The organism is Anaerobacterium chartisolvens (assembly GCF_003337415.1).
GTDB classification, from domain to species: Bacteria; Bacillota; Clostridia; order Acetivibrionales; family DSM-27016; genus Anaerobacterium; species Anaerobacterium chartisolvens.
This window is the reverse complement of sequence record NZ_QPJT01000027.1, coordinates 1-51,012: the sequence shown is the minus strand read 5'-3', so window position 1 is coordinate 51,012 and position 51,012 is coordinate 1. Positions and strand designations below refer to the sequence as shown.

General features: G+C 40.7%; 44 protein-coding genes. 14 read left to right on the top strand and 30 right to left on the bottom strand.

The genetic code is table 11. From position 1 onward, the window contains the following. Positions 1 to 96: 96 nt before the first annotated feature. From DFR58_RS18085 to DFR58_RS18070, 4 genes are read right to left on the bottom strand one after another with little or no spacing between them, the layout of a single operon-like run. The gene (locus DFR58_RS18085; protein WP_242987721.1) at positions 97 to 1,062 is read right to left on the bottom strand and encodes a polyprenyl synthetase family protein; all 966 of its coding nucleotides are present in this window, start codon (positions 1,060 to 1,062) and stop codon (positions 97 to 99) included. Positions 1,063 to 1,065: 3 nt separating this feature from the next. Next, a complete protein-coding gene (locus DFR58_RS18080) occupies positions 1,066 to 1,584 on the bottom strand; it encodes a Gx transporter family protein (protein WP_114299288.1) in 519 nt (172 codons plus the stop codon). Positions 1,585 to 1,605: 21 nt separating this feature from the next. After that, on the bottom strand, positions 1,606 to 1,980 hold the full coding sequence (locus tag DFR58_RS18075; protein ID WP_114299286.1) for a NusG domain II-containing protein: 375 nt from the start codon (positions 1,978 to 1,980) through the stop codon (positions 1,606 to 1,608). Next, positions 1,964 to 2,998 carry an FAD:protein FMN transferase gene (locus tag DFR58_RS18070; RefSeq protein WP_242987719.1) on the bottom strand — a complete coding sequence of 345 codons (1,035 nt, stop codon included), beginning with the start codon at positions 2,996 to 2,998 and terminating at the stop codon, positions 1,964 to 1,966. Before DFR58_RS18070 ends, DFR58_RS18075 begins: the two co-directional genes overlap by 17 nt. Positions 2,999 to 3,200: 202 nt before the next feature. Between DFR58_RS18070 and DFR58_RS18065 the strand changes: the two genes are divergently transcribed. Beyond that, positions 3,201 to 4,970: an FAD-dependent oxidoreductase gene (locus DFR58_RS18065; RefSeq protein ID WP_114299284.1), complete on the top strand. Its 1,770-nt coding sequence runs from the start codon at positions 3,201 to 3,203 to the stop codon at positions 4,968 to 4,970. Positions 4,971 to 5,010: 40 nt separating this feature from the next. Here the strand turns inward: DFR58_RS18065 and DFR58_RS18060 are convergent, their stop codons facing one another. The 3 genes from DFR58_RS18060 to DFR58_RS18050 form a co-directional block, all read right to left on the bottom strand. After that, a complete protein-coding gene (locus tag DFR58_RS18060) occupies positions 5,011 to 5,685 on the bottom strand; it encodes a single-stranded DNA-binding protein (protein ID WP_114299282.1) in 675 nt (224 codons plus the stop codon). Positions 5,686 to 5,975: 290 nt separating this feature from the next. Beyond that, entirely contained in the window at positions 5,976 to 6,635 is a 660-nt protein-coding gene (locus DFR58_RS18055; RefSeq protein WP_170138218.1) for a Mur ligase family protein, read from the bottom strand. A gap of 81 nt (positions 6,636 to 6,716) precedes the next feature. After that, positions 6,717 to 7,499 (bottom strand): polysaccharide deacetylase family protein, encoded by a 783-nt coding sequence (locus tag DFR58_RS18050; RefSeq protein ID WP_114299278.1) that lies wholly within the window; start codon positions 7,497 to 7,499, stop codon positions 6,717 to 6,719. Between the two features lie 273 nt (positions 7,500 to 7,772). On the opposite strand from DFR58_RS18050, the gene DFR58_RS18045 reads away from it, so the two are divergent. From DFR58_RS18045 to DFR58_RS18035, 3 genes are all read left to right on the top strand, one after another. Next, positions 7,773 to 8,270, top strand: coding sequence for a hypothetical protein (locus tag DFR58_RS18045; protein WP_114299276.1), 498 nt, complete (start codon positions 7,773 to 7,775; stop codon positions 8,268 to 8,270). A gap of 108 nt (positions 8,271 to 8,378) precedes the next feature. Next, positions 8,379 to 8,951: a hypothetical protein gene (locus DFR58_RS18040; protein WP_114299274.1), complete on the top strand. Its 573-nt coding sequence runs from the start codon at positions 8,379 to 8,381 to the stop codon at positions 8,949 to 8,951. A gap of 136 nt (positions 8,952 to 9,087) precedes the next feature. Beyond that, positions 9,088 to 10,008 (top strand): aldo/keto reductase, encoded by a 921-nt coding sequence (locus DFR58_RS18035; RefSeq protein ID WP_114299272.1) that lies wholly within the window; start codon positions 9,088 to 9,090, stop codon positions 10,006 to 10,008. 139 nt (positions 10,009 to 10,147) lie between these two features. Here the strand turns inward: DFR58_RS18035 and DFR58_RS18030 are convergent, their stop codons facing one another. After that, positions 10,148 to 11,599, bottom strand: a complete 1,452-nt coding sequence (locus DFR58_RS18030) for a carbohydrate-binding protein (RefSeq protein ID WP_114299270.1) — start codon at positions 11,597 to 11,599, stop codon at positions 10,148 to 10,150. Positions 11,600 to 12,124: 525 nt separating this feature from the next. Between DFR58_RS18030 and mnmL the strand changes: the two genes are divergently transcribed. Continuing rightward, entirely contained in the window at positions 12,125 to 13,072 is a 948-nt protein-coding gene (mnmL, locus tag DFR58_RS18025; RefSeq protein WP_114299268.1) for a tRNA modification radical SAM protein MnmL/YtqA, read from the top strand. Here the strand turns inward: mnmL and DFR58_RS18020 are convergent. Continuing rightward, on the bottom strand, positions 13,069 to 13,644 hold the full coding sequence (locus DFR58_RS18020) for a Uma2 family endonuclease (protein ID WP_114299266.1): 576 nt from the start codon (positions 13,642 to 13,644) through the stop codon (positions 13,069 to 13,071). The genes mnmL and DFR58_RS18020 overlap by 4 nt on opposite strands. A 141-nt stretch (positions 13,645 to 13,785) precedes the next feature. Then, entirely contained in the window at positions 13,786 to 16,140 is a 2,355-nt protein-coding gene (locus DFR58_RS18015) for a glycoside hydrolase family 31 protein (RefSeq protein WP_114299264.1), read from the bottom strand. Positions 16,141 to 16,269: 129 nt separating this feature from the next. Between DFR58_RS18015 and DFR58_RS18010 the strand changes: the two genes are divergently transcribed. After that, positions 16,270 to 17,154 carry an AraC family transcriptional regulator gene (locus DFR58_RS18010; protein ID WP_170138217.1) on the top strand — a complete coding sequence of 295 codons (885 nt, stop codon included), beginning with the start codon at positions 16,270 to 16,272 and terminating at the stop codon, positions 17,152 to 17,154. Positions 17,155 to 17,252: 98 nt separating this feature from the next. Here DFR58_RS18010 and DFR58_RS18005 read toward each other — a convergent pair whose 3' ends face one another. From DFR58_RS18005 to DFR58_RS17910, 20 genes are all read right to left on the bottom strand, one after another. Continuing rightward, the gene (locus DFR58_RS18005) at positions 17,253 to 18,071 is read right to left on the bottom strand and encodes a carbohydrate ABC transporter permease (RefSeq protein WP_114299259.1); all 819 of its coding nucleotides are present in this window, start codon (positions 18,069 to 18,071) and stop codon (positions 17,253 to 17,255) included. Positions 18,072 to 18,119: 48 nt separating this feature from the next. Beyond that, positions 18,120 to 19,043, bottom strand: coding sequence for a carbohydrate ABC transporter permease (locus DFR58_RS18000; protein ID WP_114299257.1), 924 nt, complete (start codon positions 19,041 to 19,043; stop codon positions 18,120 to 18,122). 51 nt (positions 19,044 to 19,094) lie between these two features. After that, on the bottom strand, positions 19,095 to 20,378 hold the full coding sequence (locus DFR58_RS17995) for an ABC transporter substrate-binding protein (protein WP_147273206.1): 1,284 nt from the start codon (positions 20,376 to 20,378) through the stop codon (positions 19,095 to 19,097). An 80-nt stretch (positions 20,379 to 20,458) separates the two neighbouring features. Further along, a complete protein-coding gene (locus DFR58_RS17990; RefSeq protein ID WP_114299253.1) occupies positions 20,459 to 21,649 on the bottom strand; it encodes a LuxE/PaaK family acyltransferase in 1,191 nt (396 codons plus the stop codon). Between the two features lie 30 nt (positions 21,650 to 21,679). Beyond that, the gene (locus DFR58_RS17985; RefSeq protein WP_114299251.1) at positions 21,680 to 23,155 is read right to left on the bottom strand and encodes an acyl-CoA reductase; all 1,476 of its coding nucleotides are present in this window, start codon (positions 23,153 to 23,155) and stop codon (positions 21,680 to 21,682) included. A gap of 22 nt (positions 23,156 to 23,177) precedes the next feature. Next, the gene (locus DFR58_RS17980; protein ID WP_170138216.1) at positions 23,178 to 24,116 is read right to left on the bottom strand and encodes a PhoPQ-activated protein PqaA family protein; all 939 of its coding nucleotides are present in this window, start codon (positions 24,114 to 24,116) and stop codon (positions 23,178 to 23,180) included. Positions 24,117 to 24,365: 249 nt separating this feature from the next. Then, complete coding sequence (locus DFR58_RS17975) at positions 24,366 to 25,535, bottom strand: glycosyltransferase (protein ID WP_170138215.1); 1,170 nt, start codon at positions 25,533 to 25,535, stop codon at positions 24,366 to 24,368. Between the two features lie 114 nt (positions 25,536 to 25,649). After that, the gene (locus DFR58_RS17970) at positions 25,650 to 26,915 is read right to left on the bottom strand and encodes a DegT/DnrJ/EryC1/StrS family aminotransferase (protein WP_114299246.1); all 1,266 of its coding nucleotides are present in this window, start codon (positions 26,913 to 26,915) and stop codon (positions 25,650 to 25,652) included. A 253-nt stretch (positions 26,916 to 27,168) separates the two neighbouring features. Continuing rightward, positions 27,169 to 27,951, bottom strand: coding sequence for a class I SAM-dependent methyltransferase (locus DFR58_RS17965; RefSeq protein WP_114299244.1), 783 nt, complete (start codon positions 27,949 to 27,951; stop codon positions 27,169 to 27,171). 65 nt (positions 27,952 to 28,016) lie between these two features. Then, positions 28,017 to 29,285: a DegT/DnrJ/EryC1/StrS family aminotransferase gene (locus DFR58_RS17960; RefSeq protein WP_170138214.1), complete on the bottom strand. Its 1,269-nt coding sequence runs from the start codon at positions 29,283 to 29,285 to the stop codon at positions 28,017 to 28,019. Positions 29,286 to 29,333: 48 nt separating this feature from the next. Next, complete coding sequence (locus DFR58_RS17955) at positions 29,334 to 30,119, bottom strand: class I SAM-dependent methyltransferase (protein WP_207659274.1); 786 nt, start codon at positions 30,117 to 30,119, stop codon at positions 29,334 to 29,336. 21 nt (positions 30,120 to 30,140) lie between these two features. After that, positions 30,141 to 31,253 (bottom strand): tRNA guanosine(34) transglycosylase Tgt, encoded by a 1,113-nt coding sequence (tgt, locus tag DFR58_RS17950; RefSeq protein ID WP_114299239.1) that lies wholly within the window; start codon positions 31,251 to 31,253, stop codon positions 30,141 to 30,143. A 244-nt stretch (positions 31,254 to 31,497) separates the two neighbouring features. Beyond that, positions 31,498 to 32,643: a D-alanine--D-alanine ligase family protein gene (locus tag DFR58_RS17945; protein WP_170138213.1), complete on the bottom strand. Its 1,146-nt coding sequence runs from the start codon at positions 32,641 to 32,643 to the stop codon at positions 31,498 to 31,500. A 56-nt stretch (positions 32,644 to 32,699) separates the two neighbouring features. Beyond that, positions 32,700 to 33,419: a TylF/MycF/NovP-related O-methyltransferase gene (locus DFR58_RS17940; RefSeq protein WP_207659273.1), complete on the bottom strand. Its 720-nt coding sequence runs from the start codon at positions 33,417 to 33,419 to the stop codon at positions 32,700 to 32,702. Next, entirely contained in the window at positions 33,412 to 34,380 is a 969-nt protein-coding gene (locus tag DFR58_RS17935) for a radical SAM protein (RefSeq protein WP_114299236.1), read from the bottom strand. The genes DFR58_RS17940 and DFR58_RS17935 overlap by 8 nt, the downstream gene beginning before the upstream one ends. Further along, positions 34,377 to 35,348 carry a radical SAM protein gene (locus DFR58_RS17930; RefSeq protein ID WP_114299235.1) on the bottom strand — a complete coding sequence of 324 codons (972 nt, stop codon included), beginning with the start codon at positions 35,346 to 35,348 and terminating at the stop codon, positions 34,377 to 34,379. Before DFR58_RS17930 ends, DFR58_RS17935 begins: the two co-directional genes overlap by 4 nt. A gap of 13 nt (positions 35,349 to 35,361) precedes the next feature. Further along, the gene (locus DFR58_RS17925) at positions 35,362 to 37,275 is read right to left on the bottom strand and encodes a B12-binding domain-containing radical SAM protein (RefSeq protein WP_114299234.1); all 1,914 of its coding nucleotides are present in this window, start codon (positions 37,273 to 37,275) and stop codon (positions 35,362 to 35,364) included. A gap of 236 nt (positions 37,276 to 37,511) precedes the next feature. Further along, positions 37,512 to 38,825: an aminotransferase family protein gene (locus tag DFR58_RS17920; RefSeq protein ID WP_114299233.1), complete on the bottom strand. Its 1,314-nt coding sequence runs from the start codon at positions 38,823 to 38,825 to the stop codon at positions 37,512 to 37,514. Between the two features lie 55 nt (positions 38,826 to 38,880). Further along, positions 38,881 to 40,227, bottom strand: coding sequence for a B12-binding domain-containing radical SAM protein (locus DFR58_RS17915; protein WP_114299232.1), 1,347 nt, complete (start codon positions 40,225 to 40,227; stop codon positions 38,881 to 38,883). A 72-nt stretch (positions 40,228 to 40,299) separates the two neighbouring features. Further along, positions 40,300 to 41,454: a 2-deoxy-scyllo-inosose synthase gene (locus DFR58_RS17910; protein WP_114299231.1), complete on the bottom strand. Its 1,155-nt coding sequence runs from the start codon at positions 41,452 to 41,454 to the stop codon at positions 40,300 to 40,302. A 555-nt stretch (positions 41,455 to 42,009) separates the two neighbouring features. Between DFR58_RS17910 and DFR58_RS17905 the strand changes: the two genes are divergently transcribed. The 8 genes from DFR58_RS17905 (at position 42,010) to DFR58_RS17870 (ending at position 50,716) form a co-directional block, all read left to right on the top strand. Next, positions 42,010 to 42,996, top strand: a complete 987-nt coding sequence (locus DFR58_RS17905) for a radical SAM/SPASM domain-containing protein (RefSeq protein WP_114299230.1) — start codon at positions 42,010 to 42,012, stop codon at positions 42,994 to 42,996. A 139-nt stretch (positions 42,997 to 43,135) separates the two neighbouring features. After that, entirely contained in the window at positions 43,136 to 43,741 is a 606-nt protein-coding gene (locus tag DFR58_RS17900) for a methyltransferase domain-containing protein (RefSeq protein WP_114299229.1), read from the top strand. Positions 43,742 to 43,833: 92 nt separating this feature from the next. Then, complete coding sequence (locus tag DFR58_RS17895) at positions 43,834 to 44,907, top strand: radical SAM protein (RefSeq protein ID WP_114299228.1); 1,074 nt, start codon at positions 43,834 to 43,836, stop codon at positions 44,905 to 44,907. Between the two features lie 124 nt (positions 44,908 to 45,031). Further along, positions 45,032 to 46,051 carry a zinc-dependent alcohol dehydrogenase gene (locus DFR58_RS17890; RefSeq protein ID WP_114299227.1) on the top strand — a complete coding sequence of 340 codons (1,020 nt, stop codon included), beginning with the start codon at positions 45,032 to 45,034 and terminating at the stop codon, positions 46,049 to 46,051. Positions 46,052 to 46,087: 36 nt separating this feature from the next. Further along, on the top strand, positions 46,088 to 47,686 hold the full coding sequence (locus DFR58_RS17885; protein WP_114299226.1) for a B12-binding domain-containing radical SAM protein: 1,599 nt from the start codon (positions 46,088 to 46,090) through the stop codon (positions 47,684 to 47,686). 23 nt (positions 47,687 to 47,709) lie between these two features. Further along, on the top strand, positions 47,710 to 48,969 hold the full coding sequence (locus DFR58_RS17880) for an aminotransferase class III-fold pyridoxal phosphate-dependent enzyme (RefSeq protein WP_114299225.1): 1,260 nt from the start codon (positions 47,710 to 47,712) through the stop codon (positions 48,967 to 48,969). 234 nt (positions 48,970 to 49,203) lie between these two features. Next, entirely contained in the window at positions 49,204 to 49,926 is a 723-nt protein-coding gene (locus DFR58_RS17875) for a PIG-L deacetylase family protein (protein WP_114299224.1), read from the top strand. Between the two features lie 13 nt (positions 49,927 to 49,939). Further along, positions 49,940 to 50,716, top strand: a complete 777-nt coding sequence (locus DFR58_RS17870; RefSeq protein ID WP_114299223.1) for a class I SAM-dependent methyltransferase — start codon at positions 49,940 to 49,942, stop codon at positions 50,714 to 50,716. Positions 50,717 to 51,012: the final 296 nt, after the last annotated feature.

The following is a 51,012-nucleotide window of genomic DNA, read 5'->3' as shown; positions in this document are numbered from 1 at the left end:
TGGCATAGCACTCACCTCAATATTTGTTATTGATATTATAACCTTTCAAGGCAATGTTTGTCAAGAACAAATGTTCTAAGAGCAGGAGCGTCCCCATCAAAGCTGCTGAAGCTGCTGGAGCAGCTCTGTGAATATGTCGTTGTATTTGTTTGCGGGAAGCCTGCCAAGAAGCCTAGATGCCCTGTTTATATAGCTTTCCAGCATTTTTTCTGATCTTCGCATTCCCCCGGCTTCCGCTATAAGCCCCGTTATCCTTTCAATCCCGGCTTGCGGCAATTGCCCCTTTCGTTCAAACAAATCCCCTACCAGGCTTTTTATCTCTTCACTTTCATTAATTGCATATATGACAGGCAGAGTAAGCACTCCCTTTGCTATATCACTTCCCACAGGCTTTCCTTCGCTTTGGGCCTTTGACAGAAAATTGTTTAAATCGTCCCTTATCTGAAAAGCCATTCCATAGCAAAAGCCAAACCGAGCAAGGTTTTTGCAGACGGGTACAGAGCATTTGGCAAGGTGTGAGCCTACAGAGCACGCCGAAGCGAATAGCACCGCAGTCTTGCGGCTTATTCTTTTAAGATATGATAATACTGAAACGTCAAGCCTGTACCTGTCCTGATACTGATCCACTTCACCCTCGCATATTGTTTTTACAGCCCTTGCAACCAACTCCAGCCTGTCTAAGGGGATTCCGGCAGATAGCATCATTACGGCTTTGGTGAACAGAAAATCCCCCGTGTATATAGCCATGTCATTTCCGTATTTTTCAGAAACAGTTGCCTTGCCTCTCCTTAAGCTGGAGCAGTCGATTACGTCATCATGTACAAGTGTCGCAGTATGGAGCAGCTCCAGAGCCCCGGCCATCGGAATAACCTTTCCGGCGTTATATTTGCCGAATTTTGCAGATATTATTACGAATGCCGGCCTCAGCCTTTTGCCTCCCGCCCCGACAAGCTCGCTCACCACTGATGAGAGAAGCTTATTGCGGGACCGCATGTTGTCCGAAATTAATTTTTCTGTTAATGAAAGCTGGCTGTAAATATCAGGATATTTATCCCACAACACAAATCAACTCCTGTGGCTTATAATATTTATCTTTTTTAAGGCGGAAGAAAGAAAGCCGCTGCAAAGCCCCGTAAAGCACCCCGTTACAACAGAAGCCCCGAGAAGCAACGGCATATACCCAAGTACTGCCGCAGTTTTCATTACAATGCAGGCTATAAGCACCTGGCCGGTATTATGGGCTAATGCGCCGGCAATGCTGATGCCTGTCAGGCTTAGAGCTTTGGACATCTTCTTATAAAGTAATGCCATTACAAGCACACTTAAAACTCCTCCGCTTATACTGAAAAGAAAGAAAATAAGCCCGCCCGAAAAAAAGGATGAAAGAATACATCTTATGATGACTATGGTTAAGGCATCCGCATATCCTAAAAATATAATGGCCAGCAGCGTTACAATATTCGGCAGCCCAAGCTTCATCCCCGTAACAATTGAGGGAATGGGAAGCATGGATTCAATCAGCGACAGTATCATAGCCTGAGAAACCATAACAGCAATAATTGCCAGTCTTTTTGTGCTATTCACAAGCAAAACTCCTTAAAAATTTCAATATGCGACTCCGTCCAGCTCATTTGCATACCCCTCAATTTTAATAATGGCACGGTTGGGAATACACACCGCCATGTCTCCCGGATGGGTCAGCCACCCCGCCTTGACACACAGCTCATCGGGACAGTCGGCGTGACCGAATCTTATACGCCCTTTTTCCACAAAAGCCGTTTCATTATATTTTCCCGGAATTTTTATCTTTTCATTCCTCTTAACCTTGTCCAAATCTATTCTTTTTATAACGCTGTCATTTTGAATAATTACCGCAATCCTATGACTGCCTCCCGTGTTGTGAATTTTAAGCGAGATATATCCTGCGGCGGCAATTAAAGCTATGGACAATATGAGTATTATATCACCTTTTTTGAACATATTGGAATTCCTTACTTTCATCATCAAAAATAAATTCGTCTTTAAGCCCTGAGGTGGTATAAATCCTTTTATCCTCTGTAATAAAAACAGCTTCGACTCCCTCAAGGCTTTCTACAAGCTCGATCCCCTTTTCAAGCCCCAGCACGAAAACTGCTGTGGACAAAGCATCGGCAGCTACTGAGGAATCAGCCAGTATGGTTGCACCCATTAAGCCCGAGCCGGAGGGATAGCCTGTATGAGGATCAAGTATATGGTGGTATCTTACATTATCCTTTTCAGAAAATCTTTCATAGTCTCCCGAGGTCACAACCGATTTATCCTGAATATTAATAACACCCACTATCTTGCCGTTTGCCGCTCTGGGGTTCTGTATTCCTATGCGCCAGAGCGTTCCGTCAGGCTTTTTCCCAAGCACCGAAACATTGCCCCCGAGGTTTATATAGGCCGATTTTATGCCCCAACGCTTATATATTTCTATCGTCTGATCTGCGGCATAGCCCTTTGCTATCGCTCCGAGATCCACTGCCTGTCCTTCTCTTGCAAGCCTTACAGTGCCGTTATTTGAATCAATGTATATATCATTGTAATTCACAAGGGATAAAAGCTCGTCTATCTCTTCTTTTTCGGGGATTTTAAAATGCTCTGTAGATATTCCCCACGCCTTTACAAGAGGGCCTACAGTGACATCAAAGGCTCCGCCGCTTATAGAGGAGTATTTTTTTGCCGTCTCCAGCACCTCTATAATATCGCCGTCCAGCCTTATGCTTTTCTTTCCTGATGCCTCATTTAACGCTTCCGCCTGACTTCCCTGCGCGTTTACAGTCATGGTATTCTCTATTTCACCGATTCTAGCCATGGCTTCGGCAGAGGCCTTGCGCGCATTATAGCCGTAAACCTTTTCGGAAATCACCGTACCCATAAGAAAGCTCTGCTGTTCAAAATGCTTATCGCTTTTAAGCCAGAATGCGCCGAAGATAAGCACTGCTATAACTATTGCGGCTACTGCTATTTTCTTCAAAACCTTCCTCCGTTCATTATTGTATAGACAATATTATAAATAATTGCACCTAAGTTTTCAACTGATGTTTTTTGATAATATTTTTATTGCAAATGCGTAATACTATATGAATGATACGTCTCAACCCAATTGTATATTTCACAAGTCAAAGGCATTTTATGTGATTTTTCAAGAAGAGATTATTTTTAAGGAGGTATCCTGAGTGCATAGAAGGATTGCCGTTTTAGGAGCAGGGTATGCGGGAATAGAGGCTGCTTTAAGCCTATATAAAAAGAAAAGAAGAGACAGCGATATTGAGATAACTGTTATAGACAGAAATCCATATCATACCCTGCTTACCGAGCTTCATGAGGTGGCCGGCAACAGAATATCGGAAGACGGCGTAATTGTGCCCTTGAGGGATATTTTTAAATATACCGATATCAAGCATATAAGAGACGACATTACAGACATAGATTTTAACAGCAACAGCCTTGTGTCAAGTGTTAATAAATATACCTATGACTATCTTATAATAGCGGCCGGAAGTGAACCCAACTATTACGGAATACAGGGCATGAGGGAGCATTCCTTCTCGTTATGGTCATTCGAAGATGCGGTTAGAATAAGGGAACACATAAAGGATTGCTTTTTAAATGCCTCCGAGGAGAAAAATCCCGATACAAGAAAGTCTTTATTAACCTTCATTGTAGGAGGCGGAGGGTTTACAGGTGTTGAAATGATAGGAGAGCTTGCCCAGTGGGTAAAGCTTCTATGCATTGAACATTCCATCGACAGGTCTGAGGTAAGATTGGTTTTGGTAGAGGCCCTGCCCGCCATACTCAGCAATTTAAATGAAAAGAGCATAAAAAAAACAATGCGCTATCTTAAGCAAAAATTGGGAGTAGAGGTGCTTACAGACTCGGCAATAACAAGTGTGGAGTTTGACAGAGCGGAGCTCAAAGGCGGAACGGTAATTTCAAGCAGAACTATAATATGGACGGCAGGAGTAAGGGCAGCCTGCATAACGGATGAGATCAGCATAGATAAGGGAAGGGCCTGCCGCATAAAGGTCAACGAGTATACCGGGACGCAGTTTGAAAATGTGTATGCGGTGGGAGATATATCGGCATTTGTCTTTGAAGGCCAAACTATGCCTGCGCTTGTTGAATCGGCACTTCAGACAGGCAAGACGGCTGCCCGGAACATACTGGCGGATATTGAGGGAAAGGAAAAAACAGCGCTTAGGCCCCGGCTGCATGGAGTTATGGTTTCGGTGGGAAGCTTTTTTGCGGTGGCGGATATAATGGGATATCAGCTTCCTGTATTTTTTTCCATACTGATGAAATATGCCGTAAACATACATTATCTTTTCGGAATAGGAGGCTTTGAGCTGGTATTTAAATACTTAAAGCACGAATTGCTGCATAAAAGGCATAAAAGACTTCTTCTCGAAAAGCACCTCACCTTCCCCACCCGTGCCTTCTGGCTGGTGCCGGTAAGACTATTTCTTGGATATTCCTGGCTTTACGAGGGAATATCCAAGGTTAATGAGGGCTGGCTTGCAAAAGCCATGCTTGTCGGTTCCGGCACCGACGGGAACACAAGTGCATCAGTTTCAGAAACGGGAGAAAAAATATTTACCATTGTCTCAGGACACACTCCGGCATGGTATTCCTGGATCGCCGATAATATTGTCGTACCCAATGCACTTCTATTCCAAGTATTAATTGTTATGTCGGAAATAGGCATAGGACTTGCTTTTTTTACCGGAACCTTTACATTTATTGCCGCTCTGGCATCCATAGGACTAAATATAAACTTCATCCTCTCTACAGGCCTTTACCCTGAAACCTGGTGGTATATCCCGGCGGCGCTGTCGATGCTTGGAGGGGCAGGAAGAGCTTTTGGCTTAGACCACTATTTAATGCCTTACCTGATGAGGCAATGGAGATTTTTTGCAAGAAATAAAAGGCTAAAATTCCGCATATGACGGGCAAGACAGGGATAGAGTATTGTATTTTGCGAAAGCTTCAATCTTTTTCATCATTATCCTTGCTTAGATCCTCACTCCTGCATTTGCCGGTGCATACCTCCATCTTAGAAACCGAAACCTCATATGCCGTTTTAGTAATAACCTCTCCCGATTCAAATTTTTTCTGGTACTCCCTGCTTTGAATCCTTCCCCATATTTTAATGTTGTCTCCTGTTTCTAAAACCTCGGAATAACGGGCATTCCTTCCCCATGCTATGCAGGGAATGTAATCCGATTTATTGTAGGGCCTGTTGACGGCTAGAAGGATATCTGTGATTTCTCTTCCAAAAGGAGTAGTTCTAAATATTGGCTTTTTGCATATGTAGCCGTTTAAAAATATTAAGTTGGGATTTTTAATCTTCTTTTCGTCGTCAAGAAAATTAATTTCTCTGGCAAATACCGTCAAAAGCAGCCTGTTGCCCTCGTTATTGAAGCTGTTATACGAGCGGAACTGTCCCTCTACTTCAATTATCTCCCCTATCTCCAGCTTTTGCTTAATAATCAGACGTTCAGAAATAGTTACAGGAATTCTGTCATAACTGTCGCTAAGCCTTGGAACATCAAGCATAAAGTAATAAAAACCCTCTCCATACACTTCATGGCTGAATGCAATATCCGAGACTACCTTACCCGAAATGGTCACCATGTTGTTCTCTATGATGTTTCCGACCATCCGTACCCCACTCTCCTCTCTCAGGCTACTGTATATCTAAAAATTTATCTAGTGTAATATCTATTCATAAGCAGTAAACTTTAGAATTAAATTCCTATAGATTTGCAACCTAAAATAAAGAAGCATAGGTATAAATCTATCCAGAACTGTATTTGATTAGGCTATAGCTTTCTATAATAATCCTTTCTTAAGTTTTAATGAACAAAAATATACAATATATTATATTATATATTTTTCTTATTGAAAATCCCGAATAAGCATTTTAAATACAATATTTTGATAAATTTTTACTAATTCTCTAAAATTCCTGCATTATTTAAGTCAATGTCATTTACTATGGCAAAAGCCGCCGCCGCCAATATATTGTAACTGTCAAATTCGTTAGATTCCAGCTTTATTCTGTATTCCTGAGGCTCCACAACAACTCCGCTCTTTGTAGATACTGTCCTTTGAAGGCAGCACATAAAGCTGTCCTCGGACCCCATATTTCCTACGCTTGACGTGGTAACACTGGCTTTGGAGTTAAAACCATATGTTATTATATGATGCTTAAATCCTTTTAAAAATTTTAAGGCTTCATTGTCATCAACATTCATTATAATAGTTCCCTTATCGTCCATTAATGAAAAAAAACTTCTTATAGCATAAAAATAGTTTTCATAATTGATTCTCTTTAAATCATCGGCTTTCTCGGTCAAAATCATAATATCAAAATGAATATAATCCAAAAGTGTTTTGTTAATATAATAAGGGTTAATTTTTATTATAAGGTATTCGAAGTTATTTCTTGATAATTGCTGTATATATTCCTTTATATGGGATGGACTCATCTCCATAAGACTTTTAGAGTCGGTTATACTGATTTTTTTACCTGTTGAGACTAAAAATGAATTGATAAGATTTGCTGTTTCAGAATTGTCCTTATTGCATGTTATTGCTGCTAAAAGCATTCTCTTAAACCTCATTTCATCAAAATAGGCATTTAAGCTTATAATATGTATTTTTCAAAGTTTTTATGTAATGACGAATCTTTATTTTATAGATCTCTGCATCCCTTCAGCGTCTATTTCATAGTTTTCTCTCATTATCATTTTTGATACCGGCATGAATGAATATCCTTGCTGCTGCAAAGCTTTAATTATACCGGGAAGAATTTTTGCGGTATGCGGGGTATCATTGTGAAACAATATTATTGAGCCGGGGCTTATTTTTTTTGTTATCCTGTCCATAATTTCATTCTCGCTTATTCCCGGACGCCAATCCAAAGAATCAACATTCCACTGTATTGTGTAATAGCCCAAATCCTTTGCTATGCTTACAACATTATTATTATAGTCTCCATAAGGCGCCCTGAACAAGTCCACCTTTTTTCCCGACAGATCGCTAAGCTTCTGCCCGCATATTGAGATTTCGCTTCTTATTTTGTCTGAGCCTATAGCCCCCATTCTGAGGTGGGAATACGAATGATTGGAAACATCATGGCCCTCATCTGATATAGATTTTACGGCATCAGGGAATTTTTCAGCCCACTGACCTACTATAAAAAAGCTGGACTTTATATCTTCCTTTTTAAGAGTGCTTAAAATGTCAGGTATGTCCCCCGCTCCCCATGCACAGTCAAAGGTAATTGCCGCAACCTTCTCATGTGCTTCAACAGAATAAATAGGCAGCTGCCTTGACTGTGACAGGACAGGGATAGCTCCGTCCCTCATTTTTGTCACTATTACCGCCCCGGTGAGCAAAAGGGCAATTGTGATAACGGATAGGATGATAAGCCTCCTTAACGTTATTACGTCAATAATACATATCCTCATTATTGCCTCCTGAAATATTATTTATAATAAATAATATTTCAGGAGGCAATTTATTATGTGTAAAACCATAAGGATAGCTTATGCTCTTGCTGTCAACCCACATTTTTAATTGCTTTGCAGCTCAATACCAGCATCCTTGTCCTACACAAAATTAACTTTAATATAACATATATGTTGTTTATTTGAAAACATTTCAATGGTAAGCTATAACTGCAGTTTTGATAGACATGCAATAAATTACATAATTATATTAATTTTGGGAGGTATATGATAATGTTTAGAAAGCATTCCGGCAGGCTGTCCAAGTATCTGGCAATATTGCTTACGGTGTTCGTCATGTTAACCAATATTGCAGGCACCGCATTTGCTACAGACAGCGAAATAATAGCGCAGCAATTGGGAGGCGCTTACAATTCAATTAAGAGCGCTTTAGGGGGAGACAGGCACCACTGCTTTGCGGGAGAGGTTTATGACAGTACATATGTATATAAATTTGACGCAAACAGAAATGTAACAGGATATGTTACGAGAGACACAGGGCCATGTGTACTAATGACTAAGGCGGATCACCAAAAAACGGCAAGCTGGGGCAGCAGTACGGCGGCTAAAGCCTACAGGGCCCAGCAATTAGAACTTGTAAAGCAGGGAAGGCACCTTGCAGCCATGCAAATGGATATAAACGACATCCGCTCCAAATTCGGAAGCAAGTATAACACAGCCATATCAAAAATGTGGACATACGCAACGGGCACCCTGGGATGGTCTAAGTGAAATTACCAAATCAATATGGTACTCTGATATTTTAATTAATGCTATAATAAATTGGTAATATTCTTTTAATATTGCCAATTTATTATAGCTTAAGGGGAGATTCTTAAAATGGAATTTAAACTAATGCTTTTTAAAGGAACAGACAGCATAAAATTCGGAATGACAAGTCTGGAAATACAAGTACTGTTAAATACAGCTCCGATACTGTTTAAAAAAACAGAATTTGATATATATGAAACAGAAGAATATAATGAAATTTGCCATGTCTTTTACGAAAGAGGTCAAAATAATTCCCTTGTTTGCGCAGCTTTTGAATTTTTCCGTCCCTCGCAAGTCTTTTTGGAGGGTATTCCATTAATAGGAGAAAAAACACATAAAGCAGAGGATTTGTTTAAGACAATGTTTGATGACTGCATAAGCGATTCGTCGGGCTCAAGCTCAAAAAAATACGGAATTTCCTTCTATTCGTCGGACAAAAAGGTGGAATCTGTTTATGTGGCAAGAAAAGGTTATTGCACCGAGCAGGAGGAGTATTATAAGGAAGCCTTCGATGAAAAATATTCTTCCGGGGAGGATCTAAAAGACCCGACCGTCAGAAAACGTCTGTGCCCAAGCTGCATGGACATAATAGACGCTAAGGAAGGCACTCTTTGCCCAAAATGCAATGTATTAATGCTTTAAATAAAGTATTGCTTCATTGTTTTCTATTGACTTAAAGCTAACATTAAGGGTTACAATTTTTATTATACTTATATTGGGCTGCGGCATCAGGCTATATAAGCAGAATTCAATTAAACAATCAAGGAGTGTGTATATTATGAAAACAATGAAGCTCGGGTCATCAAATTTGCAGGTGCCGGTAATCGCAGTGGGATGCATGCGTATTAAAAATTTAACCAAACCACATGCGGAGCGTTTTATCAAAACAGCCTTGGATGAAGGCGCGAACTTTTTCGACCATGCGGATATTTATGGAGGAGGTACATGCGAGGAAATTTTCGCCGAAGCGATAAATATGAACAGCAGTATTCGCGAAAAAATAATTTTGCAGTCCAAATGCGGCATTGTACCGGGGCGTATGTTCGACTTTTCTAAAGAGCATATCTTAGAATCGGTGGATGGAAGCCTAAAGCGTCTCAAAACGGATTACCTTGATATACTGCTTTTGCACCGGCCGGATTCGCTGGTTGAGCCGGAAGAGGTCGCCGAAGCGTTTGATAGGCTTCAAAGTAGCGGAAAGGTTCGTAACTTTGGTGTTTCTAATCATAACCCCATGCAGATACAATTGCTTAAAAAATCACTCAAGCAGCCGCTTGTTGCAAACCAGCTTCAGTTAAGCATTACCAATGCCACTATGATTTCTTACGGCATACACGTTAACATGCTTGATGAATCGGCTGTAGACCGTGACGGAGGTGTTCTGGATTTTTGCCGCATAAATGACATCACTATACAGCCATGGTCCCCGTTCCAGTACGGTTTCTTTGAGGGAGTATTTTTAGATAACGATAAATTTCCTGAGCTAAATGCTAAAATTAATGAAATAGCCGCTAAATATGAGGTTACTAACACTACTATTGCAATATCATGGATTTTGCGGCATCCCGCGCATATGCAGCCGGTAACCGGCACTGTAAATGTTAATCGTTTGAAGGATTGCATCAAGGCGGCGGATATCTGCCTTACCCGCGAGGAATGGTACGAAATCTATCGGGCGGCCGGAAATAAATTACCATAGCATTAATAACACATATCCTTATAATAGCCTCCTAAAACATCACTCATCATGAATATTATTTTAGGAGGCTATTTATTATATTTGGCGCCTCAGGTTCCGGGACAGCCGGAAAACCATACTTAGAAATGTCCCAGACCTGTTAAATTCCCAGCAAGTGTTGCCTGAGCAGTAAAAAGTCCAGCGAATTGACCGTCCCGTTACCGTCTAAGTCGGCCGGTGCAGTGTCTGCAAGGAGCTCAAGCCCCAAAATGTGCTTTTTCATTAATGTAAAATCTATAGAGTCTACCTTGCCATCCGAGTTTAAATCACCCGGCAGCTTTTCCGGGATAATTTCCTTGCCAAACATAAACCAGTTAACATTGAAAAGGTATCCGCTTCCCCCCGTGAATTTCAGGTATAAGTCATGCTTTCCGCTTACATCTCCGACATCACACTTCACATCCGCCCAATTCTGCCAATCGCCGGTTCCGGGAACCGCGCAGGTGCCTATTAAGGTACCTGTGATGCTGTCAAGCCTTAGCTCGATATTGCCTCCACTAGTGGCACTGGATACTCTGGCCTTAAAATCTGCCGCTCCTCCGCCGAAATCCACATTGCTGTAGACAGCATAATCTCCATTTTCTATATACCCGATACACTCCCCCCCTTCGGAGCAGCTTCCATTCTGGATTCCCGACTGGCTGCTGTAGCTTTCTCCTTCAATTTTTTCAAAGGCCGATACCGGTTCAGGAGGTGTAACCGGGCCATAATCCGTAAATCCGTTAGCACACGCCATTTGTGAAAAATTCCACAGGCTTGGCTTCCATACAGACCAGTCGTGTCCGGCTCCCTGAATGAGAAAATAGGTGTCGGGGATATTGTTGCTCTTACAAGTACTGTCTATACTTCCGCTGAAGGATGTGTTGTCATTGGTTCCGATGCAAAGAAACAGAAGCTTTAACTGCTGCCGGACGGCTGCGGGATCGGGAAACATGTTGACACCTGTAATAGAAGCGGGGCCTCCGGGGGAAAATCCTCCGATATATGGAAACATATCCAGATGCAGCAGCCCTATATTCAACGATTGCGCACCGCCAAGTGAGAGGCCGGCAATCGCCCTGTGAAGGCGGTCGGTATAAACGGAATAGTTTGATTCAATGTAAGGCATAAGGCTGCCAATCAGATCGTTTGTAAAATTCACATAGCCATCCGATATTCCTGCGCCGGTAGCATTGGCATTTGGCATTACAAGTATAAAGGGCTGAATTTTGCCCTCGGCAAGCAGGTTGTCAAGAATTACGTTGGCTGCTCCGGAGCTGTACCAGACATCTTCATTCTGACCGTAACCCGGCAATAAATACATAACGCTGTATTTATTGTTTTTGGAATACCCTGGGGGCAGGTAAATTCTGGCCCTCCGCTGGCTGTTTGTCGCCTTGGACTGGTAATTGATGTAGCTTACCTGTCCATGCGGAATGTTGCTCCGCGTCTGATCATACCCTGACGGCGGCAGCACCGGCAGCGTGGCTGCCGAAGCTGTGATTACGGCAGAATTCATGCATACTGCAAGCACCATACCGGCCAAAAGAACACTTAAAAGCTTTTTAATCATTACTCAAACCTCCTACATTTTTTTGATATATCGAAGCAGATTCAGCCTGAGTATATGAAGCTTCAAGCATATTTTCAGGAATATGAATCCACTGCAAATTTATGCATCCGAATCCTTTGTTTCATTATTTGTATATTGCTGCAGGAGTAGCGTATTAATAACGGCATTGATATGAGATATATATTAAGAATAGTATGGCTATTACTGACAAGACGGTTTCCTGTATTATATTCAGCTCACGACTTCTTTTATTTAATTATATATCTTTAAGCGGCTGGCTTCAACAGGAAAATATACATTTTTTAGTTTTTTTGTAAATCATTCTATTTACCGTTTTACAATAAAGAAGGGTATAGTTTAAAGTATGCAGACTATTTTTTAATTACACCGTTTTTCAGCTTTTAATGCAATTTTATCTAAATAAGTGTATAATGTTTTGTGCTGAGAGGCATTTTAAGAAATTTTATTTTGTTGAATTTGTACACTTAGCAAGCAGTTGGTTCAAAGGTGATAAGGGGGTGCCGCATGAAGCTTTGGCCGGACCAAAAGCCATATTATTCAGTCAACCATTATTACAGACAAATGTTTGGCCGTAAGGTTTACAAAATATCGTTAGATATCGGCTGTACCTGCCCTACCAGAGACAGGAAAACAGGCGCGGGCGGCTGCACCTTTTGCTCGGCAAGAGGCTCGGGCGATTTTGCCATAGCAGGGCCAATGGACATTCATGAAAAAATTGATTCGGCTATTGAAATGGTTTCATCAAAGGGTAATTTAAGCGGATATATTGCATATCTTCAATCCTTCACCAATACCTATGGCCCCATTGAACAGCTGGTGCCTGTCTATGAAGAGATTCTTGCCGACCAGAGAGTTCTCGGGCTGTCTATAGGCACAAGGCCGGATTGCCTTTCCGATGAGATGATTAAAGAGCTTGGGCGTTTGTCCCAAATCAAGCCCTTATGGGTGGAGCTTGGACTTCAAACAATTCACCAGAGGACAGCGGAGCTTTTTAAACGGGGATATGAATTACCCGTTTATGAAAAAGCGGTTTCTCGGCTAAATCAAGCCGGTATTCCGATAATTGTCCATCTGATTGTCGGGCTGATGGGTGAGACTTACGAGAATTTCATGGAAACGGTCGATTATGTGGCGGCGCAGCCTGTGAGCGGCATCAAGCTGGCTATGCTGCATATATTGGAAGACAGTCCTTTATATAAGGATTATTTAAAAGAGCCATTCCCGTTATTGGACGAAGCATCCTATATAAAATGGGTGGCGGAGGCCATTGCAAGAATTCCTGAGAATATTGTCATTCACAGGGTAACCGGGGATGGAGCCCATAAGAGATTAATTGCTCCCAAATGGAGCGGCCACAAGCGTCACGTCCTTAACGGGCTGCTTCATTACATGCTTAAAAACGACATGTTTCAGGGACTTAACGCTGTATTTACCCAATATACTGAATTTTAAACGGATGCAAATACAGAACCCAAATCTATAACGAGTTCCGGGAATACTGTTGCTTTTAATTGGTCGGTGTCAGTATAAGATTCAGGACGGCCATACCGCTTATTTTCCTGTAGGGTAAAAACACTGATATACTTTCCGTCAGGTTCAACTATCCAATACTCTTTAACACCGACCTTTTCGTACTTATTAAATTTCAGTACCCTGTCCTTTCGGGTAGTGGAGGGTGAAGAAATTTCGATTACCAAGGTTGGAGTACCGAAATACCCAGTCTTTCTGAGTTTTGTTTCATCACAAACTATGACTAGATCAGGTTGAACCACATTGGTTGTTTCATCATCATTTTCATTATATTCTGCCAGACATAAATCGAATGGTGCTGCAAATACTCTGCAGGACTTACCATGTAAGTAATTTGAAATTTGTCTATGGAGCTCACCGGATATACTTTGATGCTGCCATGAAGGAGCTGCCTGTAAGAACAGTACACCGTCAATAAGCTCCCAGTTTTCATTTTCCGGGAATGCGGCTAAATCTTTATAAGTATAGATCCTGTTTCCTTGTGGTAAAGGCATAAAACCATCCTCCTTTTTGTTTTCGTTTATTATATTACCATTCTTTAATTAATGGTGCAATACAGAGCCATCTGAACATTGTGTACCCTGCGAGGAATTTTATAAAAAAAATGCCGGCAGCCCGGCATTTTTTTATATATATTAAAATTTTACAGCTTCTTCCTCTCCCTTGTAGACAAACTCAATAGTTTTTGAAACTTCTCCGCCCCCAATAAGCTTGATTTTGAAATTTTCCTGATACCTGAATCCGCCGCAAGCCTTTCCAAATGTCAGTGTTTTTTCATTATCCCGGTATGTTAGCTTAATAGCTGAAAAGTTCCCTTTTTCATAGGAGTAATTATCTCCCTCGTCATTATACAGGACAAACTCTCCGTCCTCTCCGCCGTAAATAATGAGTTCGGATACCTCCCCGTTTTTCTCATCCGCATACATAAGAGGCCTGGACAACGGTACAATGGAGCCCGCTTTGACAAAAAGCGGTATTGTATCCAGCTCCGCCTTACATGTTACGGCCTGTCCGCCCCCATATTGCTTATCCGTCCAGAAATCAAACCATTGAGTATGTTCAGGCAAATATACCTCCCTAGTCTTTTCGGTATTTACCAGAGGCACGCTGTTTGCTTCGTAATACATCGGCTCAGTGACCGGGCAGACAAGGAAGGCCTTCCCGAACATGAAGCTGTCGTCAATATCCTTTACATTTTTATCCTTTGCAAAATCAAACATCAGGCTTCTTATCATTGTCGAATGGTTTTGATATACGTCCGCCGCCGTTGAATAAATGTATGGAAGCAGCCTGTAACGCAGCTTTATAAACTTGAGTATTGTATCATAGAAAATATCGCCGGGCTCGCCGAAATTCCACGGCTCCCTTGGTGTGTCGGTGCCATGGGAGCGGAACATGGGTAAAAAGGCGCCGTATTGAAGCCATCTTACATAAAGCTCCCTATATCCCAGATCACCCACTCCGTCATTATAATCCCCATCCCAGAACCAGAGCTTGTATTTTTTGTCGCTGCAGTTGCAGCCTCTGTTTTCCCATTTATCCTTTACTGTAAAAAAACCTCCGATATCCAATGTCCAATAGGGCATGCCGCTCATTGAAAATTTAATTCCCTCGGTAATCTGCTTTCTTAAAGCAGACCATTTGGCACTGGTATCCCCCGACCAAAGTACCGCTCCGTGCTGCTGGCCGGATAGATAAGATGAACGCGTAAGATTTGTAACACGCTTGCTATTATTGGTTTTGCGCCAGTTTTCATAAATTCCTTTTGAATGAAAAAGGCCATATGAATTAAGACGCGTCCAATCCATAAACTTCTTGGATTCATCTACAATTAATTGATAACGTACTTCCTCCGGCCTTTTTGTCTCTCCGCTCCAGTCGGCATCGGAAAAGGGCTCGGAATTATCACACCACAATGCGTCTGCTCCCGCCGAAAACCATTCATCCTCGTACTGCCTCCAGTAAACATCCCGCGCCTCTTTGGAATAGGCATTATAGGTATTTGAATTGGGCAATAAAAGTCCTTTTTCCTTAAATTCCTGATGGTTGCTTCCGCCCTCCGCCATATTGGGCCAAACCGACACCATAAGCTTCACATGCTCCTTATGAAGCTTATTGATAAGCTCCTTCAAGTCAGGATATCTCTTTTTATCCACCCTCTTTTCACCCCATAGTCCATCTTCCCATGAAAGCCAATCCTGTACAATGCAGTCTATGGGAATACCGGCTTTTCTAAACTGCAATACGATATTTACAAGCTCCTCGGCGGATTTGTACCTTTCCTTTGATTGGACATAGCCGTAAGCCCATCTTGGAAGCATCTGCGCTCTTCCCGTAAGGCATCTCAGCTCCTTTATAATCTCCTCGAAGCTTTCCCCCGTAATAACGTAATATGAAAGCTTGTCGGTGGTATCAATTGTAAATTCTACCTTGCCTCGCTCGCTGTCAAAAATCATGGCACCTTCGGTGTCGATCAGTATCCCATAGTTCCGTGAGGACAGCATAAAAGGAATGGATATTTTCATATTTGCCTGAAAAAGATATTCCTTTCTGCCGTTATAATTATAAACCCCGTCCTCATGCTGACCCAAGCCGTATATACCCTCATCCTCTGTTATAGAAAAAGTAAGCTTCCCCTCATACGCTGTACCTGAGGGCTTATACACAGCATTTTCAACATAAGTCACTTCGCCGTTTGCTGTCTGCTTGTATTTGACGATGGGCTCACCGTCTACATAGTATGTGAAAACCTCTTTTTCAGTCAGGCTATGTCCCGTTTCTTCCAGAACTACTTCTCCGCGTTTATTTTTAAATAAAATGCGGCCGCCCTCACACAGATATTTATTCGTTGCCAAATTACTCTCCGGCTTAAAATCCTCCGAAATAAGAATACTGTTTTCCGTTTCTTCCTTTCCACCCCCATATACAACCTTTACAATGTTTTCACTAACCTGCATAATACGGGCAGAACATTTGTCTTCAGCTCCCATGTTTTATCACTCCTATAGCTCTTGTATTATTGACATCAATATATTAATATTATATTGATATTTACTTTAAAATACTTGTACAATTAAGCATATTATATAGTATTATTTTAAACACAAATGGGAGCCGTCATGATTTTTTTTGATATTGAAAAACTAAGAGAGCAAAAGCACCACGGAGAAGGAATGCTGCCCATAGCCATTTATACTGTCCACCATAAGTCCTCGGGCAATATTTTGCCCCATCACTGGCATAACGAGCTTGAATTCATCTTCCTGTCGGAGGGTAAGGCAGTTTTTACAGTTGATGACGAGGCTATTTGCGCCCGGCCCGGTGAGTGTATCTTTGTAAACAGCGGGCAAATTCACTCCGGCTTTTCCGAGGTTGAGGATTGTGCCTATATTTCGGTTGTTTTTTCAATTGACTTTATTGTAAATTCCTTCGATATCTGCCGTAGATATTTTGATGATACCATTGCGGGCAGATATAAAATAGAAGCCCATTTTAAGCCCGCAATTCCTGAGCATGGAGAAATAATATCCGATCTGAGGGCAATTATAGAAGAGCTTACGGGGAAAAATACGGCATACGAATTATCCGTTAAAAGCAGGCTGCTTTCGCTTTTTAGCACTATATTCAGAAAAAGCCTGTACATCAATGTTCCGGCATCAAAAAAAGACTCCTTTCGCCCCAAAAAATACCATACACTCAAAAATATTCTGGGCTACATTTCTCAGAATTACAATGGGAAATTAACGCTGGCCGATATCAGCAAGTCGGTAAGCTTAACGCCCCAATACCTTTGCAAGCTTTTCAAGGAAATGACCGGCACTAATATTGTGGACTATATCAACAATTACCGCATAGAAACGGCAGCTACTCTTCTCAAGGCCACTAATCTTAGTATTACGGACATCGCTCTGAATTGCGGGTTTGAGAACATAAGCTACTTTAACCGCGTTTTTAAAAGAGAAACGGGGTATACTCCCACAGAGTTCAGATTAATTTTACCTTAAAACAACAGCCCTAAGACCCATAAGGCCCATCTGTTGTAAAAATTAAATTCCGCCAGATTTGGTTTATATGAATTGTTTTGCGGTGTAAGGAAAACACCTCACTTAAGTGAATTTTCATAAACGCTTTCAGTAATTTTTTTACGGAATATAGCATAGAAAATCATGGTCGGCATCATAGCAAATATATTTCCGGCCATTTGAAAAGGGATGTTGGACCCGTGGCGGCGATCCAGCATTGCCAAGGATGTCACTATTGTCTTTGTGTTGTCATTTTGAAGCATCACCAGAGGAATTAAGAAGCTGTTCCACATGCTGAGAATTAAAGAAACCGCTATTACCGACAATCCCGGCAGGCATAACGGCACAAAAAAGCTTTGCATAATCCTGGGCTCTGTGCATCCTTCCATGCGCGCCGCATCCACAATTTGAATGGGAACCATTCTAAAGAACAGGCAACTGAACATTATAGCCTCCGGCAGGTTCTTTGCACAAAATGACAATATGACAGAAAGGTGGTTGTTTATTAAATCCAGATCCAAAAATAGTTTATATTGCGAGAACACTGTCACCTGCTCCGGTATAACTGCAAATATAATCAAAACCGTTACCAGAATGAAGAGCATCCTTTTTGATATCCTGTTCATGGAGTACGCGGCGGGAATTGCCACTGCCATAGTGAGTAAAACCCCACCGGCAGTCACTATTACACTGTTAAGCATTTTTTGCAGCACATTAAAATCCTTAACCATTTTTATGTAATTTTCTATGCTCCAGCTTGAAATGTTTAAACCATATATATCGGTAAAATAGCTTTGCTTATCCTTTAAGGATGTAACCAGCGTAAAAAAAAGAGGATATATAACTGATAAGCTTATAAATACTATAACTGTATATAAAATGACCTTCTTTATGCTCATATTATTACCTCGTAACACATTATCTGTGCTATTTGTATTTGTAACCCTTTAGTTCTTGCAGCTATTGCTGCTTTTAGCAAGATTATTATTGCTGATTCTGGCAAATGCAATATATAGCATAAAAACGAGCGCCAATACTATTGCCAGCATGATTATGGATAAGGCATATGCTTCGCCTAAGTTTCCTTCACTACCAAAGGACTTGATATAGATCATAAAATCCAGCGTAGTTGTATTATATCCCGGGCCGCCATATGTCAAAACAAAAATAATCGGGAAGAAGCCTGTAAATCCGAATATTAAATTTATACTGAACGAATACAGTATAGTCATTTTTATTAATGGTATATAAATAAGAAAAATGCTTTTGATAAAACCGCATCCGTCAATTAATGCCAGCTCACTTATATTTTTATCTATGGACGAAAACGCGCCTGTAAATAATAGCGTCTGCCAGCCAAAGGACAGCCATACAACACATAAAATAATTATCATAAATGAATAAAATATATTCCCGTGCCAGTATATTTTGTCAAAGCCAAGCATATCCAGCAGCTTGTTGATAGGCCCATCCAGCCCGAAGTACAGGTTAAAAACCTTACCGACAACAATTGTCGATAATATCTGCGGAATATAAATAGTATAAAGGAAGGACTTGCTTCCCTTAAACCCGTAAAAAATCAACGTTGCCACAAATATGCCGATTATTATAACTACAGGTATGTAAATAAATACTATCAGGCTGTTCTTAAGAAGCAGCCAGAATATTCTATCCTGAAAAATTTTAATATAGTTATTTAAGGCTATAAATTTATTTGTAAATAGCCCGTCCCAATTAAAGAAGCTTTTTATAAAGGTCTGCAGCAGGGGAATTCCATTGCACCCCACAATAATTATCATGGGAATCATTATAGAGATGCAATAGAATTTTGTATTTTGACCAATCCTGCTTTTCTTATTAAATATTGTCATAGCTATCGCCTACTTTTCAATTGTACTATGATATTGAACGCAAGAAGGCGCTTACTTCTCACTTTGCTTAATCTTATCGTCAAGGGCTTTTGCCAGCTCCTCAGCCTTCATTTTATTAACCTGCGTTTGTGCGCCAAGCCTGAAGAACATTTCTCTCAGCTCTGTTCCCATTACGGCATAAGGATATATCTGTACGGAGTCCTTAAGTCTGAAAATCTCCTCGTACAGCTCGTCATCTTTCCAGCCTAAATCCTCAATAGAAACGTCCTTGCGTACCGGCAGGGTCTTAAATGTCTTATACATTTTAATGCTGTTTTCTTTATTAAGCATCCATGAAATTATATCATTGCATTCCTTGGGATATTTTGTTGATTTAATAACACTGATGCATTGGTTAACTCCTCCGAAGTTTAAGTCCTTTGAATGGCTTTTGGCCCTTGGGATAGGCAACATGCCAAGCTGGTCGCCCATGGCTTCGTAAAAGATCCCGAACTCGCAATTAGATGTGGGATAAAATGCTGCCTTCCCCTGTATAAAATCCATCTGTGATGTTGTATTGGTAATATAGTCAACGTTTATATACCCTTTTTCAAAGCATTCCTGAGAATATTTGAGCGAGTCAATAAATAATTTGTCCTCGGAAAATTTGGCAGTGCCGTCCATTAATTTTTTTAATTGTCCTTCCTCGGCATCCTGCAGCCACCAGGTAGAAAACAATGTAGTGTACAGGTTGTTAAATTCACTTTCACTGGCAATAATAGGCTGAATACCTTTGGCCTTTATTGCTTCCAAAACATCCATAAATTCATCGGAGGTCTTTGGTGGTGCATTTTCAAAATCCAGACCTGCTTGTTTAATTATATCCTTATTGTATAATATAAGCGAGACTTCACACCCCGCTACGGGATAGCCTATAATGTCCCCCTTACCGGTTGTAACGGTTTCCCAGAAGGTGTTATTATCAATAAACTGCTTGTCTATATAGGTGTTTAGAGGCAATAATATCCCTGCTATTTCCTTTACATAGCTTTCGTTTTGCAGAACAACAATGTCCGGAGCGTCTTTAGCATCCAGCATGGAAGTCTTCAGCATCTGAAACATTGCGTCCTCATCTTCCACATATGTAAACTTAATTTGAATATCCTCATTCATATCGTCGTATTCTTTCAGCAGCCTTTTTAAAAGCCACTCATCCTGAGAATTTTCCAGCTCTTCATCCCCTATCAGCGACCATCCCGACCAAAAGTTTATGACTTTAGCGTCAGTCTTTTTATTACACGAAATTAAAGCCGTGCTCAAGCATAAAATCAGTAATATACATACTATCCTCTTCAAAAAAACCCCCCCATGCACAACTTTTATTTTTCCTGCCAAACCTCCAAGCAGCAAACCTGCTCCACATAACAAAATGTTTTTTATTTCAAATACATATCAGGATTTCTATAATAGCTCTTATAAAACCTGTTTGAAGCGTCAGTCTTTATAGAAGCATTGGAGGTAGCCATTTTAAGGGCGCAGCCCCTTGCCTCGATACCCTCCATGCGCTTTACAATCTTAATCCTTTTACCCACACGCCCGCATTTACATTTTTGCAAGCTGACAATTCCATAGTCTTCACTTAAAATAAAGCATGGGTAGCTTAAGGAGCTCCCGTCATAGAAGGATAAAATACCCAACTGGCCGTCCTTTAGCACCTCGTTGGTTTTAGGATCCCTCGCAAAAGCCTCAACCCATGGCAATATATGCTTCTCATGGCACTCACACTCATTTATTACCGAATTTAATTCAACCATGTTGTAGCTATCCCGCACATAACGACTGTCTATTTTGAATGTATCGGTTACAAGGCTGGTGTAATCTTCTCTGGGGATTGCCTTGTTGCTCATGTTTTTCCATCCCCCGGCACTGATTACAAACGAATTTCCCTTTAATTTGATTGACAGCTTCAATTGATTAATCCAATTGCACAGCTCAACAATTCTAAAAGGCGGGCTGATAATCAAAACCTCGTTATTATTTCTTACAGCTTCTTCAATCCTTTCAGCGGCATAGGCAACATCAAAGTATCCGTTATGCTCAAAGTATTCCGTGTTAAAGCTTATAGCCATGCTGGAAAGAACATAGGAAAACCACAGATCTCCTGACTCCTCCGGGTTTGGACCAAGCACAAAGGCCTTATGGTTGCCTGTCCTTTCCAAATCGAATATACATGATAGGCCGGAGGATATACTGCCCAAAAAATTAATCAATGTCAATTCATCTCTGGGAACAACACTTAAGCTCCCTTTAGTCCCACTGCTTGTACAATGCTTTATTATTTCATCATCGTCTACCGAAGAAAGCCTTATATCATGCCTCTTAAAAAAAGCACTGGGCAAAAGAGGTATTGACGCAACATCAAAATTCCCTATAATATTGTCAATATTGGGCTCCAATTCCTCGACATATTCCCTGTACCCCTTATTGTTTGACAAATGGAACCGAAATGTATTCAGTATGCTCCTGTTTTGAGCTTCTCTATAGGATAACTCATCCTTGAAGATATCTTCCAAATAAAGCTGAAGATAGTCTATATCTGATAGACAGTTATTCTTTAAACCCGACATAAATTTCTCCTTTATCTGTATTTATTAATATTATTGGAATTGTTCGAGTACTTCATCCAAATTATCCGGATGTCCGAACATTTGCGATACATACAGTAAAACGCTCTCCTCGTCCGTATCGTATTTATATTCATACTTTGAGTCACAGTCTATATAGCATAAGCGGACGAAGTAGTGAAGCGGGTACATGGCATCGTGCGACCAGCCCTCTCTGGGGTAAAAGCTCATTCCCGTCTCACAGATTTTGGAGGCTCCCTTTGCGCAGAATATATCTCCCAGCCTTTCAAGGTTTTCTTCGTATGGATAAACAGAGATACATTGTGTCTCATCATCTATAAACGGCAGTATTTCCGATTCGGATTTTACAGGATGAACAAATAATGTACGCCCTAAGGGGTGCTCATTAACCTCCAGAGGGTCACATACAATTATCCTCCATTGATCCTCTCCCTCCGTCATCTGCCATTTGCGGAACTTAGCCTCCATCCTGATTCTATAAATGTGGGATTCCACATCCTTATTTGACACACCTCTTCGGAGGCATTCGGATTGCCAGTTAAGCCACTTCTCCAACACCGGCAAATAAGCTTTGTAATCTCCGATAATAAACAGTCTTTGCGGAGACAGACAGGCCTCCTGATCATAAACACATAGGTCGTGCGCCATTCTGATTGCTGCCTTGTCGAAATTGCAGTCCTCGGTGTACAGCACCGAATAGCTGCGCTTCGGACCGAATTCCAGATAAGGAATGCTGTGGGGGATTTTTTCCTTAATCATTTTTAAGGACTCTCCTTTTCCCCAGGCACAAATCATATCCGAGGCTTCAATCATTTCAGACAGCGTGTCGTCGTCTCTCTCTAAATAAAACACCGACAGCGACTTATTCAGCATTTCCTGGAATCTTTCCCCTCCATTATTTGCTTCAATTAAGCCCTTTGCAAAATATAACGTAGTCACAATATCTCTTGAAGGCAATTTAACTACCGTCTGGTTCTTTGTAATAATTGATCTGAACACACTGAAAAAACCCGTCATCGGCACATTGCCGACAAGTATATGAAAGGTTCTTCCCCTTGGAAAGGCTCTTAGCTTTACAAGCTCCTTTCTTTCCCAACCGTCCAGCATTCTGTAGCTGCCAAGCTCTGCCCCGACTATGTCGTATATGTTGTATTTATAGCTCAAATAATCCGATATAATATCATAGTCGCGAGCCAGCATCTTTTCCTCATAGCCCGTTATACAAGCCGAAAGCTCAATGGCTTCTTTCCTTATGCTGTTTTCCGGGTTGTAAAACGAACTGGCGAAATTAGTAATATATTTGGCTAAATCTGAAAATCTGATGCTGTTTATATCTTCAGAAAAATCATATATGCTTTGCAAATCCTCTTTTGATGGTCTGGTAATTCTGACGGTTATATCGTTGCTGTATTTTAATTCAATGTAATCATCCTTGGGATATTTTAGCTCTCCGCATATAATAATTGGCAATTCTATTATTCTAGGCATAATATTATACTACTCCTTTTTGTTATAGTAGGCTTATTTGAGCTTCACAATAATTGGCGAAATCAGCTTCCAGTGACGCCGCCTTTACAACATCCGTAAGCTTAGGCAGATTGATGCCGGCTTTAGCCGATTCCTCCCCCAACGCGCATTCAATGGCAAGGGCCGCCAGCTTCTTCATAATAAACAAGCTCCTCCCTATCATATGCCCCGCGTCGGGCACCTCTATGAGCTTTCCGTTCTTCTCAATTAAATCCCTGCATTTTAAAACGTCCTCATAATTTACATATTCATCATCTTTTGCGGAAATCATATATATAGGGACATTTGTTTTGGTAAAGTGAGATATTGAATCTTCAACATTTGACATTGAATTTTTTATTATATCATCGACAAAAGCCTGCGCAATGGAATCGTGCCCGAAAACAGTCAGATATTTGGGAGCAGCAGGATCTTTTAGTACATATGGGTCAAGCGATTCTTCAGATACTCTCTCAACAGTATCCTTTACGTCTACAACGCCCACAATGGAAATTAATTTGGATATGCATCCGGCATAGGTGGAATACTTTAATCCTACCGGGAAGGAAAGGCTTTGAGTAAGTATTGTTAACGGCAGGTCACTATCGGCTAAAACGCTGTCTATTACTTGTGCGGTGTCTTTTTCAAGCTGCCCTAACGTATAATTTTCCATTGTCCCTGTGCTTAAGCCCACACTGTTTATTCCGTCAAACCGGTAAACATTATAGCCATTTGCCTGAAAGTAGTAGCTGAATAAAAACAGTGAATGTGCATTAACCGCAAATGGCGGAATTATCAGTACATTGCCCTTCGGCTTGTCATGCCGGGTTGTGGTTTCAAAAACAAAAATCTTCTGATTGCTTTCATTTTTTAGAATATATGCACAATCCCCGGGCAAAGCATTTTTATCAGTATTTTCAATTCGGATTTTCTCTATAGGCACTATTAAATCCCCCTTATCCCAATCTATACCTTTATATTTAAATCAGTTTGAATTGTTTATTTGATTAAAGTCCATATTCCTTAAGGGCTTAAACAATTGACACTATTACTGTCGAATAAAGCAAAAACATGCATTAACATTTTATACCGTTACCTGCCATTTGTCAACATTTTAATTAATATACATTTATTTGACTTTTTCTGATACAAACGTACGTTTAGCGGATGTCCGCTCGCTGCAATTTAAGTGCTAAATGAGATTTTTATAACAATCAATTAATTTATTAAGCTCCTTTGATTCATGAAAGTTGTCTCTTACATGATTATATAAATTAGCACCAAACTTTTTCCCCATCTCCTTATTGCTTAAAATAAAGTCTATGCTTTGTGCAATCATCTCAGGCGACTTGGGCTTAACCAGAATTCCGCTTGTATTATTTGTAATATTTTCCGTAAGTCCGCCTACCGCAGAAGCAATTACCGGCTTTTTCAAGCTGGCCACCTCCAGCAGGACACTGCCCAGCTCTTCGTGAACTGATGGAATTACCATGATATCAGAGATATAAATACCTGCTGCAACTAAGCTGTTAGGTATAAACCCCGTAATTGTAACCCTGTCTTTCAAGCAATAGTCATCAACCATTTTGTCAAGGTATTCCCTCTCATTTCCATCCCCGCAGAATACGGCATGAAAATCCTTATTGTCACAAAGCCTTACTGCCTCTAAAAAATACTTCCATCCTTTTTCATGTGCTATCCTTCCGACAAAGCTGATAACGGGCTTATCTCTTGGTACGCCAAAGCTATTGTAAAAGTATTCCAAATTGCTTTCATTTATATTTTGATTAAACTCTTCTATTGAAATAATGTCAGGAATAACAAACACCTTTTCGCTCGTAACATTTTTATAGCTGCTGGTTAACAGCTTTTTTGTCCTTTCGGTCAAGGTTATAACGGAATCTGCCTTTCCCAAGCAATACCCCTCTATTTTTACAACATACTTATTTATAAGCCTGTCAAATCTGTTCATTGGTTCATATGTACCTATTCTGCAGCAATGCACTGTATAAACCAACGGCTTTTTTAATATCCATTTGGATAACAGCCCTACTATCAGAGGTGCTGCCACCCCGCTGCAATGAGAATGTATTAAGTCCCATGAGTTCTTTTTGTTAAAAAGAGAGGTTAAAAGCAATGAAATTACCCTTAAACATACTCCCACTCCCCAGTAAATATTCAAGCCTACCGTTCCTCGGACTCTTGATCGAATTGGTATGATGGGAATGTTTGACGAACAAATTTCAGTATTTTTATTAATCCTCCATGTTTTAGGAGCATTCTTCATTCCTATAGTCAGCACCTTTTGAGCTATTCCCAGCTTGGAAAGCGCCGTTGTCATTCTGAAAATTTGTGTTTGCATCCCGCCGATAGGGTCCAAATGAACCTTCCATTCTGATACAATTCCCGGCGGATAATAAAAATGCGGTGTTAATCTTAATATTCTGATATATGATTCCCCCTTACACATATGCTTCTAAATTTCACTGCTATACATCTGCACCTTCTCAAATGCGCTTATTATATCATCCATATCACTGCGGCCGGATAACAGCTTTGAATGATGAAATACTATCAAAGAGTCATATGTATTTTCACAGCCCGGAAACTTATCGGCCGACAGCTCCTTAAACCTGGCATCCTCCACATAATATTTATACCTTTTTCTGGTCCATGGCGAAAAAAGCTTGTTCCTATAGATAGGAACATCTGTCGGGTGCAGACTGAAGCCCAATTCACAGCTCAATGCATTGCAGATTTTATCCAGTTCCTTGTTGCTAAAGCTCCTCCTGTCTATTTTTACAGCATATTCATAATAAGTGCATTTTTCAGCCTTTTTATGATGCTTTAGAGGTATAAGGCCCGGTATGCGGCTTAAACCCTCATCCAGATATTTTGCATTTCCTCTTCTGATTTCATTTAATGAAGATAAATTCTTTAATTGAGATATCAAAACCGCTGCCTGAAATTCAGAAGCACAGTAATTACTTCCCATAAGCCTGTTATCATATATCAGTTGATCGTCACCCGGTATTTTCCTGTCCTTATCCAAAGCACACCCGTCTGTTTTTATTCTGAAAAGCCGATCATATAGCTCAGGATTATTTGTAATAAGTACTCCCCCCTCCCCGCAAGTCAAAACCTTTTCCTGATTCAGGCTGAATACTCCCGCATGGCCCATAGTTCCTACCCTCTTACCGTCCCATACGGCGCCGTGGGCCTGAGAACAGTCCTCAATAACAAATAAGCCGTATTCCCGGGCAATACTCATTATTTCATCCATATCCGCTATAGAGCAGTGAAGGTGTACCGGCATAATGGCCTTTGTTTTGCGGCTTATGGCTTTTTTTATTGCTCCTGTATCTATACAGGTGGTTTCAGGATTTATATCCGTCAAAACAGGAACAGCACCGGAGTTCAATATGGAGGTGGCAGGAGCTATCCATGTCAGAGCAGGTACTATTACCTCGTCTCCCGGACCTATATCCATGGCTTCCAGAGCCAGAAGCAGTGCCTCTGATCCGGATGTAGTCATAACGCTGTATGAACACCCGTTATATTCCGCAAACAACCTCATAGCCTGCTGCTCCATACATTCAGAGCCTGTCCAGCTTCCTCTCACCGACCAACGCCCGGACTGTGCAACCTCATGGATGAGCTTGTCTGCGCTTTCGTCCCAAACCGGCCAGACAGGCCATTTTTTATCCCTTAAGGGTATCCCGCTGTTTATAGCAAGCTTCATAATATAAACCTCACAATATTTTCAGAATTTATCTGTTACTTATTTATATAAATTAGGATATAAACTATCTAAAAAGGATGTAAAGTAATTTCCGGAAGAATAATTTCCCCGGGATGCGTAACCGGGATATGATTTACGCTAACTAAAAGCAGAAGCGTCTTCCACAAGTATACATGCTTCTATAGTTAGAGTAGAAATTATTCTGGAGGATATTATTTTACATCCTCCGTTATCCCATATGTTAAAACCTAAACTATATAGCCGTTTTCATTTTAGTTGCCCGTGTTACAAAATAGACGGGAGAAAATTTCGATAATACCGTTTCGCTGTCATAATCCTCAAAAAACCCGTCTATTACCAGCCCCGCCTTGATTTGCCCGCCAATTATATCCTCTGTGGTATGACTGTACGTTACTAATTTCTCTTCTTTAAAGTACTTTTTGACCTTCTCCTTGCTCAAGCCATCCAGTGAGCAGTAAGGAATTTTATTTTTTACCTCAAACACATTTTTCTCCAGCTTATCCTCGTCAAATATATAGACATACGGATTAATAAACCCGGCGATCAGGACGCCATCATTTTTCAGTACCCTGCTTATAGCCTTCCACAGCGTTTTAACCTCTGAAATGTAAGGAGTTGACACCGGAAGAAATACAACATCAAACGATTCGGCATCCAGCATATCCAGAGATCTCATATCTCCCTCAACGAGTTTTATGTTAAGGCCTTCATTATCAGCCACATATTTGTCCCTTGACAGCTGTACAGGATTGTTATCCAGTACCGTTACATCCGCTCCCAGTGAGGCAAATATCGGAGCCTGCTGCCCGCCTCCACATGCGAGACAAAGGATATGCTTGTCTTTCAAGGATTCCGGGAACCATTCTATGGGTATATTTTTATTGTTGGTTGCACTAACCCCCCAAATTCCCTGCCGCGCGGCTTGAATTATCTCCTTGCTATAGGGCACCGTGCAATAGTCTCCCTCCCCCGCAAGCTTTGTCCAGGCTCTTATGTTATTCTCGGCAATATCCATTTTCTTTCCTCTCAGTCTTTACAATAATTTGAGTGCTGTTTTAAGCATGACCTCGGGCAATCGCCTTATATTTTATGGGAATACCTATGCACCTTTTCAAACGCCATAATAATGTCATCCATATCCTGTCTGCTGCCAAGCAATATGGAATGGTGGATAACCACTCCTTCATTCGCGCTTGCCTTCTCAGATACCGGCAGGCTGTATTTTTCTGTTGATAAAGCATCCCAGAACTCTTCACTCCAGCGATACCTTTTTTTAGTTTGAGGTCTGTAGAGCGGGGATTTGTGCAACGGCTTATAAGGCTGTTCAACCGTAAAGTTCAGTTCTGCTTCCAAAGCCGTACAAATATCGCTCACGGGCTTTCCTGAAAAAAGCTCGCTGTCAACTTTTACTGCATAGCGGTAATAGGACTGCTTGCTTACCTGCTCATGCCTTAGCATTGTCTTTATACCCGGAATGCTCCCTAAATGCTTGTCCAAATAAATGGCATTTTGCTCCTTGGTTCTGTTGAAATCTTCCAGCCTTTCAAGCTGGTCGAGCAGAACCGCGGCCTGAAACTCCGACAAGCAGTAATTTGAACCCATAATGCTTCCCTTTTCTATAAGCTGCATCTTATCAACCTCAAGCTTATTTTCTTCTATATAGGCCCTTGAGTTTGAACGCAGTTCGATTGCTTTTTCATATATTTCCTGATTCCTTGTCAGAAGCACTCCGCCCTCTCCCGATGTCAGCACCTTACCCTGCTGCAAGCTGAAAGCTCCCGCGTCTCCGATTGCTCCCGCAAACTGATCCCTCCAGACAGAGCCGTGAGAATGGGACGCGTCTTCAATAACCCACAGATTATTATTCCTTGCTACCTCCATAAGGCCATCCATATTTACCATGCAGCCATATAGGTGAACAGGAATAATGGCTTTTGTTCTGGGAGTTATGGCTTTTTTTACTTCCTCAATAGACAGGCAATAGGTATCAGGGTCTATATCCACTATGACAGGGACGGCATTTACATCACATACCGAAATAGCCGTGGCCACCCACGTAAGAGCAGGAACAATCACCTCGTCTCCGGGACCTATGCCCAAGCTTTCCAATGCTATTAAAAGGCCACTTGAGCCATTGGTGGTCGTTACACAATAGGGCACACTGTTAAACTCTGCAAACTTACGCTCAAATTCTTCACACTTGCTAAGCCGGCCTTTCCATTGACCGCTGACAGCCCATCTTCCGCTTGTCAATACAGACTCCAGCCTGCTTAAGGTATTGTTATCGAATATGGGCCACGATATCCAGGGCCTTTTTCTTATTGACTCTCCGCCTCTAACCGCTAACATTATTATTACCCCCATACATAATAATTTTTATAATACCAATCAGGTTTATTAATGATTATTAATGACATATAGCATTTCATTGCTAAATTCAATTTTCTTAATTACATTAAGCTCATTAAGTATCAAGCCGTACATATACTCAATATCCTCGTCAGGCAGTATATTCCTCCTGCCCGATATGCCCTTTTTGGGAAACGACAATACTACATGCTTTGCTTTCAGCGACCTTATTAATTCCAGCGAGTACTTTTTTCTTTGAAACTCAATTATAGGTATAAATTTAAAAATGAAGGCGATATCGGCACATTCTTCCGGCTTTTTGCAGATAACATCCTGAACAAAAGCGTCCGCAGGATACTCTATGGCTTTAAAGAAGCTGTTTAGCAGAGCTATCTGATTAAAGTTTATGTCATACGCGTAATAACGGATTTTTTTACCGGCTTGCATCCATTGTACGGAAAAGGGATTAAAGCCGCATGCAATATCCATTACAGATTCGGGAAAGCCGGTTACCTTAAATATTTCCTGATAAAACCTGTCATAAAAATAAAGCCTTTCAGCAGTGGATCTATGAAGCTCCAAAATCCTTTGGCATATTTTTTTCAATTCAGTTTCCTCCAAGAACCCTTTACCGGTCAGCTCATCCACATATAACGCTATTTCGTTATATTCCTTATTCCCGATATAAGCTCCCTGTATTTTATGAAGCTTGCTTTTTACAGACTTTTCAATGTCCTTATAAAGCTTGAATTTTTTAAATTCATCCTCACAAATCCTTATAATTGTATCATTGCATATATTTCCATATTTCTTGGATTGGCTAACCTTCTCCACAATTGCATTTACACACATAAATCATTTACCCTGCCAATTAATTTTATTTTTCATTCTTATTAATTCCATCAGGCTGCTATAAAACCTCAGATTATGTATAGAGGCCAGTCTATAGGCAAGTGAATCACCTGTTTTAAACAGGTGCCTTAAAAAAGCTCTCGAGTAATTTTTACAGCTATAGCAGTCGCAAATATCTGAAATTGGCTTTTCATCTCTTATGTATTTTTCATCCATAATATAGATATACTTATAAAATCCCTTTTGATTCAGGTCTATATCCTCAAGCTCGTCACCTCTAAATGCCATCAATCTATGATGTCTGGCCTCACGCGTTGGAATTACACAGTCAAACAGGTTATAGCCCATTTTTACACATTGCACTATCTCATCAGGCTTTCCGACTCCCATGGCGTATTTAGGAAGACTGTCGGGTACAAGCGAAGCCGTATAAGCCAATATGTCCTCCAGCAAATTGCCGTTTCCGTCCATCGGCCACCCGCCGAATCCGAATCCGTCAAAGCCAATATCAATTAAAGCCTCCGAGCATTCCTTTCTTAAGGCCTTATCATTGCCGCCCTGTATAATTCCAAAAAGCAAAGGCCTCTTAGGCAAATTTCCGGCTTTCTGCTTCAATATGAGGTCATATTCCTTCTTACATGCCGCAGCCCACCTTACTGTCATGTCTACTGATAATTTGTTTGTTTCGTATGGGCTGTCGGGGTGAATACAATAATCCAGGCACATCATGATATCCGACCCAAAACCCAACTGTGCCTGTATGCATTTTTCAGGTGTCAATATAACCTTTTGCTCCTCCATTGAAGGGCGGAATATTATACCATTATTTCTGATCTCCCCGTATTTTGGGTTTTCCTTTATCAAAGAAAAAACCTGAAACCCCCCTGAGTCGGTCAAAATCGGTTTGCTCCAATTTGTAAACCCATGCAGCCCGCCAAGAGATTTTATTGTACTTGTGCCCGGCTTTTGCATCAAATGGTAGCAGTTCATAACAACGCCGGGGGTGCCTGTGCTTTCCAAATCTACTGAATCAATTGAACGTACCACACCGAAGGTACCATCCGGGAAAAATGCAGGCAGCTCAATGGTTCCGTGTGCCGCTTTTAAACTTTCCATCCATTATCCACCTTAAAATTTGTTTTTTCACTCAGTCATATATTATTGCCAAAAAAATAATATAGGCTATACGATTAACCATCTAACTAAAAAGGATGTAAGTGATATCCGGAAGAATAATTTCCCCGGGATACGTAACCGAGTTATGTTTTACAACGGATTAAGCAGAAGCGTCTTCTGCAAGTACACATACTTCTACAGTTAGAGTAGAAATTATTCTGGAGGATATCACTTACATCCCCCGTTACCCCTTATCAAACAAATCAACCCCATTTAAGCAATCCACAATATCAATATGATTTTCATTTATGCAGCTTAATTGCCGCTTGCCTTCATACCTGCTCAAAGCCTCATCCACCATGCTGTTGATTATTTCCGTAAAGCTTATGCCGGAGCCCTCCCATAAATCGTAGGACAGAGCGCCGGCTATAGTATTAATTTCATTCATATACACCTCTCCCGACACCTCATCATACAGATAGTCCATACGCACTGTTCCTTTGCAGTCAATCCCTCTGTATATTCTTTTTGACATATCCCATATCGTATTCCTTGCCTCCTGAGGTATAGTACAAGGAAAATTTCTTTTTAAGTTATCAGTATACTTGTCTGTAAAGGTAAGCATTTCCCCATGGGGTATTTCTTCCTCACACTCTGTAACCAGTACCTCATCTCTCTGCTTTAAAACGGCACAGTTTACCTCCCTAAAATTATTCATTAATTTTTCGATGACCACGCGCTCTGAAAATTTCAAGGCGGTATCAACCGAAGCCTCCAATTCCTTTTCACATTTAGCGATTCTGATTCCAATGCTCGAACCGCTGCTGACAGGCTTAATAATGACGGGAAAGCCAAGTCCGCCGGATATTTGGGACACTATGCCACTCCTGCCGCCTTCCCAGTCCCACCTGTAAAGCCAGTCAAACTCAAGCACAGGTATTCCCATAGCCTGCATTACAAATTTAAAAACCACTTTGTCTCTGCACAATGCGGAGGAAAGAACGGGGCAGCTTGTATAAGCAACGTCGAGCATCTCAAACAGTCCCTGCAATGTGCCGTCCTCACCGTTCGGGCCATGAAACACCGGCAGAAGAACATCTATCTTAAGAGGCTTACCAGCGGCTTCCGATAAAATAAATGCATTTTCCGAACCTCCCCCGGGCTTTACTAATATTTCCCCGCACATACCGGGTATGGCCTCCAGGCTTTTATAGCACTCTGTATTTAACAATTGCTCACCCGTATAGAATACTCCCTGTCTTGAAATATAAATTGGGGTAACGGAATATTTCTCTTTATCAATAAAATGTAAAACATGCATTGCTGAAATAACTGAAATTTCATGTTCTGCCGACCTTCCTCCGAAAATAAGCCCCAGTCTCGTTTTCATTATTTTAATCATCCCCTTCCTTCATTAAGCCTTAAAGCGCGATTGTGTTTAATGGATCAGCTTTTGCGATGTGCGATAAAGCTCTGTCCGAAGGCCTCAAAAGGCAGGTACTTAGTCATTGTGATATCTTTGTAACGCTCAAGCCATTCCCGGACAGCCCTTTGCTCGCCATGCTCCGGACTGCTCCTGAAGCAATTCCAGTCATCAAAAAGAATGACGGTTCCATCTGCTATATATTTTGTAATGAATTCAAGAACGGGAACTGTTGAACAATACAAATCGCAATCTACAAGAATAACTGCCGCCTCTTTTACCGCAAGCCTTTCAGACAGTTCATCGCTCAGTGTGCCGTCATACCATCCGGGTATTGTTACAACTCTTGATATATCAACGCCGCCACGCTTTAAATCTTTATAAAACTGCTTTTCGGTGGAACAAAACTCTCCCCCTTTAAATTCAGGATACTCTGCGTCAACACCTTTGATTTCGGGAAGTCCCTCAAAGGAATCAAAGCCATAAAACTTTATGTCCTTCATACCGAAGGCCTTGGCCGCCTTGTATGCCCAAGTCATGGTATACCCGCCAAAGCACCCGAATTCCAGATAGTCCCCCTTAAGCTTCATTTCAGACGCATATTCAAACACCTTGAGCATAATGCTGCCGAACTCGTCTACTCCAAGCCTTTTAATGTTATCTATAATACACCTTAGCGTGCTGAATTTATCATCATTTGTAAACCGATCAAAAAACCCCAAGGGTGCCATTGCTTCACTCACCTTTCGAATTGATTTGTAAAAATTCTTCAATTGCATTCAGGCATCCGGCATCGGAAGAAATGGAAATGCATAAATCACATACTGAAAAATATTCTTTTTCCAGCTTCTCGGTATGCAGACCCTTTTGTACAATAAAATCCATGAAAGCGTCCGTTAATGCCTTGTCGGAAATTATACGCAGGAACTTATTCTCTTTTTCTTTTTGAAATATTTCCTGTATGCTGTTATGATTTATATTTCCCAAGTACATTGGAGTCATTTTCAATTCCGTATTCTCATCATTGATATTGCAACATGCGAAGGCATCGCCGTTTGGAAGAAAGGTGGTGGCAAAGCTGTCACAGACATTTAACTCTGCAAGGGCTTTTTTATCCGAATCCCCAAACATGTCACAGGCTCTTCCGAAGGGCAGGAGATCATCCTCATAAAACGAAAAGCCTTTTTCGTTTAAGTGCTGTAAAATGGCTCTGTCTTCATCAGGGTTGTTGGATCTCGTAAACATTACCTCGCATTTCAGCCCGATGTCATCGGAGGCATCTGCAATATATTTAATGTTTTCACATGAAATAAATTTGCTGTGGAAATAGTCATAGCTCACAAATATTGTCTTTAGACCGTTTTGCTTAAGCAGCTCCATTTTACTTTTCGCAGCGGAAGGACTCTCGGCCCAGAAACCGTTTGTTTCTATCATCACATCCATTCCGCATAAGGAAGCAAACCTTGTTAATTCAACAATCTCATCAAAAAACAGCAGCACCTCTCCCCCGCTGAAAATGACGGCTTTTTTGTTATTTTGTGAAGCCGTCTGAATTATTTCCTTTGCCGGCTGGAAAGCTATCTTGTCATTTCTGGACATATTGGATTTTGTAATGCAATGCTGGCATGAGGCATTGCACTTTAAGGTATAAATCAAGCATATCTTTTCTTGGGTTTCGTAATCAAAAAAGTATGAGTAATTCATTGATTCGACTCCTTGGATTTTTCTATAAAGCCTATAATCTTCCCCGATAAATACTTGTTTGTAAAAATGTCCTCACAGAATTCACAGCAGTGAGAGTATTTCTTCATTTTATATTTACTAAAAGCACTGTCTTCAGACAGCATGTTATAAAACGTCTTAAAGCCAAGCTCACTTATGGAATTTATACAATCTGATTTCAGATACCTGCCGACATTCTCTTCAAAATTCCCTCTGCCTGTTCCTATGAACACGGGAGATTCCTTCGGTACTGTGGGATTGCAGCATCCTATAACGCTTCCTCCGGGACGCACCAGAGGGCCAAGCTCCCCGCAATCTCCCACCTGAGAAATATCAATACTTCCGAACACTTCCTCGGGGAGGCTCTTGGCAAACCCCACCTTTGCAACTGCGCAGGCTTCAAACGGGACTTTGAAATCCTTAAGATCATTAAGTATCTTATTATCCGCCTCCCCGTCTCCGCTGTATGTAAAGCTCACGATTGAGCTCAGGCTCAAATGCTGCGCGGCTTTAACAGCATTAACAACCCTTTGGACAGGAATATACTTTAAATGAAAGGCGTCACAGCTTACACCAATATGAACAACTCCCGCCCGCTGCAGACGCTCCAGCTTTTCACAGGCAATCGCTTCCGACACGGCCCAGTAAGCATTTGTGTCGATTGTAAAGGCAAGTCCGAGTGAATGCCCATATTCGGTTAATTCCACAATTTCATCGTAATAGATGAATACCTCTCCCCCTGTCCACAATATGCATTTAAAGCCCTTTGAAGCCGCAATTTCAATATATTGCCGGGCTTCCTCCACGCTCATTTTGGAATTGTTGTATGGCGACGATTCCGCGGCGCAATGTGAGCAATTTGCCGTGCATTTATCGGTATACATCAACAGCATTCTTTCTTTATAGGTGTAATCATCATATTTAACCTTGAGAAATTCACCCTTATCCATGTTAAACCCCCTTTCAATAATCTTTTATTTCATTTAAGTCAAAGCCGAATCTGATGGCGTTTAAATCCGATGCCAGCTCTATATGCCCATGATGGGGTTCATAATAATCAGGCTTTGAGCTTTTTGAGCATAAATTCAAGGGGTCGGTTACCTTAATGCGGCATTTCCCATACTCAGCCAGACCTTTATTTTTCTTCCCTCCCACAATGTCCTTAAAATATTGAGGGAAGTCGTATTTAAACTCACGTGTCGCAGGAAGCGTCCTGCCGTAATACCCCATTACAAACTGCTGAATATCCAGTACGGTCTGTAATTCCTCTCCGTCGGCAATGTCGTAATTGGCCAAGATATATTGCTTTACCTCGGAGTAGAATTTTTCCCATCCGTTTTCATAAACAGTGTCCCACAGCACTCCCTCATGGCCTGTAAACGGAACGGTTGTTTCATCCGGGTCTCCCCTGTCCCTAAGCTTCAGAATTTGCGGGTATTCACTCAGATCGTTGTGCTGTAAATCGTATAGGAATTGAGTTTGAAGTATGTTATGCTCATTCTTTAAGAAAAACATAACATACTTTAAAATGGATTCTCCGTAAAAGGTATTAAATAATGCCGTAAGCTTCATCATTTTTATAAACTCATTCTGACTCATGCTCTCAAGAGACACCACCTGATTTTCATTAATGGGCTTAAGCCCTATCTCGAGGAGATATTCAGGGTCAGACAAATTGCTCTCTGCCGCCGTTACTATTTTATACTTCTCTCTGAAATCCCTTCTTGAAATTTCAGTATTGGGAATTAAGATGGTGAAATGGACATACACACCAAGATTAAAGTCACATGCCCACTGGAGATCAGACATAAAGGACTGTGTCGTAGACCTTGGCAGTCCAAGCATCAATTCTATTGTTACGGGCAGATTCAAGCCCCTGAACAATTCAAGCGATTTGCGGTAATGCTCTTCATTTAAGTTTTTGCGTCCGATGATTCTCAACGTTTCGGAATGTAACGTCTGAATGGACAAAATAGCCTGAGATACAAGCCCCGCCTCTTTTGTCTTCTTTATAATTTCTATAACATTATCATGGCTGTTCTTGGCAAAATTGGCGGCAATCTCTTTTGGAAATCCATACCTTTCCTTGATTTCACAAATATACTCCGCTACTTTGATATCACGCTTGAGTATCCCTAAATTAGAGTCCGACAGCTCAATTACGGGAATTTTGTTTTTTCCCACCCATTCCAGCTCATTATAAATTCTTTCTAAGTCAAACTCCCTTATCTTCTGGTTTGTGGATTGGCCCCAGTCACAGAAAGCACATTTGAAGGGACACCCCCGGGTTGTCTCAAGCGTCACCATGTGAGGCTTATGTACAGACAGAAACGAATCATATTCTCCGCTCAAGTACGGAGAGGAAAGCTTTTTGACATCATCAATGCACCCTATCCCTGTAAATACAGGCTCACTCCCCTTAATATAAGTAATATCCCGGATGTCGTGATACTTTTTATCCGATAAGTAGCTCCTGATTACATTTAAGACGGCATCCTCACCCTCCCCAAGAACCATTACGTCAATATGAGGATGTTCCACAATGAACCTTTTCGCCAATTCCTCATCCCGTGGTATAAAGGGGCCTCCAAAAACAATCATAGCATCCTCAAAGCGGTTTTTTATTAAAACGCTTTCCGCCATATGAGAATTAATATTCCAAAGATAGGTTGAGAACAGAAATATCCCATTACCCTTTTCTTCTATTTCCTCTCTGAGCCTTTCAGCATCTATTATATACCCCGAGGAAAAATCAAGCCGCTCAATCTCCTCAGGAGCCAAGCTTTGCTTTAAATATGAAATTATCAGCCCCAACCCGAATGGAGGCCTGTCGCAATTCAAATGTATTGCATAAACCGGTATTTTGTTTTTAACCACCGTATAATCCACCTCATCTTTTTCTTAAATAGACCTGCCGTTTACTTTTATATATTTAGCAATAAAGATTTTACATGGAGGATATAATTTGATGAAAGAAATTTTTTTGACCCGTAAGGAATACATCTAAGAAAAGCGCCTGATGTCATACCCATGAGACATTTCCCCGCAAGGCGTCTTTTCGTTGTAGTTAAAAATTTCTGTAAGCAATTATATCCTCCATGTTTGTAAAATCTTTATTTCATCCTATATAGATACTCCTCTAAAACCAACTTAAGCTTGCTTATAATATAGTCAATAACACTTTCATCTATGGTGTAAGGGGGTACAAAATAAACATAATTTGCTTCGATAAATACAAAAAGTCCGTTTTCAATAAAGCCGTCATGAACAGGGCCCATGTCTTCCACAGGCTTTTTTTCATTCTTATCGCTGACTAATTCAATGCAAATTAACAGTCCCGTGCCTCTGATATCTCCTACAATAGGATACTCCGAAAGATTATTTTTCAAGGCTTTGAGGAAGTATTCTCCCAGCTCCCTGACTCTAAGCGACCATTCAAAGCCGGCAAAATAATCAATAATCGCCGCCCCAAGGGAGGTACATACAGGATTCCCATCCTGAGTAGAGCCTATATGGATTTCCTTATCCCTTAGCATGTCGGTAATTTTTCGGTTGAACACCGTAGCACCCAAAGGAAGCAGCCCGTTCGATATTGTCTTCGATAAGCAGATAATGTCAGGAAGTATGTTGTATTTCTGAAACGCAAAGTCATATCCTGTTCTGCCGAAGCCTGTCAATACTTCATCGGCTATTAAAAGCATATCATGCTCCTTAGCCAATTGGCTAAGTGTCTCCATATATGTACGGGGCAAAGCTATCATGCCGTTTCCTTGAACCGCTTCAAAAATAATTGCTCCTATTTTATCGGTGTCAAGCTCCTGTACCTGTTTTGTCAGCAAAGCGGCGCACCCTTCACCGCATTCATGGGAAGATAAATCCAAGGGACACCGGTAACAGTACGGCTGAAGCACCTTTAAGTATTCCTCCCGGTTATTGAGCCTGTATGCCCGGTTATGTTCACTATATTCCGAAATTTCAGACATCATTGCCGAATTGCCATGGTAGCCGCCTGTAATGGAAATAATGCCCTTCTTTTCCTCCCTTCCACGTCCCAGCCAGTAATCTCTCGCCACCTGTACGGCAACCTCGCAGCAGGAGGTTCCGCTGCCTGAGCAATAAACAGATTTAAAATCCCCGGGGAGAAGCCCCAGCAGCTTGTCCGCAAATGCTTCTGCGGCTTTGTTGCCATGCCCGTCCATGGTAGGGATATATGCCACCTGATCCCACTGCTTAAGCACGGCATCTCTAAATGCCTGTATCCCATGCCCGAAACTGACATTCATCATCTGACTTTTAGTATCGATATATCTTTTGCCATCATAGCCATACAAATAGATGCCTTTGGCTTCCTTAACAGAAGGAAACCTTAAACAGCCCTCTTCATAGGCGGAGGTGCTCGTCCATCCCCTTAAAAGAGAGGTATTCATATCAATCCCAGCCCCCTTTAATATAACCCACTATATGTAAAAACCTTTTATATGCTCATAAATCAGGTCTTTGAGCCTTTTCCACGTTATCTAAGGACTTTATTCGGTCGTACCATTCTTTTAACACATCTATACTGTGCTCTCTTGTGTCATAGGGACAAGGTAATTCCGAAAGCCAATAATCATCATTTATAAAATTGTCCTTTACCGCGTCTTGATAGAGCTTTGTTCCGGGGAATATTGTCAGTATGCTTGGAGCAACCGCGAAGGGCTTCACCGAATCAATTAATTGAACGGTCTCCTCTATAGTTTCATCTGTTTCCCCCGGACTGCCTACTATAAGCAAAAACTCTATATTCATGCCTGCCTTGCTGCTCATTTCGCAAGCCTGCAATATGGTATCCCTTGTTATTTTCTTATTTACGGCGTTTAATATTTTTGAAGAAAAGGATTCTATTCCATACGCCGTAAAAAGGCATCCGGCTCTTTTCATCCAGTAAAGGAGTTCCTCGGAAACCGCATCGGCTCTGGTGCAGCAATTCCACGAAATAGGAATATCTCTTTTTATGATCTCCTTGCATATTTCTATGGCCCACTTTTGATCGAGAGTAAATATATCATCGGAAAAGTCTATAAACTCATAGCCATAGACCTTATTTAAAAATTCTATTTCATCGACAATATTTTGTGGAGATCTTTTTCTCCAATGCCTTTGCCAAAAATACGGCGTGGAGCAAAAACTGCACTCATATGCACAGCCTCTGCTGCCGACAATTGCGGTCCATTTGAGGCTGTTTGCCTTAACTCCTCCAACCTCGAGCTCACGGAACCACTCTATGGAAGCATACTTTGTATCTACAAAATGCTCATATGCAGGAAACGGCATACTATCCAAATCCGCTATCAATCCCCTTTGCTTTGTCAGATATACTCCCATCTCACCCTTCAATGCCAGACCGGCTACCTCATGCAAAGGTTTTTTGCACATGTATGCCCTCGTCAATTCCAGAAAGGTTAATTCACCTTCTCCCAGCACGACGGCATCTATAGGAAAGCTTTCCAGCATTTGCTTATATAAAAAATTGCTGTGGGGCCCTCCCACCACAATTAAAACATCCCTGCTTAATGAACGGATGTATTGAATTATTCTGTATGCCGAAACCCTTTGCTCTGAAAAGCACGAAATACCGACAATACAACCCAACTCCTTCTTTATAATATCCTTTGCTTTGTCCATCGGAGTATAATATAAATCCAGAGCCTTTACATCAAATTTGTTGTGCGAAAGGGTAGCTGCAATATATGCTATTCCCAGCGGAGGCGACCAATGCTCGTCACAATCCAGTTTTCCCAGCTCTGATGTATCATATAGAGGCGGATTAATTAATAATATATCTGCCATCTTAAGGTTGTCTCCTTTACTTGTAGTCTTAAGTCTTATTTACAACACCGTTTTATCAACACACTATTTAAATCAATATAATTTTGAAATAGCGTGCCTTGCTAAGTCTTCCGGGACAGGAGTAAGAATTTTTTCTCCGTTAAATAATGGTTTTCCAATCTTTTCGAGCAGCACCATATGGAATATTCCCTTTTGGCTGCTAAGGTACCCCCTTTTGTTATCAAATTTCATAATTGATAAAATAGCTTCAGGCTTTAAATAGCCGGGAATTTTTACAGGCGCTCCCGCCTTTTCCAAAAGCACCTTATGCAACTCCACATCGTCTTTAGACAAATATCCTAATTCACGCGAAATCTCTGCCGCACACAGCATTCCCAATCCGACTGCCTCGCCATGCGTTATTGCGCCGTTGGTAGACAGCTCAATAGCATGGCCTATCGTATGACCGTATTCCAGTATCAGCGCATCATGCTTTTCATAAGGATCATCTCTCATGACATGGGTTTTAGCCTTTATCGACAAATCCACAAAATAGAGATAATCCTCCTTGGAGTAATCGCTGTTTTTATTAAGCGTATCAAATATTCCGTCTATACTGTCGGGTAAAATTGTTAACGAATTCTTCACCACTTCACAAAGGCCCGACACTATTTCACGCTCGGGTAGGGTTATTAAAAAATCCATGCTTGATATTACCATCTCAGGCCTGTAAAAGGTACCTATCAAATTCTTGCCGCGGCCTGAGTTTATTGCCTGCTTAAGCGATAAAACGGAATCCAGTACCGCCATTAGTGAAGTAGGTATATGGATAAACTTAATCCCCCGGAACAGCAGGGCGGCAACCATACCTGCCATATTTCCGCAAATGCCTCCGCCCAGCGCTATTATACAGGTACGCCTTGTCGCTTTTTTTTCAAGAACCCTCTCAATTAGCTCTTCAAGAATTTTTAGATTTTTGTTTCTCTCTTCACATTCAAAGGATATTAAATTACATTTGTAATACCTTCCAATAGTTCTCAGCAGCTTTTGCCCATATATTTGCTCGATATTTTTATCACATATTATAAAAAAAGACTCTGCATCCTCTATCTCACTTATATGTGTTATATATTCTTCATCAATGAAGGTATATAAATAATATTTATATATTTGCGAACCGAATTCTATCTCGTATAATCTGTGATTATTTTTTTGTTCGGCAAACAATATGTTAAATTCCTTTCTCATATTAACCTCTCTTAAAGACATGCTGTTAACAGTGAATTTTCTGACATAGAATAATATTGCGGAGTAAAGTATAAATATTTACACGATTGTTGTTATATTTTGTCGTTATTAGTATATTTTGAAATATATTTCATTAACTAATTTTAGCAAAATTATCCGCATATTACAACACTTTTAATTATTAAATGTAAAATTTTATTAAATAAAGTATAAAAGCTTCACAAATTAGCAATAAATAAAATAAAAAATGCGCTTTTACAAGGAAAATATATAAAAATAGTTGTAATATGTTAAAATTCAAGATATAATTTCAATAATAGATTTTGCCAGTAATTACTAGACAATTAAATCATAAATGTAAGTATATAAACTGTTAACGCCTGAAATGTCTTTTTTCCTGCTGCAAGCGGCTATCTGTATGTCTGTACAAGGTTTTCTTTATTCAATCAATAGGTTTGCCGGAGGTTATCATTATCAGTCTATGCCGCAAGAATGTGAAATGTTTTTTAAGGTTGTAAGCTTATTTATAATAAAACTGTGTGAAGGGGAAATGATATGGAAAACAGATTGTCGGAAAAGCCTGAGCCTACGGAGGTTGAGCTGGAATTGACCAATCATTGCAATGCCAGTTGTTTAGCATGTCCGAGGGATCAGTTAACTGCTGAAAAAGGCTTTATGGATGAGGACACATTTCATACCATTATAGAAAAGTATGAAAATTACAGAGAAGGGCTTGCCATAAATAAAATTGCAGAGGGCACGCGTTATCCTTTTATATCCTTTGCAGGCATGGGAGAGCCTTTATTACACAGCAAAATTTTCGACTTTGTAAGGCATGTGCGATCACGGAATTTTAAAGCCGTATTGTTTACAAATGCTTCCCTGTTAAATGAGGAAAAAGCCGGCAGGCTTGTTGAGGCCGGCATAAATCACTTGAATATAAGCTTTTGGGGAATTAACGAGCGTGAGTATAGGCTGTCAATGGGACTTGATTTCAGCACCTCGTTAAAAAATGTCGAGTATATGTCCAAGCTGGCTTCTAAGAACAATATTTCGATAATTATAAGCTGGATTAAAAACAAATATATTACCAGTACCACTCAGGAAATAGTGGATTTCTGGAACGCAAGAGGGCTGGAGGTAGACATAGAGGAAGATAATCAGCCGTGGAACAGGGGCGGCTATTTAAGCAACGATTCATTCAACGAGGACTTCGACTCATATCCCCCCGTTAACTATGACTTTGACGTATGGTGCAGCCAGATGTTCTTTACCGATACGGTATGCTGGAATGGTGATGTGGTAATATGTTCATGCGATTATTATAAAAAAGAAAATGTTATTGGTAATTTAAAAGACATACACCCCGATGAAATCACAAACAAAAAGCATGAAATTTTATCCTGCAAGGCCAAAATACCTGTTTGTCTTAAGTGTAAGAAGCCCGACAGGAATTACCCTTTGGGCTCCAGCCCATGGGATGAGCTGCTCAGCGAAGATGAAAAGCAAAGGTATTATTATTTTAAAAATCAAAAAAGATAGAACCTAAGGAGTATTTTATAATGAAAATAAAAACATTTACCAGCCTTACAGAATGGTATCATTTAATAACCAGGCTTGAGGACTATAAAGAAGAGGCTTTAATTTATAAGAAAATGTTTTTAAAAAAAAAGTAACAAGCATACTTGAGCTGGGAAGCGGAGCAGGCTATAATGCATATTATTTAAAAAAGTATTTTCAAATAGATTTGGTTGACATATCACAACAAATGCTAAACATAAGTAAGAAGTTGAATCCTGATTTAAATCATTATTGCGGTGATATGAGGAGTATAAAGATTAGTAAAAAATATGATGCCATATTTATTCATGATGCTATAGTACATATTACAAACTTAAATGATTTAAAAAAGGTATTAAGAACTATAAGCTCTCATCTAAAACCTAATGGCTGTATATTAATTGTACCGGATTATTTTAAGGAAACTTTCAGATCCTCCTCCATACAAGGTGGATATGACGATTTTATGCAAGGCCTGAGATATCTTCAATGGACTATTGACTCAAACCCCAGGGATAGCGTTGTTGAATGCTATACTACATACATGCTAAGGGATGCTCTAGGAAATATAAAAGTAGAAAACGATTTCTATCAAATAGCGGTCTTTTCTATTGACAAATGGAAAGAGCTATTAAGCAAGGAAGGCTTTAAATCAGATATCCGGCCGATTGCCATTAATGATATGGAACCAGGTGTTCACATTTGTATTTTTGCGGAAAAATGCTAGATTAGCACTCAAAGGAGTATGGCTTTGAGCTAACCCGAAATTAAGTCAATAAAAGTATGCTTTTATTATTTGCCATATGGAGGGACTAAATTGTGAATAAGCTAAGAGAAGTAACCTTATATACCAACTTCAATTGTAACTTAAGATGTAAAATGTGCTATATGAACGGAGTAAGCCGTCAGAATAACAGATATTCGTTTGAAAAGAAAAATTATAAAATGAGCTTTGATTTTTTTAAAAATGCAATCGATCAGTTTCTGAAGCTAAACCCAAAATGCTCCTTCTGGTTTATGGGCGGCGAACCGTTATTGCATGAGGATATAATTAGCATGGTGGCGTACATAAAAAAACATGGAGAAAGCTTCATTGACATAAATACTAACGGCACCTTTCTTAAAGATAAAGGTCAATCGCTCATAGACAAAGGGGTTGATTCGCTTACCGTTTCATTGGACGGCTTTGATTCGGAGACGTGCGACGAGGTTAGGGGCAAGGGCGTATACGATATGGTTGTGCCAGAGGTGCGCAGGCTTGTAGAGTATAAAAAGCGCAACAATATTAATATGATAATTAATATTAATTATACCTTAGTCAGCAGCAACTATTTAAGTGCGTCAAAAATGCTCGATCTCTGCGGCAGCCTGGGCGTTGATAATTTTTATATTGACCTGCCTGCCTTTATTTCCTATGAGGACGGAGCCCAAACTCAAAAAATATACAGCGAAATGTTTAATATTCAAATGGAATCGTGGAAGGGCCAACTCATGAGTGAGGTTTACGAGGCTATAGACAAGGACAGGCTAATTGAGCAGTTTGAAAAAATATACTCCGCGGATAAGGCTTTCGGCTTTGATATGGTTCCTCATGGGTGTTCTCCCGCTGAAATCGGCACATATTTCGGCCGGGAATGGGAAAATAAAATCAATGGCAGCTTATGCACCAAAATAAACTACAGGACAACGCTGCTGCCGGACGGGGGCATTGCTCCCTGCACCTTATATCATGATCTGGTTTTCGGTAATTTATATGAAAGCAGCTTTGAGGATATATGGAATGGAGAAAAATACCAGTTATTCCGAAAGGCACTTTCCTCAAGCCTCTTCCCGGGATGTAAAAGATGCTGCGACCTCCTCGACGAGCATGACGAGCTTTCGTTTGGGAGCTAAATAAATGTAGAAATTATTCTGGAGGATATTATTTTACATCATCCGTTATCCCATATGCAAAAGCCTAAACTATATAGTGCTTTGAACACATAAGCAAAATTATAAAGAAGGGCGGTTAAAAATTATGATGAAGGTATTGAGAGCTACACAACCCGGCAGGCTGGAGCTTTGTGAGGTTGAAAAGCCTGCCTTGAAGGAAGAACAGGTATTGATACAGGTTAAATACTCAATGGTGTGCAGCAGTGATATAAAGCTTATAAGGGGTGAATTCCACGGATTGAGCTTTCCTGTTGTTCCGGGGCACGAATGGAGCGGAATTGTTGTTGAAGCTCCTGAAAAGTATAAGCATCTGATTGGAAGAAAGGCCGTTGCCGATATATTGTTTCCGTGCTTAAAATGTGAACAATGCCGCAAAGGGAGAAGAAACCTTTGTGAAAACCTGTTGGAAATCGGTATAAGCCTTCAGGGCGGATATGCGGAATATATAGCGGTAGATGTGACCAATGTAATTCCTATCCCCGACTCCATCCCCTTAAAGCACGCCTGTATAATAGAACCATTGGCGGTGGTATATAATGCCATACAAAGAGTTGGAGGAATTAAACCCGCAGAGACCGTTGCAATATTAGGCAGCGGAGCGGTAGGCCTGCTGCTGGCTTCACTTGCAAAGCTTATGGGAGCGGCGAAAATTTTAGTGACGGATTATATTGAAGAGAGGCTTGACATTGCTAAGAAATTAGGGGCTACTGAGACATTGAATGTAAGCGATAGCTCTGTTATAGATGAGTGTAATTGCGGTAGAATATTTAATCCCGATATAGTATTTGATGCCACAGGAAATGCCGAAGGCTTTAATGCGGCGCTGGAAATAGTAAAGCCCGGCGGAAAGATAGGCTATGTGGGCTACTCCGCACACGACAAGGCAAGCATTCAGCCCAGTCAGATAATGCTGAAAGCCTTAAACATCTATGGAGTTCTGTCCCCCACAGAGACATGGACTGAAGCCGTGAATATAATAGAAAACGGTATGATTGATGTGGACAAGCTCATAACACACGAATTCAAATTAGAGGAATATGCAACTCTAATGGATTATATGTCCAATAGAAAAAACGGCATCATAAGAGCTGCATTCAAGCTATAGCCTGATAATAGCGGCTGCAGAAGAAAGGATGTATTTATGAAGGTTGCATTTGTAATGATTGACCCTATGATTGGTAAAAGGCTACATAGGGCCGGAGGGGCAATTTATGCCCTGAGCTCATATTTGAAGGATAGAAACCCTTATATAAGCGGCATTGATACTAAAATATTTAATTTTAATTCATTGTATACCGGCCCTTTAAATTTATATATATCTGCTATTGTAGATTATAAGCCCGATGTAATCGGATTTTCTACATATTGCTGGAATGTTGAAATAGTTAAGAATTTAATAAGATCCATAAGGAAGCTGCTGCCTGATGCCACGGTAATATTGGGCGGACCCGAGGTTTCCTATAACTCTGAGGAGCTTATGTCCGATCATAAGGAAATAGACCTCATTATAAGAGGCGAAGGGGAAATTACTTTTAATGAAGTAATCTCACACCTCTACACTAATAAGGAGCTCACCGGTGTATCCGGAATAACCTACCGTACTAAAAACGGGAATGTTGTTCAAAATGCCGACAGACCCTTACATCCGGTATTAGATGATTTCCCATCTCCCTTTTTAAACGGGACAATAAACCTTGCCGAAAGTGACGGAGAAGTTGCCTATGAGACAGTAAGAGGATGTAAGTTCAGATGCAGCTACTGCTTGCATACAAAAGGCATGTCTCACGTAAGAGAGTATTCTCTTGAACGCGTTGAAGAAGAATTAAGGCTTATACTTTTGTCCCCCTGCGTAAAAATAATATGGTTTTTAGACCCCACCTTTAACGCTGAAGAGGAAAGGGCTCTTAAGGTTTTAGAAATTATAGAAAGGTACAATCCTAACATGCCTCTGGCCTTTGAAATAAGAGCCGATTTGTTAACGGACAGGCTGATAGAGCAATTCGGAAGGCTCAATGTAGCGGAGGTAGGCATTGGCCTGCAATCGTATTCCGAGAGTGCCAATAAACATATACATAGAAAGAACAATATTGAAATAATAGAAGAAAAGCTGGGAAAATTAAAAAAGGCAATTGCCCATTCCTGTGAGCAGTTTGATATTGACCTTATATACGGCCTGCCCGGTGATTTGTTTGAAAACTATAAGAAATCCGTAGACTACATTTTATATCTGGGCGGACGCATCTACTACCAGCCCTTAAGAATATTCAAGGGTACGCAGCTTTATAATGACTCAGAGGACTATGGAATAGTTTTTAATGGCACTGCTCCATATAATGTACTCAGCAACAGCACTTACGATATGGAACAAATGGTTTCCTCCTATTGCCTGAATGTCGGCATAGACTACATTAACAGAGGCGGCATATATAACGACATCATCTCTGCAATTAAAGAAGCTAAGCAATGTGCTTATTCAGATATACTCCAGCTAATCGGCAGATATTTCTGGGATAAGCAGGCGTATGACATCTTCAGGGTTTCAAACTGGACTCCCGACGACAGAAGTGACGCAAGTGTTTTTGATGACTTCTGCCAATTCTTAGGCAGTTATATGCTTAAGGAAAACAATATGGATTTAAGCCGAAAAGTAAGAGAAAAAATAGACGGTTATTTGGATATGGAAAAGGACATCTCCAAATCCATGTACAGTCAATACGGATATTTTCAATTAACTATCTGACCTGATAAAAGAGGTGAAGTATCTTGAAGGATTTTTCATGTCCGCAAAACATGTATTCACTAAAAAGCAGGGATGGAAGGAATATTTGCTTTGCCGGAGGAGACGGATGCTATCTGTTTGATGAAACGGGAAAAGAATATGTGGATTTATGGAATGGCTTCGGCTCAGTGCTGCTTGGCTATAATGATGAGGATATCGTTAAGGGCTTCAATTATTTAATTTCAAACAGGGCCCTTTCACTTCAAGCGCCGACATCATACTTAAAGCAGTTAAGCCGTTTGCTTTTGGAAGACTACCCTCATAAAAGCCAGATCGGAATTTTTCCCACCGGCACCTCCGCTGTCAGAGCGGCAACTTTAGCTGCTTTGCAAAAAACAGGCAAGGATTTTGTTTTAAGCTCCGGCTACCACGGCTGGGATGTTATGTGGAGCAAGGGCACGCGGTTATTTGAGCCAAATTCTTATGGTGTTATTGATTTTTATTATATTATTGAAAAGCTTGAGGAGCTGGTTCATCTTTATAAGGACAGGGTGGCCGCCGTTGTCGTATCCCCCGACTTTTCCTATTTTGGCAATGCTTTTTACGGCAAGCTGTTTAGCATCTGCAAGGAAAATAAGCTTTTAATAATTGTTGATGATGTAAAGTGCGGGTACAGATACGCCTGGGGTCCGTCCTTAAGCCCCGAAGCTTTTCCGGCGGACATTTATGTAGTGTCAAAATGTATCGCAAACGGAGCAAGAATAAGCTGCCTTATAGGCAATGAGGATATAATGAAGCACATAAGTGATTTTTGCTTTACAAGCTTTTTTGATATCTACTCAACGGCTTCGGCGGTTATTACATTAAAAAAGATAAAGGAAAGGAATGTTCAGCAGAAAATCAGGGAAGCCGGAGACAGGCTTATTCTGGGTGTTGAACAAATAATTAAAAAATGGGGCCTGCCAATATCTATTACAGGCAATGGGAACTTATTTCAGTTCGTGCTGGCTTCAAGTGAGCTGAGCGAGGCCTTTTATCAGCAGTGTACCGATAACGGCATAGCGTTATATAAGGATGATAATCAATGTCCCTCCTATGCCTTTGACGACAATGCCTTAAGAAAAGTGCTAAGTAAATTTGAAGAGGTTTTAAGCTCTATGGCCCTTATGTTTCCCGGCCTGCTCGGTAAGGATATCCCGATCAAAAGATTTCACCTTGCCGCATACTACCAGACAGACGGCTGTGCTGAAGCGATGGATTATGACGAGAAGGTAAGCTTGATTACAGAATTGTTGTATCGTTAACTATATAAATTAGGATGCAAACTATCTAAAAAGAATGTAAAATAATTTCCGGAAGAATAATTTCCCCGGAATGCGTAACCGCGCTACAATTTAGGCTAACTAAAGTCACAAGCGCCTTCTACAGGTATACATGCTTCTGTAGTTAGAGTAGAAATTATTCTGGAGGATATTATTTTACATCCTCCGTTATCCGATATGCAAAAGCCTAATTTATATATAAGGAGATAAACCCATATGATACTTAACACTGAAATTTTTAATAATAAAAAGATTATATACTTAAGCCCTCATTTCGATGATATGGTTCTTTCAAATGGCGGATTAGCCAGAAAAATATACGAAGGCTTCAAGCAATTTACACTGGTAAATGTTTTTACAAACAGCCTCTGGGCGCCTAACTGTCCCGATACCCTTGACATGAAAGAGATTACCGAGATCAGGCACCGGGAGGATGCGTCTTATTGCAGCCGCCTCGGACTGCAATATATTAATCTGGACTTTGACGACAGCTCCGTCAGAGGCTATGATGCCCAAATCGAGCTTTCAGCCTCAGTAAATGAAGATAAAGCCTATGCCCCCGTAAAAAGGCGCATAGCAGAGCTGTTATCGGATATGGATTTTGACTTTGTGTTTTGTCCCTTGGCTGTCGGCAATCACATCGATCATAGAATCATCTTTGAGACAGTAAAGGAGGCCCGGCCGCGCAACGTGCTTTATTATGAGGACTTGCCGTATGCGCTTGGCTTCACCGAGGAAAGCATAAAGAGTATTGCCGGCACTGCCTTAAAAAATCCCACCGCTTATTACGTGGAAATTCACACCGTAATGGATGAAAAGCTAAACGATATAGTCATATATGACAGCCAGCTGGAAGCGGAGCCTTCCGGCAATGTCAATGCGTATTTGCACAAGCTTTTCCAGAGAGATGGGTTTGAGAGGATCTGGGCTGATATTTAAGGAGGGGTTTTAAGTGTTAAGGGAGTCGCTTGCACTATCTGAACAGGCTGTTTTTAATGATTTTGCGGACAACTTTGATATACGGGGAAAGGACATACTGGAAATCGGAGGATGCCTGCCATTTGAATATTTTGAAAAGCACGGTGTTAAAAGCTGGTCGGCAATTGATCCTAGAAACAGGGATGAAAAGATAAATGAAATTTATACCTCTGTCAATGGATACGCCCAGCTTATCCTCTTTGAGGACGAGCATTTTGATTACCTGTTTTCCTGCAATGCCTTTCAGCACATACAGTGCTTTGATGCCGCTTTAAATGAAATGCTGCGCGTACTGAAGCCGGGAGGAGTGTTATATGCAAATTTCGGCCCCATATGGTCTTCCCCCGACGGCAGCCATATTGAAAATGTCTTTTATAAGGGTAAGGCTTATAACTTCTGGGATGACAGCTATATACCAGACTGGTATCATCTGGTATATAGCTGCAGGGAGCTTTATGAAATTCTGTCCTCCAAAATAGACTGCGGCTTAGCGAAAGCACTGTCCGAATTCGTGTATCTGAACGACTGGTTAAACAGGCTGGAATTCAAGGATTATAAAAAAATTGTTGAGAGCTGTCCCTCCAGTGAAATAATATTTTTCGGCGGAGCAAAGGAATTTGGATACCAACGCATTATAAAGGACTATATCAATAATTATAAATCCAAATATAATAACTGGATAAGTCAAAAGCAGGATGTACTGGATGACTATAAATGCAGGGATTTGAAAATATGCCTGCGAAAGAAATAATATATAGGACGCGATAAAGATTTTACAAACATAGAGGATATAATTGCTTACAGAAATTTTTAATAGCAACGTAAGACTCTAAGAGTCTTCAAGACGCCTTGCGGGGAAATGGGTGTGAATATTTTTTAGTGTAAATGGAATAATCCACCAAATTCGTGTTAATAATTTTAATGCAGCATAAATCGGGCGACGCTGAGGAGTGACCCAACGCTTGCTGCAGCTTATACGATGAATGGCGGACTTTATTGTTCGCCGTTTTTCTATTCATCGGTAAGCTCCAAGCGGATAAACCTCGG

Bases quoted from the DNA above. Each gene is read 5' to 3' on its own strand.
- DFR58_RS18075 (WP_114299286.1), bottom strand. From the start codon at position 1,980: ATGTTCAAAAAAGGTGATATAATACTCATATTGTCCATAGCTTTAATT.
- DFR58_RS18060 (WP_114299282.1), bottom strand. From the start codon at position 5,685: ATGGTCGGAAACATCATAGAGAACAACATGGTGACCATTTCGGGTAAG.
- DFR58_RS18055 (WP_170138218.1), bottom strand. From the start codon at position 6,635: ATGCTTTTAGCAGCAATAACATGCAATAAGGACAATTCTGAAACAGCA.
- DFR58_RS18050 (WP_114299278.1), bottom strand. From the start codon at position 7,499: ATGAGGATATGTATTATTGACGTAATAACGTTAAGGAGGCTTATCATC.
- DFR58_RS18045 (WP_114299276.1), top strand. From the start codon at position 7,773: ATGTTTAGAAAGCATTCCGGCAGGCTGTCCAAGTATCTGGCAATATTG.
- DFR58_RS18040 (WP_114299274.1), top strand. From the start codon at position 8,379: ATGGAATTTAAACTAATGCTTTTTAAAGGAACAGACAGCATAAAATTC.
- DFR58_RS18035 (WP_114299272.1), top strand. From the start codon at position 9,088: ATGAAAACAATGAAGCTCGGGTCATCAAATTTGCAGGTGCCGGTAATC.
- DFR58_RS18030 (WP_114299270.1), bottom strand. From the start codon at position 11,599: ATGATTAAAAAGCTTTTAAGTGTTCTTTTGGCCGGTATGGTGCTTGCA.
- mnmL (WP_114299268.1), top strand. From the start codon at position 12,125: ATGAAGCTTTGGCCGGACCAAAAGCCATATTATTCAGTCAACCATTAT.
- DFR58_RS18020 (WP_114299266.1), bottom strand. From the start codon at position 13,644: ATGCCTTTACCACAAGGAAACAGGATCTATACTTATAAAGATTTAGCC.
- DFR58_RS18015 (WP_114299264.1), bottom strand. From the start codon at position 16,140: ATGGGAGCTGAAGACAAATGTTCTGCCCGTATTATGCAGGTTAGTGAA.
- DFR58_RS18010 (WP_170138217.1), top strand. From the start codon at position 16,270: ATGATTTTTTTTGATATTGAAAAACTAAGAGAGCAAAAGCACCACGGA.
- DFR58_RS18005 (WP_114299259.1), bottom strand. From the start codon at position 18,071: ATGAGCATAAAGAAGGTCATTTTATATACAGTTATAGTATTTATAAGC.
- DFR58_RS18000 (WP_114299257.1), bottom strand. From the start codon at position 19,043: ATGACAATATTTAATAAGAAAAGCAGGATTGGTCAAAATACAAAATTC.
- DFR58_RS17990 (WP_114299253.1), bottom strand. From the start codon at position 21,649: ATGTCGGGTTTAAAGAATAACTGTCTATCAGATATAGACTATCTTCAG.
- DFR58_RS17985 (WP_114299251.1), bottom strand. From the start codon at position 23,155: ATGCCTAGAATAATAGAATTGCCAATTATTATATGCGGAGAGCTAAAA.
- DFR58_RS17975 (WP_170138215.1), bottom strand. From the start codon at position 25,535: ATGCAAACACAAATTTTCAGAATGACAACGGCGCTTTCCAAGCTGGGA.
- DFR58_RS17970 (WP_114299246.1), bottom strand. From the start codon at position 26,915: ATGAAGCTTGCTATAAACAGCGGGATACCCTTAAGGGATAAAAAATGG.
- DFR58_RS17965 (WP_114299244.1), bottom strand. From the start codon at position 27,951: ATGGATATTGCCGAGAATAACATAAGAGCCTGGACAAAGCTTGCGGGG.
- DFR58_RS17960 (WP_170138214.1), bottom strand. From the start codon at position 29,285: ATGTTAGCGGTTAGAGGCGGAGAGTCAATAAGAAAAAGGCCCTGGATA.
- tgt (WP_114299239.1), bottom strand. From the start codon at position 31,253: ATGGAAAGTTTAAAAGCGGCACACGGAACCATTGAGCTGCCTGCATTT.
- DFR58_RS17945 (WP_170138213.1), bottom strand. From the start codon at position 32,643: ATGAAAACGAGACTGGGGCTTATTTTCGGAGGAAGGTCGGCAGAACAT.
- DFR58_RS17935 (WP_114299236.1), bottom strand. From the start codon at position 34,380: ATGAATTACTCATACTTTTTTGATTACGAAACCCAAGAAAAGATATGC.
- DFR58_RS17930 (WP_114299235.1), bottom strand. From the start codon at position 35,348: ATGGATAAGGGTGAATTTCTCAAGGTTAAATATGATGATTACACCTAT.
- DFR58_RS17920 (WP_114299233.1), bottom strand. From the start codon at position 38,825: ATGAATACCTCTCTTTTAAGGGGATGGACGAGCACCTCCGCCTATGAA.
- DFR58_RS17915 (WP_114299232.1), bottom strand. From the start codon at position 40,227: ATGGCAGATATATTATTAATTAATCCGCCTCTATATGATACATCAGAG.
- DFR58_RS17910 (WP_114299231.1), bottom strand. From the start codon at position 41,454: ATGAGAAAGGAATTTAACATATTGTTTGCCGAACAAAAAAATAATCAC.
- DFR58_RS17905 (WP_114299230.1), top strand. From the start codon at position 42,010: ATGGAAAACAGATTGTCGGAAAAGCCTGAGCCTACGGAGGTTGAGCTG.
- DFR58_RS17890 (WP_114299227.1), top strand. From the start codon at position 45,032: ATGATGAAGGTATTGAGAGCTACACAACCCGGCAGGCTGGAGCTTTGT.
- DFR58_RS17885 (WP_114299226.1), top strand. From the start codon at position 46,088: ATGAAGGTTGCATTTGTAATGATTGACCCTATGATTGGTAAAAGGCTA.
- DFR58_RS17875 (WP_114299224.1), top strand. From the start codon at position 49,204: ATGATACTTAACACTGAAATTTTTAATAATAAAAAGATTATATACTTA.